This window comes from Barrientosiimonas endolithica (assembly GCF_030296655.1).
Classification (GTDB): Bacteria; Actinomycetota; Actinomycetes; order Actinomycetales; family Dermatophilaceae; genus Barrientosiimonas; species Barrientosiimonas humi.
Genome location: NZ_AP027735.1, coordinates 227,277 through 283,201 on the forward strand (window position 1 = coordinate 227,277; position 55,925 = coordinate 283,201).

Sequence of the window (55,925 nt, forward strand, 5' to 3'; positions counted from 1 at the left end):
TGCGCAGCGTGCTGTCGCCCGCGGGGATCTGCTGCCCCACGTCGACGGTGAACCGGGTGCCGTTGCGATAGACGAACGCGATGCGCGAGCCGCGCACGACGTACCCGCCGTCGTCGGTCAGCACCTCGCGGCGGCCCGCGTCGGTGCCGTCCGGGCCGACGTCGCCGGCGGTGCGCGACCCCTGCTGCGAGGAGCCGGTGCTGCTGGGTGAGGCGGGACTGCCGGTGCCGATGTCCTGCTGACAGCCGGTGAGCAGCGTGGCGGTGGCGGTGGCGGCGGCGATGGCCAGGACGGTGGTGCGACGCGTGCGCGACATGGTCGGTCTCCTCAGAGCTCGGTCTCGCGCGCCCCCGCGCGCGATGTCGCTGCGACGCCGCCCGGCGGGGTGCGGTTCCGCCCGGTCGCGCTCAGTCGAGGACGAGGTCGGCCAGGTGCCGCGTCGCGGCGACGAGCCGGGCGTTGCGTTCGTCGTTTCCGAGGGCCCGGCGGGTGGCTCGCTCGAGGTCGTCGCCGAACCGACGGTGGCGCTGGACCAGGCGAGCCCGGCGTACGTCGTCGGGCACCTCGACGTACCACGTCCGGTCGAGGATCTCGCGCACGGTCACCCACGGATCCTGTTGCAGCAGAAGGTAGTTGCCCTCGACGACCACGATGTCGGTGTCGGGATCGACCCCGATCGCGCCCGCGACCGGCTGCTCCAGGTCGCGGTCGAACGCGGGCGCCCACACGGTCTCGTCGCGCTGCTCCCGGATGCGGCGGAGCACCGCGACGAAGCCGTGCGCGTCGAACGTGTGCGGGGCGCCCTTGACCTCGGCGAGGCCGCGGGCGTCCAGCACCTGCTGGGCGAGGTGGAACCCGTCCATCGGCACGACCACGGCCGTGCGTCCGGCCGCCTCGGCCTGCCGGCGTACGTCCTCGGCCACCGTCGACTTGCCCGCCCCGGGCGGCCCGGTGATGCCGAGCAGCACCCGCCCGGGGAGGGCGACCGCTTCGGCGACGATGCCGGCAGGCCGGAGCGTGCGACGGGCGGTCACCCCTGCTCGCTTCGGCGACGATGCCGGCAGGCCGGAGCGTGCGACGGACTGCCGGAGGAGGAGCTGAAGCCAAAGGAATCAGTGGTCTACGGCGTCGGCGACGCCGTGGCCGGTGAGGCTGCGCACCTCCATCTCGGCGTACTTGGCGGCGTCGAACTCCTTGCTCGTGACCGAGCCGAGCCAGCCGAGGAAGAAGCCGACGGGGATCGAGACCAGGCCGGGGTTGTCCAGCGGGAACCAGCTGATGTCGATCGACTCGGGGAGCATCGACTGGTTCTTGCCGGCGGCGTCCAGGCCCTTGCCGGAGACCACCGGGCTGAAGATGATCAGCCCGATCGCGGTGGCGAGACCGCCGTAGATGCTCCACAGCGCCCCGCGGGTGTTGAACCGCTTCCAGAACAGCGAGTAGAGGATGGTCGGCAGGTTCGCGCTCGCGGCGACGGCGAAGGCCAGCGCCACCAGGAAGGCGATGTTCTGGTCCTTGGCGAGCATGCCGCCGAGGATCGCGATGGCGCCGCCGACGAGCGCGGCGATGCGGGCGACCTTGACCTCCTGCTCCTGGCTCACCTGACCGCGCTTGATGACCTCCTTGTAGATGTCGTGCGCGAAGGTGGCGCTGGTGGTGATCGTGAGGCCGGCGACCACCGCGAGGATCGTCGCGAAGGCGATGCCCGACACGATGCCGAGCAGCACCGAGCCGCCGAGCTCGAACGCCAGCAGCGGGGCCGCCGCGTTGGCACCGCCCGGAGCGGCCTTGATCTCGGTGGGGCCGACCAGGGCGCCGGCGCCGAAGCCGATGACCAGCGTCAGCAGGTAGAACCCGCCGATCAGCCAGATGGCCCACTCGACCGACTTGCGGGCCTGCTTGCTCGAGGGGACGGTGTAGAACCGCTGCAGCACGTGCGGCAGACCGGCGGTGCCGAGCACCAGGGCGAGCGCGAGCGAGACGAAGTCGATCTGGGTGGTGGTGCTGACGCCGTACTTCAGGCCCGGGCTGAGCAGCTTCTCGCCGGCCGTCGGGTTGGCGGCGACCGCGTCGTCGAACAGCTGGCTGATGCTGAACCCGGTCTTGGCCAGCACCCACACGGTCATGATCGCGGTGGCGCTGATCAGCAGGATCGCCTTGATGATCTGCACCCAGGTGGTGCCCTTCATGCCGCCGATGAGGACGTACAGCACCATGACGATGCCGACGACCGCGATGACCAGGTTCTGCGCGGTCGAGCCGCTGACGCCGAGCAGCAGCGAGACCAGGGCCCCCGCGCCGGCCATCTGGGCGAGCAGGTAGAAGAACGACACGGCCAGCGCCGAGGAGGCGGCCGCGAGGCGCACGGGCCGCTGGCGCAGCCGGTACGACAGCACGTCGGCCATGGTGAGCCGGCCGGTGTTGCGCATCAGCTCGGCCACCAGCAGCAGGGCGACGAGCCACGCGACGAGGAAGCCGATGGAGTAGAGGAAGCCGTCGTAACCCTGCAGCGCGATGGCCCCGGCGATGCCGAGGAACGACGCGGCCGACAGGTAGTCGCCGGCGATCGCGATGCCGTTCTGCCGGCCGGAGAAGGCGCCGCCGGCGGTGTACATCTGGCTCGCGGTCTTCTTGCCCGAGGCGACCTTGATGACGATCGTCAGGGTCACGAGCACGAACACGGCGAAGATCGAGATGTTGAGCGCCGGGCTGCCGACCTTGGTGGCCTCGTCGGCCGCCACGAGGGTGGGGGTCAGGGTCGTCATCTCAGTGCTCCCGCTGTCCGTCGAGGCGGGCGCCGAGCTCGTCGGCCTGGGGGTCGAACTCGCGGCCGGCCCAACGGGCGTACCAGAACGTGATCGCGAACGTCGTCACGAACTGGCCGAGGCCCATGAGGAGGCCGACGTTGATGTTGCCGAACACCTTGGTGCCCATGAAGCCGGGCGCGAAGACCGACAGCAGGACGTAGGTGAAGTACCACGCGAGGAAGAACGCGGTCACCGGGAAGACGAAGCGTCGGAACCGGCGGCGCAGCTCGGCGAACTCGGGGCTCGCCTGCATCTGCTCGTACGCCGTCGGGCTGCCCACGGGTGGGGATCCGTCGTCGCGGGTCATGGTGTCTCCTTCGGGTGTGTGACGGGCGCCACGTTTATCGCTCAACAATGCCCGATCATGCCGCCCTGCATGGGGATTCGTAAGGTGACAACCGTGAATGCCACCCCGTCGGATGAGTCGGTCCCGGCGCAGCTCGCAGCCCTCCCGGGAGTGAGCGAGGCGATCGACCGCGCGCGCGAGGCGTGCACCGCGCTCCGGTGGCACCAGGCGCTGCGCCGGCGCATCCCCGAGGCGGCCGCGGAGTCGCGGGTCCGGGGCGCCCGGGCGAGCGCCCTGCTCGAGGGCGCCGACGTGCCCGTCGACCGGGTGCGAGAGCTCGTGCTCGGCCTCGGGCGCACCGACGCCGACGACCCGCTGGAGCAGACCGTGCAGGCCTGCGTGCAGGCGACCAGCGAGAGCGAGCACGTCGCACCGATCCTGGTGCGCGCGCCCAACCAGGCGCTGGCGCGGCTGCACGTCGCGGCCGGCGCCACGATGCTTCCGGCCGAGCAGGTGGGGCGCCCCCGGGGGCCCGGCGAGGACTCCCGCGAGCTGGTCGAGATCGGCCCGGCCGTGCCGCCGCAAGAGCTGCCCCGCCGGCTGGCCGAGCTGGGCCGGCTCGTCGCGCTCTCCGACCGCTCGCCCGCGCTGGTGGTGGCCGCTATCGTGCACGCCGAGCTAGCCGTCATGCGGCCGTTCGTGCGTGGAAACGCTGTGGTGGCAAGGGCTTTCGAGCGCGCCCTGCTCAAGCAGGCAGGTGTCGACCCGACCGGCGTGGCCGTCCCGGAGGTGGGGCACCACCGGGAAGGGGCGACGGGCTATGCGGGGGCGCTGCAGGCGTACGCCGGGGGACGCCGGAAGGCGTCGCGCTCTGGTTGCAGCACTGCGCCGCGGCCGTCGAGGCGGGAGCCGCAGAGGGGATGCGCATCGCCGACTCGGTCCTCGCCGGACGTCTGCGCTGAGCCTGCGCGCCGGTGCCGAGCGGCAGCGGATTGTCCACCCGTGCGGGGGTGAAGACAAGTCTTGTCGACCCGGCCGCAGCGGAGTAGAACGGTGAGCACGACGACGGACGAGAGTCCGACGAACACCGTGGCTGAACCTGGCACCCACGCGCAGGCAGTTCACTGATGGACCGCTCGTCACGGGGCTTGTCCCCGGGCGACAAACCGAAGAATGCACGCTTGGTCACCAGGCTAGGTCGCGGTCGATGGCACCCCACCCCGGTGGGGTGCCATCTTTGTGTCTTGGCTTCGGCTCCTCCTCCGCGAGTCCGTCGCAGGCTCCGGCCTCGCGGCATCGTCGCCGAAGCGTCCGGTGTGGGGAAGGGGGTATTTGTTCGATCGGGCGGGAGTTGTGCACCCGCGTTGCACTGGCCCGGTCTCGTGATTCATGATGGCCGTAGGCGCTCCCTTCGGGTCGAGCGCCGCGGATCCGGCCCCTCCCCCCGGGGCTCGGCTCCGTCGAACGGCCCCCGTTGTCCCCCAACGGGGGCCGTTCCCTGTTCCGTCCACACCCTTGCGCCGGGGGCGGCCCGCGTCCACAGGCGCCGGCGCGGGGGTGGTCGCCGGCGCGCGGGGAGCGGTGGGCTGACCGCATGCGCAACCACGACGACGCAGGGTGCTCCATCGGGGTGATCGGGGCCGGGGGCGGGGCCGGCGCGAGCGTGCTGGCCACCGTGCTCGCCACCCGCGCCGCCCGGGCCGGGCACGAGACGGTGCTCGTCGACCTCGCGCCCCAGGGCGGCGGCATAGACGTGCTCCTGGGCTGCGAGCACGAGCCCGGGCCGCGCTGGCTCGACCTCGCCGGCGCCGACGGGCGGGTCGACGCCGAGGCGCTGCTGCCCCGGTTGCCCCGGTCGTCCGACGGGGTGGCGCTGCTGTCGTACGGCCGTGGCTGGGTCGACGTGCCCGACCGGGCGGTCCGGGCCGTCTGCGGTCCGCTGGCCGAGGCCGCCCACGTGACGGTCCACGACCTCGGTGGCCACCCGCCCGACTGGGCCGACGAGCTCGACGCCGTCCTGCTCGTCACGCCCGGGCGGGTGCCGGCCCTCGCGGCCGCTCAGGTGCTCACCGACCGCCTGCTGCGGCTCGGGGCGCGGCCATGGTTGGTTCCGCGCGGGATCGACGACGCGACGCTGCCCCTGGTCGCCGAGGCGCTCGACCTGCCGGTGCTCGAGCCGCTCCCGCACGAGCCGCGGGTGGCCGACGACGTCGACGCCGGCGCGACACCGGGCGCGCGGGAGCGCTCTCCGCTGGCCGCCACGGCCGACCGGCTGCTGCGCCGGCTCCTCGTCGAGCGGGACGTCGCGTGACCCCGACGACGCCGGTGGGCGACTCGATGTGGCGACACATCCGGGCCGGCCGGCAACCCTCCGCCGCGGCCGTCGACGACCTGGCCGCCGACGACGCGACGCTGCTCGGCGACCGCGGCCGCGAGCTGCAGTCGCGGCTCGCGGCCGACCTGCTGGGTGCCGGCCCGCTCGAGGAGCTGCTGCAGGGCCCCGGCGTCACCGACGTGCTCGTGAACGGCACCGACGGGGTCTTCGTCGACACCGGCGAGGGACTGGTGCGCACCGACCTCGACCTCACCGACGCCGACCACGTCCGGCGGCTGGCGGTGCGCCTCGCGGGCCTCGCCGGGCGGCGGCTGGACGACAGCAGTCCCTACGTCGACGGCCTGCTCCCGGGGGCGTGCGGCTGCACGCCGTGCTGCCACCGGTCGTGCAGGGCGCCGCGCACATCTCGCTGCGCGTGCCGCGCTCCACCGGCCTCGACCTCGATGCGCTGGGGCGCAGCGGCGGGGTGGCGCCCGTGCTCGTCCCGGTGCTGCGCCGCCTGGTGGGTGCCCGCCAGGCGTTCGTCGTGAGCGGCGGCACCGGGTCGGGCAAGACCACCCTCCTCGCCGCGCTGCTCGCCGAGGCCGACCCCGGCGAGCGGCTGGTCGTCGTCGAGGACGTGCGCGAGCTCGCCATCGCCCACCCGCACGTGGTGCGGCTCGAGGCCCGCTCGGCCAACGTCGAGGGCCGGGGCGCGGTGACCATGACCGCGCTCGTGCGCCAGTCGCTGCGCATGCGACCCGACCGCCTCGTCGTGGGCGAGGTTCGCGGGGCCGAGGTGCGCGAGCTGCTCAGCGCGCTCAACACCGGCCACGAGGGCGGTTGCGGCACGCTGCACGCCAACACCATCGGTGACGTCGTCGCCCGGTTCGAGGCGCTGGGCGCGCTCGCCGACATGACGCCCGAGGCCACCCGCACCCAGCTCGCGAGTGCGGTCCGGGTGGTGCTGCACCTGCGCCGCACCACGGGTCGCCGGCACCTCGCCGAGATCGGGGTGCTGCGCCGCGACGGCGGAGACCTGCGCTGCGTGCCGGCGTGCACCGTGCACGGCGACCGGGTCGATCCGGGGCCCGCGGCGGACGAGCTGGGCGCCCTGCTCGGGTGGGTGCCTTCGTGGTGATCGTCGCGGCGCTGCTGCTCGCCGCGGCGGTCTGGGCCTGGCCGGGGCGGGGCGAGCGAGCGTGGCTGCGGGTCGCCGTGCTCCGCGCTGCTGACAGCACCGGCGGGCCGGCCGGTGCCGAGCACCTGCCGTGGTGGCGCCGGGAGGTGCGGCTGCCCCGGCGCGCGGCGTCGGGACGAGAGGAGGCCGTGCAGCAGCTCCTGTCGGGGCTGGCGGCCGGTCTGGGTGCCGGGCTGGCGGCGCCCGCGGCGCTCTCCGCGGCGGTGGCGTCGTTGCCCGCGGCGGCCCGTCGCGACGCCGCGCTGGTGCGTGCGCTCGGAGCGCTCGAGGCAGCCGTGTCCGCGGGAGGCTCCGCGGGCGGCGCGTGGATCGACCTCGGGCAGCAGCTGCGGATCCCCGTGGCGCTGCAGGTCGGTCGGGCGTGGACGATCAGCGAGCGGCTCGGGTCGCCGCTGTCCGACGCGGTGCGCAGCGCCCTCGACGCCCAGACCGCTCGGCTCGCGGTGGAGCGGGCGTTCGCCGCCCAGGCGGCCGGCCCGCGAGCCACCGCGCAGCTGCTCACCTGGCTGCCGCTGCTCGGGGTGCTGCTCATGCCGGTGCTGGGCGTCGCCCCGAGCGCGGCCTACCCGCCGGCCGTGCTGCTGCTCGCCGTGGCACCCGGGCTCCTCCTGCTGCTCGCCGGACGTCGGCTCACCCGGCGGCTCGTCGACCGGGCGCTGCGCCCACCCCCGCTCGGATGAGCGCGCTCGCGGCGGTGCTCGCCGGGTGCCTGGCAGGCGCGGTCGTCTGGCTGCTGCCGACGCTGCGTGCCGCGCCGCCCGACCGTGCCGCACCGCCCGACCGTGCCGGGGTGGGCCTCGGCGGCGAGCACGAGGGGAGGGCCGGGAGCTCGGAGGCACCGAGCGTCCGACCGCTGCCGTTGCTGCCCTCGCCCCCGACGACGATGCCGCGGTGGGGCCGCAGGAGGTCGCCGACGCCATCGACCTGCTCGCCCTGGCCCTGACGAGCGGGGCGGCGATCACCTCGTGTCTCGACCTGGTGGCCGAGCAGTGCCCGGGCCGGGTCGGTGCCGAGCTGCGGCAGGTCTCCGCGGCGCTGCACTGGGGCGTCGAGCCACGGGCGGCGTGGGCGTCGGTGTCACCGATGTGGGCGCCGGCGGGAGCGGCGCTCGTGCTGGCCGAGACCGCGGGCGCCGCCCCGGCAGCGCTCTGCCGCGAGGCCGCCGCGCGGGTGCGGTCCGAGGAGCGGCACCGGCTCGAGACGGCCGGGGCCAAGGTCGCCGTGCGGCTCGTGCTGCCGCTGGGGCTGTGCTTCCTGCCGGCGTTCGCGCTGCTGACCGTGGTGCCCGTCGTGGTCGCGATGGCCTCCTCGATGCTGGGCGACTCCGGCCTGTGACCAGCGCGGCCCGGGCGCCGATCCGCTTGATCCACAAGCAATCTCATTCGGCGGCCCCCGTCCACAGGCGTCCCAGCACCTCTGGTCCGAGCCGTTCCACCCGCGCAGGCTGCTGGTCAGAGGCGGCGCACCCGTCGCCGCCGCGAAGGAGGTTTGCGCATGACTCGATCCATGGCCGCACGGTGGCGCCGGCTGCGCGCGATCGGTGAGGCGGGGATGACCACGGCGGAGTACGCCGTCGGCACCCTCGCCGCCGTCGCGTTCGCCGGCCTGCTGATCGCGGTGATCAAGAGCGGCCCGGTCAAGTCGGCGTTGAGCGGGATCATCACGTCCGCGCTCAGCGTCGCCGGCTGAGCCGTGGCGCGGTCGCGGGCCCGGACCGACGCGGGCATGGTGACGGCCGAGCTCGCGACCGCGCTGACCGCCCTGGTGCTCGTGCTCGTGCTGAGCCTCAGCGCGCTGGTCGCCGGCGTCGACCTGATCCGGTGCACCGACGCGGCCCGGGTCGGGGCCCGCGCCGCGGCCCGTGGTGACGACCCGCAGCAGGTGCGCGCGCTGGTGCTCGCGGCGGCGCCCGACGGGGCGACGGTGACGGTGGCCGACCGCGGCCAGGCGCAGGTCGAGGTGACCGTGCGCAGCCGTCCGCGCGGTCCCGTGGGAGTGCTGCTCGGGTCCGACCTGAGTGCCCGGGCGGTCGCGGTCAAGGAGGGCGCCGATGCCCCGTGAGCCGAGCGCGCGCCGACGTGACGAGGGGTCCGGCACGGTGCTCGTGGTGGGGGCCATCGGGGTGCTGGTCGTGCTCCTCGCCGGCGGCCTGACCCTGGTCAGCGCGGCGCACGCGAGCACCCGCGCTCGCACCGCCGCCGACCTCGGCGCGCTCGCCGGGGCGATGCAGCTGGTGCGGCCCGACGGTGCCGACCCGTGCGTCAGCGCCGCGGCCGTCGTGCGCGCCAACGGGGGAACGCTGCTGGAGTGCCGCGCGACCGGTCAGGTGCTCGACGTGCGCGCCTCGGTGCCCGCGGGCTGGCCGGGGCTCGGTGCGGCCACCGCGCGCAGCCGCGCCGGACCGCAGGTGGGTGAGGGGCCCGCCCTCGACCGGCCTGCGGTGGCAGGATCGCCCGGGTGAGCGACCCCGTCGAGACCGACCGCACCGCCGCGTGGGCCGACGCGGCGGCCGAGCACCTCGCCGCGCTGGTCCGGCTGCCGACCGTCTCGCGGCCCGACCGCGACGAGCAGGACGCCGAGGCGTTCGACGAGCTGCCGCGGCTGCTTGAGCGGCTGTATCCGCGACTGCACGCCGAGCTGGAGCGCGAGGTCGTGGGCCCTGGCGGTCTGCTGTACCGCTGGCGCGGTGCGTCGCCCGCGCGCCCGGTCGTGCTGATGGCCCACTGGGACGTCGTGCCCGCCGACGCGGACGCCTGGCAGGTGCCGCCGTTCGAAGGACGGGTCGACCGGGCCGCCGGTGTCGTGCACGGTCGCGGCACCCTCGACGACAAGGGCTCCATGGTCGTCGTCTGCGAGGCGGTCGAGTCGCTGCTCGCCGAGGGGCGGGCGCCGGCCCACGACGTCTACCTCTCCTTCGGCTGTGACGAGGAGGTCTTCGGCACGGCCGCCGAGGCGGCCGTCGACGCGCTGGCCGCGCGGGGCGTACGCCCGTGGCTGGTGATCGACGAGGGCGGGGCCGTGGTCGAGGGCGTGTTCCCCGGGCTGCAGCGACCCGCCGCGATGATCGGCGTCGCCGAGAAGGGGTGCTCGACCTGCGGATCCGGGTCGAGGACCAGCCCGGCCACGCCGCCACCCCGCGACGCGGGGAGCGGTCGCCCGGCTCGCGCGGGCGCTGCACCGCATCGAGCGGCACCCGTTCCCCGTGGTGCTCACCGACCCCTCGCTCGCGATGGTCCAGACGCTCGGGCGCCACGTCACCGGTCCCCTGCGTCCGCTGCTCGCCCGGGCCCACCGCGCCCGCCCGGCGGTCGCGCGGGCGCTCGCCGCGCTCGGCCCGGAGACGGCGGCGGTCGTCCGCACGACGGTCGCGCTGACCCGGCTGAGCGGGAGCCCGGCCGTCAACGTCGTCGCGGCCACCGCCGAGGCCCGCGCCAACATCCGCATCCAGGTGGGGGAGACCGTCGAGGGCGTCGTCGCCCGGCTGCGCCGGGTCGTGCGCGACGAACGGGTGCAGCTGGAGGTCGTGAGCGGCAACGACCCGAGCCCGGAGTCACCCAGCGACGGCCCGCAGTTCGCCCTGCTCGCCCGCGCGGTCGAGGCGACCTATCCCGGCACGGTGGCGACGCCGTACGTCATGCTCCAGGCCTCCGACGCGCGGCACTTCTGCCGGATCAGCGACCACGTCTATCGGTTCAGCCCGTTCGCCATGTCCCGCGCCCAGCGGGACAGCATCCACGGCGTCGACGAGCAGGTCGACCTCGACTCGCTCGGCCGGGGCGTCGCGTTCTACCGCACTCTCCTGCTGCACGACGACGGCGCCTGAGCCGCGGGGGATCCGCGGGCTCAGGCGCCGTCAGGTCGTGCGTGGCCGGCCTTCGTCAGCGGCGGTCGGTGCCGCGGTCGAACTTGTCGCGGGCACGGTCGAACATGCCCTCGCGGCCCTGCGCGTCGCGGCGGCCGTGCGGGTCGTTGCCCGGCTCGACGTGGTCACCGTCGCGGCGCGCGTCGGCGGCACCCGCCTGGCCACGGCCCGGCTCGACCACGTCGGCGTCGCTGCGCGGCTGGGCTCCGGCCGGGGTCACCCGCGGCTGCTCGCCCTGCACGTAGGTGTCGCGCTCGCGCTCGGCGTCGCGCGCGGCGACGCGACCGCGGGCGGCCTCGACGTCGGCGCGGTCCTTCTTGCGCAGCGCCACGTCGCGCTCCTCGTCGGCCTCCTCGGCCCGCCGCTCCAGGTCCTTGCGGTGGCGGCGGCGCTGGATGCCGCGCTTGCTGCCGTACTTGATCATCCACAGCGCCAGGGCGGCGAGAGCCGTCGCCGCGGCACCGAGGATGAACGCGGTCAGCCCGTTCATGTCCATGCTGATTCCCGCGGCGTCGATCGGGAACGTCGTGCTGGTGTCAGCACCGGTGACGACCCACAGAACGATCGCGGCCACGATGACGAGCAGCAGGATGGCTGCGATGATCATGCGACTTCACTCCTTGCACCCCGAGACGAAAGTGCTTGCTGTTGCTGACGATACAGAAACAACAAGCGCATGAGCAGGAGGAAGTCGCGGGCCCCAACGGATGGGAGGTCAACCCCTGGACGGGTCTTCGGCCTCCCGGAGCACCAGCTCCAGCACCCGGCGCGCGCCCTGCTTGTCCAGCGGCTCGTTGCCGTTCCCGCACTTGGGTGACTGGACGCAGGCCGGGCAGCCCGCCCGGCACGGGCAGTCGGTGATCGCGGCGAGCGTGCCGCGCAACCACGTCGCCCCCGCTCGAAGCCGCGCTCGGCGAACCCGGCCCCGCCCGGGTAGCCGTCGTAGACGACCACTGTCGGCAGCTCGGTGTCGGGGTGCAGCATCGTCGACACGCCGCCGACGTCCCACCGGTCCGACTGGGCGACGAGCGGCAGCATCGCGATCGCGCAGTGCTCGGCGGCGTGCAGCGCGCCCGGCCCGTCGGCCTCGTCCACGACCTCGGAGAGCAGCTCGGGCGGGACCGTCCACCACACCCCGCGCGTCGTGAGCCGCTGCTCGGGCAGGTCGAGCGGGTGCTCACCGATCACCTCGCCCGAGGGCAGCATCCGCAGGAAGGAGGTGACCTGCGTGCGCACGTCGATCACCCCGTGGCACAGCCGGATCGGGCCCCACCGCGCCTCTCGCTCGGGCGCCACGACCCGGAACTGCGAGGTCGAGCGCGCCACGGTCGACCACCCGGGGTCGCCCTGCGTCACGTGCGCGCTGCCGTCGTCGAGGTCGAGCTCGGTGACGACGTACGTCTTCCCCTGGTGGACATAGACCGCGCCGGGGTGCGTCGCGCGGTGGGCGCGTTCGGCGTCGACCGTGCCGAGCACCCGGCCGGTGCGGTTCTCGACGATGCGCACGACGGGTTGCCCTGCGCCGCGCAGCGACACGTGGTCGCCGGGCCGGTCGTCGCGCGCCCAGAACCAGCCGCGCGGCCGGCGGCGCAGCACCCCGCGCGCGACCAGCGTGTCGAGCAGCGGCGCCATCGTCGGGCCGAACACCTCGGCGTCGGCCTCGGTGAGCGGCAGCTCGGCCGCCGCGGCCGCGAGGTGCGGCGCGAGGACGTAGGGGTTGGCCGGGTCGAGCACGGTCGCCTCGGCGGTGCGCCCGAAGATCGTGTCGGGGTGGTTGACCAGATAGGTGTCGAGTGGGTCGTCGGCCGCGACGAACACGACCAGCGCGGGGGCGTCGCGGCGCCCGGCGCGGCCGGCCTGCTGCCACCACGACGCGATGGTGCCGGGCCACCCGGCGAGCAGCACGGTGTCGAGCCCGCTCACGTCGATGCCGAGCTCGAGGGCGTTGGTGGCGGCGAGCCCGCGCAGCTCGCCGCTGCGCAGCCGGCGCTCCAGGTCGCGCCGCTCCTCGGGGAGGTATCCGCCGCGGTAGGCCGCGACCCGTTCGGCGTCGTGCGGGGCGTCCTCGGCGAGGCGGGTGCGCACCATGTCGGCGACGACCTCGACCCCGACGCGGGAGCGGGCGAAGGCCAGCGCCTGCGACCCGTCGGCGACCAGCCGGGCGAGCAGGTCCCCGGTCTCGGCCACGGCGCTGCGCCGGGGCGCGTCGGGGCCGTGGCCGGGGTGGTTCCCGGCTCCCACAGCGCGAACGTGGTCGCCGGGCGGGGTGACCCGTCGCGCGTCACCGCCTCGACGGGGAGGCCGACCAGGCGCTCGGCGTGCGCGGCCGGCTCGGCGATCGTCGCCGAGGCCAGCACGAAGGTCGGGTGCGCCCGATAGCGCGCACAGATGCGCCGCAGCCGGCGCAGCACCGCGGCGAGGTGGGAGCCGAAAACGCCCTTGTACGCATGGCACTCGTCGATCACGACGTAACGCAGCGCGCGCAGGAACGGCGCCCACCGCTCGTGCTGCGGCAGCAGCGTGTGGTGCAGCAGGTCGGGGTTGGTCAGCACCAGCTGGGCGTGGTCGCGGATCCATCGGCGTTCGTCGACCGGGGTGTCGCCGTCGTACGTCGCGGCCCGGACCCCCGGCACGGCGAGTCGCTCGACGGCGGCCAGCTGGTCGGCCGCCAGCGCCTTGGTGGGGGACAGGTAGAGGGCGGTCGCGCCGCGCCCGGTGACCGCGTGCGACCCGTCGGCGACCGCCGAGAGCACGGGCAGCAGGTAGCCGAGGCTCTTGCCGCTCGCGGTGCCGGTGGACACGACCACGTGCCGACCCTCTGCCGCGAGGTCGGCGACCGCTCGCTGGTGCGACCAGAGCCGATCGACGCCCTCGCCGCGCACGGCGGCGGCGAGCTGCGGGTTGACCCACTCGGGCCAGTCGGCGAGCTCCTGCGCGCGGGCCGGCTGCCGCTCGACGTGGACGACCCGGCCGGTGCCGGCGCCGGTCAGCCCCGCGAGCAGCCGCTCGGGGTCGGCGCTCGCGCGCTGCGGCGGTGCCGTGGTGGTGGTCATGGTCCTGCCACGGTAAGCCGTGACGACCCGGATCCTGGGCAGGCGTAGGAGACCCGCCACCGCTCTGACTAGGGTTCGTGCTGCGCAGACCCGTGAGGAGGATCGGCTTGAACCTGGACGTCAGCACGCGTGAGGTCGGCGATGTCACTGTCGTGGCGATCGTCGGCGAGGTCGACGTGTTCTCGGCCCCGACCCTGCGCGACGAGATGAATCGGGTGATCGCCGGGGGCCGCACGCGTCTGGTCGCCGACCTGACCGACGTGCCCTTCCTCGACTCGACCGGTCTGGGTGTGCTCGTCGGGCGGCTCAAGGCGGTGCGGCAGCAGCAGGGCGAGCTGCGTCTGGTGATCGCCAGCGACCGCCTGCTGCGCAACTTCAGCATCACCGGTCTCGACAAGGTCTTCCGCATCTACCCGACGGCCGACAAGGCGCTCGCCGACCTCAGCTGAGCCGCAGGCTGCCTGGCTAGGCTGCGGCCCATGCAGAGCAACCTCTTCGACCAGAAGAACCTCGAGGTCCAGAGCCAGAACCGGTTCACCCTCCAGAACCCCCAGATGCTGCGCGTCGCCCTCGGCGAGGACGTGCTGTCGGTCAAGGGCGCGATGGTCGCCTACCAGGGGCAGATCCAGTTCAACCACGAGGGCGCCGGGTCGATGGGCAAGCTCCTCAAGAAGGTCGTCACCAGCGAGGACGTGCCGCTGATGCGCGTCTCGGGCCGGGGCGAGGTCTTCTTCGCGTCCGCGGCCGGCTACGTCTTCCTGATCGACCTGACCGGCGACGGCATCTCGGTCAACGGCCGCAACCTGCTGGCGTTCGACTCGCGCGTGCAGTGGGACATCAAGCGGGTGCAGGGCGCCGGGATGATGTCGGGCGGCCTGTTCAACATGCTGCTGCAGGGCCAGGGCACGGTCGCGCTGCACAGTGTCGGCCAGCCGGTCGTGCTCGACTGCTCCCAGCAGCCCACGTTCGTCGACGTGCAGGCGTGCGTCGGCTGGTCGGCCAACCTGGTGCCCCAGGTCGTCAACAGCATGAACATGAAGTCGATGCTGCGCGGCGGCAGCGGCGAGGCCTTCCAGTACGCCTTCCACGGCCCGGGGTTCGTCATCGTCCAGCCCGACGAGTGGACCCCGGCGGCGCAGAGCGGCGGCGGTGGCGGCCTCATCGGCAACCTGATGAGCTGACCTCGCGACGATGTCGGCCAGCCCGGCGCCACCCCGGGTGACGCCCGACCTCCCTCGCCTGCGCGACGCGCTCGCCGCCGCCGACTACACCCTCGACGGCATCCTCGGCTGCCTCGGCGACCGGGCGGCCCGGGCGCTGCACCGCGAGCAGCCCACCCCGGCCGAGCTCGTCACCCGACCGCTCACCACCCCGGTCGCCGTCCTGGTGCGGCTGTTCGCGCTCGGCTACGCCGTCGAGGCGGCGCGGGTCGACGCGGCGCTGCCCGGCTTCGGCACCGACCGGCTCGTCGAGCACGGACTGGTCGCGCGCGAACCCGCCGGCGTGCGTGCGCTGTTCGACCTGCGCCCGTACGCCGACGAGGACCACGCCTGGTGGGTCCTGTCGGACCTGTCGGAGGTCATGACCGGCGAGCCGCTGCCGACCGACCACGTGCTCGGCATCGGCGGCGCCTCGACCACGCTGGCGTCGTGGACCCCGCGGCGCGCCGCCGCCACCGCCCTCGACCTCGGCACCGGGTGCGGCGTGCAGTCGCTGCACCTGTCGACGCACGCGGCCTCGGTCGTCGCGACCGACACCTCCGAGCGGGCGCTGGCGATGGCCGCGGCGAACGCGGCGCTCAACGGGCAGGACTGGGAGCTGCGCCGCGGCGACCTGCTCGCCCCGGTCCAGGGGCAGCGGTTCGACCTGGTCGTGAGCAACCCGCCGTTCGTCATCACCCCGCGCACCGGCGAGGTGCCCGACTACGAGTACCGCGACGGCGGGCGGGTCGGGCACGAGGTGGTCCGGTCGCTCGTGCGCGGGGTCGGCGAGCACCTCGAGCCGGGCGGCGTGGCCCAGCTGCTCGGCAACTGGGAGGTCCCGGTCGGCGGCGACTGGCGCGAGGTCGTGGGGGAGTGGCTCGACGGCACCGGCCTCGACGCGTGGGTCGTGCAGCGGGAGTCGCAGGACCCCGCGGAGTACACCGAGCTGTGGCTGGGCGACGGCGGGCACCGTTATGGGACAACGGGTTTCGCCGACATGTATGCCGCGTGGCTCGAAGACTTCGCGAGCCGTGACGTCGAGCGGGTCGGCTTCGGCGTGATCACCCTGCAGCGCCCCGCAAGCGATCGCGAGCCGTGGCGCGACCTCGTGGAGGTCACTGGTCACGTCGCGCAGCCGATGGGTCCCGCGGTCGACGCGGGCCTGCGCGCCCGCACCTGGCTGGCCGAGCACGGCGACCCCGGCGTGCTCGCGACGGCCTGGCGGTGCGCCGACGACGTGACCGAGGAGCGCTACGCCCGCCCCGGCGCCGACGACCCCAGCGTGATCCTGGTGCGCCAGGGCGGCGGGCTCGGGCGCACCGTGCGGGCCGGCACCGTGCTGGCGGCCTTCCTGTCCGTCTGCGACGGCGAGCTGCCCGCCGGCCCGGCGCTCGACGCCATCGCCTCGCTGCTCGACGTCAGCCCGGAGGCCGTGCGCGACGAAGCCCTCCCCGACGTACGCTCGCTGGTCGCCGACGGCCTGCTCGTCGCGGACTGAGCGCCACCCGTCACGACGGGTGCGTCGCCGCCCGGTGCTCGCTAGCGTGGTCGGCCCGCGACCAGGAAGGAGTGGTCCGCGTGCGCGTGACCACGATGGGGAATCTGCGAGTCGCCCTGACGGTGGGGTTCGTCCTGGGCTGCGTGGCCATCTGGCTCGCGGCCGAGCCGTTGGGCTGGTCCGGCGGGCCGGTGGTGGCGGCGATCGGGGCGGCGGTCCTGCTGTTCTTCCCGACGGTGCTGGTGCGCCGTATCGACGGCGACACCCCGCTGGCTCGGCTCGGCGTCACCACCTGGTGCGTGCTGATCCTGGTGCTCGCGCTGGCGGCGATGGCCGCGCTGCCGCGGCTTCCGCTGGTGACCGCCGGAGCGGTCGTCGCGACGGTCGTCGCCGGCTGGCAGCTGCAGCAGCGCGCGCGGGCCGCGATCGAGCGTGACCCGGGCATGCTGCTTGCGCCGGGCGGCGACACCGACTTCGGCGTCTACACCGCGCTGACCCCGATGCTGAGGCCGCCGTCGTCGCAGCCGCCGGAGACCGAGCAGGGCAGCACGCTGCACGACCCCGACGGCGGTCGCGACCGCCTCGCCGAGTGGACGCGCCCGCAGGCCGAGGACGAAGGGCCGCCCGAGTCCGGGCCCGGGCGCACACCTCCCCGCGAGCGCTGACCGCGCCGCGACCGGCGCTCAGGCCAGCTGCCAGGACCGCTTCGACATGCCGTGCCAGAAGCCGTCGATCGCGGTGGTGGACTCCAGCCCGCCGCCCGCGGCAGCGCCGAGCGAGAGATAGAGCGGAGCCCAGTGCTCCGTGCGCGGGTGCGCCTGGCGTACGGCCGGGGCGCGGTGCAGGAAGTCGATGAGCTGGTCGACGTCGCCGGCGGCGACCGTCTCGGCGGCCCACTGGTCGAACTCGGCCGAGACGCTCGGCGGGGGAGCGTCGGCGGGTGCGCTCGGGTCGAACCAGCGCAGGTTGTGGGTGGTGAAGCCGGACCCGACGATCAGCGTGCCGTCCTGGCGCAGCGGTGCGAGCCGGCGGCCCAGCTCGAACAGCCGAGCCGGGTCGAGCGTCGGCATCGACAGCTGGAGCACCGGCAGGTCGGCCTCGGGGTACATCTCCACGAGCGGGACGTACGCCCCGTGGTCCAGCCCGCGCTCCTCGTCGCGGCGGACCGGCACGACGCCGCGCAGCAACGCCTCGACGTCGCGCGCGAGCTCACCCGCGGCCGGAGCGTCGTAGCGCACGTCGTAGTACTTCTGCGGGAAGCCCCAGAAGTCGTAGACCAGCGGTGCGCCCGTCGTGGAGGACAGCGTGACCGGGTCGGCCTCCCAGTGCGCCGAGACGATCAGCACCCGCCGCGGCCGCGGCAGGTCGGCGCTCCAGCGCGCCAGCTCCGCTGGCCAGGTCGGGTCGTCGGCCAGCGGCGGCGCGCCGTGGCTGAGATAGAGCACGGGCAGGGAGTCGGCCATGAGCACCAGCGTACGCCCGGAAAGTTGACCCGTCACCTATTTCCTGGTCCCCCGCTGCGCAGCGGCAGGGCAAGGCTTATGGTCTAGTCGCCCGAGCACGTCGAGGCAGCGACGAATCCGCTGCACGTTGGTCGGGCGGAGGGAGAAGTCATGGCGCGCAAGCTGGTCATCGTCGAGTCGCCGGCGAAGGCGAAGAAGATCGGCGAGTACCTCGGCACCGACTACACCGTCGACGCCAGCGTCGGCCACATCCGTGATCTGCCGACCCCGTCCGAGCTGCCCGCGGACATGAAGAAGGGCCCTACGGCCGGTTCTCGGTCGACGTCGACAACGGCTTCGACGCCTACTACGTCGTCGACGCCGACAAGAAGAAGAAGGTCGCCGAGCTCAAGCGGCTGCTCAAGGACTCCGACGAGCTGTTCCTCGCCACCGACGAGGACCGCGAGGGCGAGGCCATCGCGTGGCACCTGCAGGAGGTGCTCAAGCCCAAGGTCCCCGTGCGCCGCATGGTGTTCCACGAGATCACCAAGGAGGCCATCCAGCGCGCGGTGCACAACACCCGCGACCTCGACGACCGGCTGGTCGACGCGCAGGAGACCCGTCGCATCCTCGACCGGCTCTACGGCTACGAGGTCAGCCCGGTCCTGTGGCGCAAGGTGCGCAACAAGCTGTCGGCCGGCCGCGTGCAGTCGGTCGCGACCCGCATGGTGGTCGAGCGCGAGCGCGAGCGGATGGCGTTCGTCGCCGCGTCCTACTGGGACGTCGAGGGCCAGTTCCAGCCCGAGTCGGCGGGCCAGGCGTTCGCCGCGCGGCTCACCGCCGTCGACGGCAGCCGGGTCGCGGTCGGTCGCGACTTCGACGACGCCGGCCGGATCAAAGACTCCGGCCTCGCTCACCTCGACCAGCAGCGCGCCACCGCCCTCGCCGAGGCGGTCAACGCCTCGCGCGGCGAGGTCACCTCGGTCCAGGAGAAGCCCTACACCCGCCGCCCGTCGGCACCGTTCACCACGAGCACCCTGCAGCAGGAGGCGAGCCGCAAGCTGCGGCTGAGCTCCAAGAACGCGATGCGCGTCGCGCAGCGGCTGTACGAGAACGGCTACATCACCTACATGCGCACCGACTCCACGACGCTGTCGGAGTCGGCACTGACCGCCGCGCGGCAGCAGGCGCGCGACCTCTACGGCGCGGAGTACGTCCCCGACTCGCCCCGGCGCTACGAGAAGAAGTCCAAGAACGCCCAGGAGGCGCACGAGGCCATCCGCCCCGCGGGTGACCGGTTCCGCACGCCCGCCCAGGTCGCCGGTGAGCTGCGCGGCGAGGAGTTCGCGCTCTACGAGCTGATCTGGAAGCGCACCGTCGCTTCGCAGATGGCCGACGCCCGCGGCTCGACCGCGACCGTCCGGCTGCGAGTCCCGGTGCAGGAGACCGGTTTTGCCCGCGAGGCCGAGTTCAGCGCGAGCGGCACGGTCATCACCTTCCGCGGGTTCCTTGCCGCCTACGAGGAGGGGCGCGACGCCACCCGCGACGCCTCCGGCGAGGACCAGACCGAGCGGCGCCTGCCGAAGCTGAGCGAGGGCGTCGGGCTCGACGTGCTGCGCGCCGAGGCCGACGGCCACACCACCAGCCCGCCCCCGCGCTTCACCGAGGCAACCCTCGTGAAGGCGATGGAGGAGCGCGGGATCGGCCGGCCGTCGACGTACGCCGCGACCGTCGGGACTATCCAGGACCGGGGGTACGTCGGCACCCGCGGCACCGCGCTCGTGCCGACCTGGCTGGCGTTCGCCGTGACCCAGCTGCTCGAGCAGCACTTCCCGCGACTGGTCGACTACGACTTCACCGCGTCGATGGAGGAGGGCCTCGACGAGATCGCGGCGGGCAACGACCAGCGCGCCGCGTGGCTGTCCCGGTTCTACTTCGGCGACGAGGCGACGACCGCCGAGGGGCTGCGCGCCATGGTCGACAACCTCGGCGAGATCGACGCCCGCGCGATCTCGACCATCCCGATCGGCGAGGGCGTCGTCGTGCGCGTGGGCCGCTACGGGCCGTACGTCGAGCAGACCGTGCCCGAGGGCGTCGACCCCGCGACGGGCGAGGTCGTCGACGCCGAGCAGGCGGCCAAGGCGGGCGACACCCCGCGCCGCGCGAGCATCACCGACGACGTCGCCCCCGACGAGATGACCGTCGAGAAGGCGCGCGAGCTGCTGGCCCAGGCCGACGACGACGGGCGGGTGCTCGGGCAGGACCCGAAGACCGGCCACGACATCGTCGCCAAGTCCGGTCGTTACGGCCCGTACGTCACCGAGGTGCTGCCGCAGCCGGAGCAGCCGGCGGGCGAGACCAAGCCGAAGAAGAAGGCGACCGGTCCCAAGCCGCGCACGGCCAGCCTGTTCAAGGACATGGACCTCGCGAGCATCGACCTGGAGACCGCGCTGCGGCTGCTGAGCCTGCCCCGCGTCGTCGGCGTGGTCACCGAGAAGGTCACCGGCGAGGACGGCGCCGAGACCGAGAAGCAGGTCGAGATCACGGCGCAGAACGGTCGCTACGGGCCGTACCTGAAGAAGGGCACCGACTCGCGCTCGCTGCAGACCGAGCAGCAGCTGTTCGACATCACGCTGGAGGAGGCGCAGCAGATCTACGCCGAGCCCAAGCGGCGTGGGCGGGCTGCGCAGCCGCCGCTGAAGGAGCTCGGCACCGACCCCGCGTCGGGCAAGCCGGTGGTGGTCAAGGACGGTCGCTTCGGGCCCTACGTCACCGACGGCGAGACCAACGCGACGCTGCGCAAGGACGACGACCCCAGCACGATCTCGCCCGAGCGGGGGTATGAGCTGCTCGCCGAGAAGCGCGCGAAGGGGCCGACCACGCGCAAGCGGGCCGCCAAGAAGACGACGAAGAAGGCCACCAAGAAGACGGCCGCGAAGAAGTCGACCGCCAAGAAGTCGACGACGAAGACGGCCAAGAAGGCCTGACCGGCGACCGCCCGCCCCACCCGCCGGGGCGGGCGGTTACCGTATGCCTCGGCTCCAGCGAGCCATCCGGACGGTGCGGGGGAACCGTCACGGCGCACCAGGCGTCCGACCCGCGTACCTGATGGGCCCCCCAAGGAGAGACGCCACATGTTCAGCACCCGCACCAGCCGTGCCGCTGCCGCATCCATCGCCCTGGCCGGCATGGTCGGCCTGAGCGCCTGCCAGAGCAACGAGGTCACCACGGCCCCGTCCACGTCGTCGGCCGCCTCGCCGGCCGCGCCCACGAGCCAGGCGCCCAGCACCAGCCAGGCCCCGGCCGCCCCCTCGACCAGCGAGGCTCCCGCGCCGTCGACCACCGAGGCTCCGTCGTCCAGCGAGGCGCCGTCGAGCTCCGCCTCGTCGGGTGACGCCGGTGACACGAAGGTGACGGCCGAGGGCACAAAGCTCAAGTTCGGGCAGGAAGCGGTGGTCCTGGAGAGTTCGACTGGCGACACGAGCGCTGACAGTTACCGACTCAAGGTCGACGGGCTCGAGGTCGCGCCGGACTCGGTCTACACCGGCAACCTCAAGAAGGAGAACGGCCCGGTTTACTTTCTGAAGTACACCGTGACCAACATCGGCAAGGCGGGTTCGGGCAGCTTTGATGCAAGCAGCGTCAACAGCTTCATGCTCATCCCGCAACTGAAGGCTGGGCAGTCCGGCAAGAAGCTGCTCGGTTCGCTGCCGCAGTGCGACTCTGACGACACCGAGCTGTCGGTCGGTCAGAGCGGGAAGGGATGCGAGGTGTATCAGGTCAAGGGCGGTTCCACCGTCACTGACGTCGTCTGGTCTCCCGGCCGCATCACCTGGGGCAAGTGAGCTTTAGCTAGACAGGGTGCGTGCCAGGCAGCGTGTGCCGTGCGTTCCGCCCATCGCTCAGTTTGAGTCTGCTAGGTTCGCGAGCACTCAATCAAGGGGAGGTATGGGGAACGATGAGACGGGCTCTTACTGTGGCTGTTGCGGCGGCTGTCTTCGCAATTCCGGTGGTCTCTGGTTCGACGGGGTCGGCTTACGCGGCAGCGAACCCCTGCTCGCAGTACTACCAGCAGTACCAGACATACGCCCATTACGCGGAGCAGGCTCTGGAAGCAGGGGATGCGTTTGCGTACCAACGGTACGCTTCAGCGGCTAATGCCTACCTCCAGCAGTACAACGCCTGTATGTCTGGTTGACCGCAACTCTTCACGAGCCGCCTAGTTCCGTCTTCCAGACGGTGGTGGGTGACAGACTTCAGCGACGGCCCGGTCTCTCCTGCGGGGAGACCGGGCCGTCGACGTACGTCGGGGGCGGGTGGCGAGAGACCGGCTAGGGCGTGGGCTCGCCGAACCCGAGCGGCTCGCGGGTGAAGCGGTAGGTCGCCCAGCTGAGCTGGCGCACGGACCCGTCCTCGGCCCGGCGCACCACCAGCCGCTCGCCGCGCTCGCGGCCGGACACCGTGACGTATGCGTCGTCGCCGGTGCGTTCGAACACCGAGGGAGGGGCGTCGGCCGGCGCCCGGTCCAGGCGCGCCTCGAGCCGGCCCTCGCGCACCGAGAAGGTGAAGCCGGAGCCCTCGGAGAACCAGCGGCCGACCAGCGGCACCAGGTCGTCGGGCAGCTCGGTGCCGGGGGTCCACGGCTCCGGCTCGGGCGGCTCGCGGTCGAGCAGCGCGGCGCCGAGAGTCGTGGCGAGCTCGGCGGGGTCGCCGGCGACGGAGGAGTTCATCAGCGCCATGCCGGTGGTGCCGGACTCGCGATGGGTGAAGAACCCGGTGATCGAGCCGGGCAGCCCGCCGGTGTGGCCGACCCAGGTCTGCCGCTCGCGCCGGACCAGCTCCAGCCCGAGGCCCCAGCCGAGGGCCCAGCCGCGCAGGTCGGCCACCACCTGCGGCTGGCTCATCTCCTCGATCGTGTCGGCGGCCAGCACCGACTCGTCGGGGTCTGCGAGGAAGGCGTGCCAGGCGGCCATGTCGGTCGCGGTGCTCCACAGCGCCCCGGCCGCGCCGGTGGCCCGCTTGTCGACGAGCGGCTCCTCGACGGGGACGTCGGTGTAGGGCGCGACGTAGTAGCGGCCCGCGAGCGGCGGGGTCGGGACGAGGCCGGTCCGGCGCAGGCCGAGCGGGTCGAGCAGGCGCCGCTGCAGGCTGTCGGCCCAGCTGTCGCCGTCGAGGCGGGCGACGATCTCGCCGAGGATCGAGTAGCCGAGATTGCTGTAGTGCCAATAGGTTCCGTCGGGCAGCACCCGCTCGGCGTCGTCCCAGCCGGCCACCAGCTGCTCGCGGTCGGGGAACTCCAGGGTGTCCCACACGTCGCCCACCGGCTCCCGCTGCATGCCGGTGGTGTGCGACAGCAGCTGGCGCACGGTGACCCGCTCGTGCCGCGACCCGGGGATCAGCTCGTCGACGGTGTCGCTCAGGTGCAGCCGGCCCTCGTCGCGCAGCTGCATGACGAGCACGGCGGTGAACGTCTTGGTGTTGGAGGCGACCTGCACCTGCGTGTCGAGGTCGTGCGGCTGGCCGGGGTGCGTCAGGGTGGCCGACCCGATCCCCTTGTGCCACAACACCTTTCCGTTGCGGGCGGTGGCGGCGAGCATCCCCGGGACGCGGTGCTGACGCTGGTGGTCGGCGGCGAGCCGGGTGAGCTCTCGGTCGGTCTCGGGCAGGACGGTCTCGACGGGTTCGGCCATGCACCCGAATGTAGCCATGGGTGGACGGTCACCTGACGGTCATGGAGCGGTCGTGCGGCGGACACGTTGCGCGGACAGGGTGGGGTCACCACACGAGGCCTTGGGGGTGACGATGGCCCTGGCTCAGCAGCCACGCGGTCGACGGTCGTACGCCCTGCCCGCGCGCGCGACCGGCGACCTGTGCCGCGTGCACCTGACCTGGGAGGACCCCGGGCGGCAGGCCGCCTCCTACTTCGTGCACGGGCAGCCGCACCACCTCTCGGGCCCGCAGCGGATGCGCCCGACGAGCCTCAACCTGCTCGGCCAGACCGGCGAACCGGTCTTCGTGCACAGCGGGCTGCACCCGGCCGGCGAGGCGTGGGACTACCTCGTGGTCGCGGCCGACTACCGCGGCGAGGTGTGCGCCACCAGCGAGGTCGTGGGGGCCGCCTCGTCGGTCTCGGTGTCGGTGAGCGGGCGCCCGGTCGCCACCGTGGGCTCGTTCGAGGGCCGTTCGCACGGGCGGGCTCTGGCCCGGTTCGGCTACGTCCGATACCAGTCGACCTTCCCCGCCGACGTCGACTTCACCCACGGCCGCGACGAGCCGTCGACCGCCTGGAGCTGGTTGCAGCCCGGACCCGACGACGCGTGGGCCGGACGGCGCACGCACCGCTTCCGGCTGCGCTTCGACCTGGACCACGCGCCGCGCGAGGACCTCGACCTCGCCGTGTGGCTGGCGGACCGGCACCCCACGCGCGCCGCGACGGCCGGGCTGAGCATCAACGGGGAGCGGCTGGAGCCGCTGCTGTTCGTCGACCAGGCCGACGGGGCCGGCGGCGCGGACCACCAGGTGGCACCGGGGCACGGGGCGGGGCCGGCGTACCTCGAGCGGGCGGTGCCGGCCACGGCGCTGCGGCCGGGGAGAACGTGCTCGAGATCGTCAAGGACCAGGGGTCCTGGATCGCCTACGACGCGCTGGGGCTGTTCGCGCGGGGCTGACGTCGGCTTGACTCTCCCGTGACGTGAGGCGCTGGAGTGGGCGCCGTGACCAGGGAGCAGGACCAGACGATGTCGACGTGGACGGTCGGTGAGGTCGCGCGCGAGCTCGGCGTGACCGTCCGCACGCTGCACCACTACGACGAGATCGGGCTCGTGGTGCCGACCGAACGCTCGGCCGCGGGCTACCGGCTCTACACCGAGCCCGACCTCGAGCGGCTGCAGCACGTCGTCGTGTATCGCCGTCTGGAGCTGCCGCTGGAGCAGATCCGAGACCTGCTGCAGGGCGGCGACGCACAGACCCACCTGCGCCGGCAGCGCGAGGCGGTGCTGGCGCGGCTCGACGAGCTCGCCGGCCTGGTCACGGCCATCGACAACGCACTGGAGAAGACCATGAGTGACCAGCGGTTGACCCACGAGGAGCTGAAGGAGCTGTTCGGGGGCGAGTTCTACGACCACCGCGACGAGGCCGAGCAGCGCTGGGGCGACACCGACGCCTGGCGGGAGTCGCAGGAGCGGCAGAAGGGATACGGCAGGGCCGAGTGGACCCAGATCAAGGCCGAGACCGACCAGCTGCAGGGCGAGCTGGCGCGGCTGTTCAAGGCCGGCGTCCCGGCCACCGACCCGGCCGCGACGGCCGCCGTCGAGGCGCACCGGCAGCACATCACGCGCTGGTTCTACGACTGCCCGCCGGAGATGCACCGCAACCTCGGGGAGCTCTACGTCAGCGACCCGCGGTTCACGGCGAGCTACGACGAGGAGTACGCCGCGCCCGGCCTCGCGCAGTGGGTGCGCGACGCGATCGGGACCAACGCCGACCGGCAGGACGCGGCAGGCTGAGCGGGAGGGCCGCGGGAGTCGGGCCCCGGGGCGCTGTCGGCGGGGTCGCCTAGGCTGCGAGCCATGCCGGAGCCTGCTGCCCCCTCGCGTGGGGTGTTCGTCGTGCTCGAGGGTGGCGACGGCGCCGGCAAGTCCACCCAGCAGCGGTTGCTCGCCGACTGGCTGGCCGAGAGCGGCGCCGAGGTGGTGCTCACGCGCGAGCCCGGCGGCACCCCGCTCGGCGAGCAGATCCGCGCGCTGCTGCTGCACGGCGACCACGTCGCGCCGCGCGCCGAGGCGCTGCTGTTCGCGGCCGACCGCGCCCACCACGTCGAGACCGTGGTGCGCCCGGCGCTCGAGCGGGGCGCCGTCGTGGTCCAGGACCGCTATCTCGACTCCTCCGTCGCCTACCAGGGTGCCGGGCGCGACCTGGCGGCCGACGACGTACGCCGGTTGTCGCTGTGGGCGACGCACGACCTGCGCCCCGACCTCACCGTGCTGCTCGACGTGCCGCCGCAGGTCGGTGCCGAGCGGCGCGGCGGGGTGCACGACCGGCTCGAGCGGGAGGGGGCCGACTTCCACGAGCGGGTGCGCCGCGGCTTCCTCGACCTCGCCGAGGCCGAGGCGCACCGCTATCTCGTGGTCGACGCGTCGCTGCCGGCCGACGAGATCGCCGGGATCGTGCGCGAGCGGGTCGCCCCGCTGGTGGGGGTGCGTCGTGACGGTCTGGCGCGACGTCGTCGGCCAGGACGAGACGGTCGCGACCCTGTCGGCGGCGGCCGCCGACCCCGCGCAGATGACGCACGCGTGGTTGCTCACCGGCCCACCGGGGTCCGGACGCTCTACTGCCGCAAGGGCTTTCGCGGCTGCGCTGCTGTGCCCCGACCACGGCTGCGGCGACTGCCACGAATGCCGCACCGCCAAGGACGGCAGCCACGCCGACGTCACCGTCGTGGCCACCGAGGGGCTGTCGATCCAGGTCAAGGACGCGCGCGAGCTGGCCCGGGTCGCCCAGCACCGGCCGTCCGTCGGCGCGTGGCGGATCATCATCATCGAGGACGCCGACCGGCTCACCGAGCGCGCCGCCGACGCGCTGCTCAAGGCGCTCGAGGAGCCGGTGCCGCGCACCGTGTGGCTGCTGTGCGCGCCCTCGCTCGAAGACGTCATCGTCACGATCCGCAGCCGCTCCCGGCACGTGCGGCTGCGCACCCCGCCGGCCGACGCGGTCGCCGAGCTGCTGGTGCGGCGCGACGACGTCGATCCGGCGATGGCGGCGTACGCCGCGCGCGCCGCGCAGTCGCACGTCGGCCTGGCACGTCGGCTGGCCCGCGACGAGGGGGCGCGCATCCGGCGGCGCGACACCCTGCAGCTGGCCGGCCGCATCGGCTCGCTCGGCGACGCGATGGAGGCTGCGGCAGACCTGGCCTCGATCGCCACCGAGGAGTCGACCGCGAGCTCGGCCGAGCGCGACGCGGCCGAGAAGCAGCGGCTGCTCGAGCAGCTCGGCGCCGACCCCGCCGCCCGCACCCAGCCGCCGCACATCCGCTCGCAGGTCAGCGCGCTCGAGAAGGAGCAGAAGACCCGCGCCACGCGGTTCGGGCGCGACGTCGTCGACCGGTCGCTGGTCGACCTGCTGTCGCTCTACCGCGACGTGCTCGTGGTGCAGGCCGGCACCCCGGTCGAGCTGGTCAACGTCGACCAGACCGAGCTGCTGGCCACGCTGGCCCGCGCGTTCAGCGCCGAGCAGCTGCTGGCGTGCATGACCGCGATCGGCACCGCCCGCGAGCGCATCGAGGCCAACGTGCCCCCGCTGCTCGCGCTCGAGGCGATGACGATCAGCCTGCGGCTGCCGCAGCGCCGCTAGCTCCCCGCGCCGGGCCGGATCCGGCGCGAGCCGCGCGGCCGGGCGCCGAGGTTCGTCGGTTAGCGTTCGGGGCAACCCCCGACGAGAAGGTGAGCCCGGATGACCCCCACGACCGATCGGCGCCGCCGAGTGCGCACCACCGCAGCAGTCACGGCGGCCGCGGCCCTCGTGCTCGCGGGGTGCACCGACTCCGGCTCGTCCGAGCAGTCGTCCACGTCCGTGCCCGCCAGCGCCACCAAGGCGCCCGCGCCGTCGCTGGCGAAGTTCTACGAGCAGAAGCTGGACTGGCGCGGCTGCGAGGACGGGGCGCAGTGCGCGCAGCTGGAGGTGCCGATCGACTACGCCAAGCCGGCGGACGGCACCATCAAGATCGCGGTGCTCAAGCGGGCGGCCACCGGCAAGCGGCAGGGCTCGCTCGTCGTGAACCCCGGCGGCCCGGGCGGTTCGGGTGTCGACTACGCCAACGCGGCCGACTTCATCGTCTCGCGCGACGTGCGCAAGGCGTACGACGTCGTGGGCTTCGACCCTCGTGGCGTGCAGCGCTCGGCGCCGATCACCTGCTACTCCGACACCCAGATGGACGCCTACCTCGCGGGTGACCCGACGCCGGACGACCCGGCCGAGGAGACCGCGTTCATGAACGGCAGCAAGGCGTTCGGCGCCGCGTGCAAGACGAAGGCGCCCCAGCTCGTCGGGCACGTGTCGACGGTCGAGGCCGCCAAGGACATGGACGTGCTGCGGGCGGTGCTGGGGTCACCGAAGCTGGACTACCTGGGCAAGTCCTACGGCACCTTCCTCGGCGCGACCTACGCCGACCTGTTCCCGCAGAACGTCGGCCGGTTCGTGCTCGACGGCGTGGTGCCGCCCGACCTCGACAACAGCGCCGTGAACCGCGGTCAGGCGGAGGGGTTCGAGCGGGCGACGAAGGCGTACGTCAGGGACTGCATCTCCGCGGGCAGCTGCCCGCTGGGAGGCACCGAGGCCGCCGGCGTGAAGCGCATCCAGGACTTCCTCAAGCAGCTCGACGCCAAGCCGATCCCGGTCACGAACGACGCGCGGGTCAAGCAGCTCACCGAGGGCTGGGCGTCGATGGGCATCGCGGCGGCGATGTACGACCAGGGCAGCTGGTCGACGCTGACCGACGCGTTCCGGCAGGCGTTCCGGGGTGACGGCAACGGGCTGATGTCGCTGGCCAACAGCTATGCCGAGCGGGACAGCTCGGGCAGCTACGGCGGCAACATCATGCAGGTCATCGGCGCGGTGAACTGCCTGGACCGGCCCGGCTCGTCCGACCCCAAGTCGTACGAGCGCGACGCGGCCGACTTCAGCAAGGTCGCCCCGACCTGGGGGAAGATGCTGGCCTGGGGCACCGCCGGGTGCGGCACCTGGCCGGTGGAGGCCACGGGCAAGCCGAAGCGGATCACGGCCGAGGGCGCCGACCCGATCCTGGTGGTCGGCACCACGCGCGACCCGGCGACGCCCTACGAGTGGTCGGTCCGGCTCAACAACATGCTGGCCGACAGCCGGTTGATCTCCTGGGACGGCGACGGCCACACGGCCTACATGCGCAGCAACCAGTGCGTCGATGACACGGTCGATGCCTACCTGCTCGAGGGCAAGGTTCCGAGCGCCAAGGACACCAAGTGCTGAGCGGGGCGGCCTGACGTCGTTGCGCTGCGCGGCGCTCGGCAGGTCTCAGGCCTCTGGGCCGAGCGCGGCGTCGAGCACCGCGGGGTCCTCGCAGGCGCGGGCGAACGCGGCGATGCGGGCGCGGATCTCGCGGCCGAGCACCTGCTGGCCGATGGGCTCTGCGACGGGGGCGAGCAGGGCGGGCTTGATGGCGTAGGTGTACTTCCAGACCGCGAGCGTGCCGTCGACGCCGCCGCGCACCTCGGGGGTGAAGCGCCAACCGCCGCCGAAGCTCGCGAAGAACCACGGCCCGGTCTCCATGGTCATCCCGACCGACGACGGCGGGCGGTAGGACACGTAGCGGCTGACCATCGACGGCCCGACGCGCGCCCGGGTGAGGGTGCGCACGCCCTTGCCGGGCCGCTTGGCGTCGAGCAGCTCCTGGTGACGGATGAACGGGTCCCAGCTCAGGCGTACGTCGCCGGTGGTCTGACTCACCGCGAACGCGACCGCGGGACTCACCGGCACCCACGTCGAGGCCACGACCTGAGGCACGCTCACGAGCGTAGGCGAGGCGCCGGCGCTCGATTCGGCGGCTCGCGGCCCCGTGCGTATACTCGGTGCTCGCGCCCGGCGACGGGCGCCCGCCGCCTTAGCTCAGTCGGCAGAGCGATTCACTCGTAATGAATAGGTCGTCGGTTCGATTCCGACAGGCGGCTCAGACAACGCCCTCGACTCCGGTCGGGGGCGTTTCTGCTGGTCAGGACGGTGTTTCGGTCCCCGCTGCTCTCTCGCTGTTCTGTTTTTCTATCGGCCGTTTGGGCAGTCAAGCGTTATCGGAGTCCGTATGAACTCCGTGTCAGAGCCGGAACCCGCCGTCAGTGGGCTCGATCAGGCTGTCCTCGGCCAGCTCCGTGAGGACGGCGAGAGCGGTGCTCTCGGTCTCGCCGATGCGGGCGGCCACGGTGGCCACGTCGACCATGTAACCCTCTGACGCTTCGACGGCGCTCAGAACTTGGCGACGCAGGAGACCATGCTCTCGGAGACGCATGGCTCCTGCGGCGAGGTCACGAATGACCTGAGCGTCTTCGGTGTTCCATCTCGGGCCAAGCAGCGGGTCAAGTCCGCCGACTTGCTCGCTGGCCCGACGAACACCGAGGGCGATGAACGCCCACATGTCCTGCTGTCGTCGGCTGGCCGTGACGAGAAGGTCGGCGAGGTCCGCCAGGTCAGCAGCGCTCTGGGTTGGTGTGGTTGTCATGACGTGCTTCCTTCCGTGATCTTGTCGAGCGCATCCGCGACGGCATCGAGCTCGGTGTCGTACAGGTGCGCGTAGATGCGGGATGTCGTCGTGATCGACGAATGACCCATGGCCTTCTGGATGTAGCGGAGATCGGCGCCAGCGGAACGCGCGAGGCTGCCGAAGGTGCGCCGCAGGTCGTGCGGTGTGACGTCCGCCAACCCCGCGTCCGAGAGCGCCTGATCCCAGCGAACTCGCCTGCGAAAGTTGCCGATTCGGTCAACACCGCCCCCTGGAGCGGGAAAGACCAATGCATCTGCCGGTCGTCCGCGCACCCGGATGCGAAGGTCTTCAGCCAGCAACCGGGGGAGTGCGACAAACCTGCGCGAGGTCTTCGACTTCGGCGGTCCGAGATGGACGCGCCCACCTGCCTCGGTGGCGGCGGTGACCACATGGAGTCGTCGAGCTTCGAGCTGGACGGCGCCTGCTTTGAGCGCTGCCACTTCGGACCACCGCAGGCCGGCCAACCCCATGGTGAGGACCTGCCCCCTACCGGCGGGGCCAACGGCCTGTGCCAAGCTGAGAAGCTCGGTCGAGGTGAGGATTCGATCCCTGGGCGTGGAAGCCGGAGGCAGGACGACGCCCTTGGCCACGTTGGCCGCCAGGACGCGGTTGGCGACGCCGTAGTCCAGCACCAGCGCAAGTACTCGATGGGCCATGCGGACGGTGTCTGGCCCCTTGTCGAGGCCAGTCACGAACCGCTGAACATCGCTGTGCCGCAGGCGTCCCACGGGATAGTTGCCAAGCGCCGAAGAGACATTGCGCCAGGCGGCACGGTAGTTCTGCCGGGTGGTCGGGCGACGGTGCGGCAGCTGCTCGGATTCGTAGCGTGACCACAAGGCGTCGAGAGTTGTCTGCCCGGCGCGAGGGTCGATCCACGTGGCTGACCTCAGGGCCGCTCGTTCATCCGCCAAGAAGGTCTCGGCAGCTCGCCTCGTGTCGAAGACCTTGGCGTGCTCTCGGCCGGCCGGGTCGTAGTACCGGGCATACCAGCGGACCCGGCCAGCCTTCGTTGTGCGGCGTTCGACGGCCATCAGTCACGACGCCTTGAAGGAGCCGGCCTCGACGCGGCAGGTGTCCAACCACTCGTTGACGTCGCGTGCGGCATAGCGGACGTTGCGTGCGCTGAGCCGGGTGAAGGCAGGGCCCTCGCCACGTGCTCGCAGGTCGGCCAGGGTCGACTGAGCGAGGCCGAGCCAGTCGCTGACCTCCTTGGGTGTGAGGAACGTGTCCTTGTCAGTTCGCACCGAAGATCTCCTCCTTCGACAAGGGGGCGACGCTGCTGCCCGTCTTGTCCCACGGGTTCACGCGATAGATGACGAGCTCGGGTGCGATCTGCCAGGCACCTCTGGCCCAGACGTTGATGACGGTGTCGTCGCACGAGCTCGGGACATACGCCGTGAACCGCGCACCCTTGACCACTTCGACTGACCCGATCGCCCATCCGTCGCCTTCGGACGGACGAGTCCCCGGGAAGACGAGGGGGCACGGTCCATCGGCGCCGGCCCAGCGGTTGACCGCCTGCGGGCTTGTGGCGGACGCGGACGGCTTGGGGGTTGCATCCGACCCGCTAGCGAGAGTCAGAGCAAGGGCCACCACGGCCATGCAGACGGCTCCTGCGATGAATGCTGTGATGCTTCGAAACATGGTGATTCCTTTTCAGATGGGGATTTCGCTGAGGTGGTCGCGGCGCCAAGCCATCGCCTGCTCGACGTGATCGCGGTAGGCGGCGTAGTCGATGAAGTCGCCTCGAACCCGGGCGATGGCCCTGCCAGGCGAGGCGAAGTAGCCCTCTCCCGGCGCGAGCGTGGCCCCGACCTCCGCCACCTCGGGACTCGCCGGAAAGACCATCCGCCACCCATCGGCCGACTCCAGCCGGAAGGCGAGACGGGTACTCATCTGGTCGCGCCTGTAGCCACCAAGGACGTCGGCGTCGGCCCGCTGCGCTGCGAGTATGACGACGATTCCCGCCTTGAGTCCTTCGGCGAGAAGCCGTTGAACATACATCTCTGCGCGGGTGCGGAGCCGCTCCTGTGGCTTCCGCCCCGATCCGGTGTCGTCGGCGGCACACGCCGCCAGGAACGCTGGATACTCCTCGAGGACCACCAGCACCAGAGGGTGCGCTGCAGACGTCTCGCGAATTGCGTCAGCACGACTCTCTCGCAGGCGTTCCAGTCGATCGGCCAGATCTACGTCCACGAGCTGGCGAAGTAGTTCGAGGGCATCGGCGAGGCTGTTGGATGCAGTGCCGAGTGCGAGCCGGGCACCTTGCGGCCCGTTGCTGAAAGGGGCGAGCAGCAACCCAGTCGGATCGATGCCGACGACAACGACGTCTGGCATTGCTGCGGCCTGGGCCAGGGCGACCTGTAGTGCGATCGACTTGCCGGACCGTGTCCCTCCGACGAGGAGTGCATGCGACGCGGGTGCCAACGGGGACCAGACCACGTCGGATCCGGACTCATCTCGGCCGATCGTCAGGCCGTCGGCAAGGCACACGGTCCCTGGTGTCGGTGGGTCGAGCTCGCGGCTGGCTGCCAATGGCTCATCCCAGCGCCAAGTGAGTGCGATGAGGGTCGGCCGAACGGGCGTGATGTCCAGCCGCGGGGCATCAAAAAACGCCGCGAGCGATTCGCCTTCGCGCAACACGTCCGTTGCAGTCACCCCGAGCGGCAAGGTCCAGAGGGCGTAGATCCCATCGTCGGTGACGCCCGTGACTCGAAGTGGCGCCGTCGGCTTGACGAGTGATCCGAGACCAACGGATGTCACGGCTGAAACCCAGCCATGCTTTGCCCATCGACGCACGCGGAGCGGGCGCATGAACGGCGTGCTGCTCAGCCACCTGGTGACCCAGAGCCGTCGTGTCCCTGCCGCCAGACCCGCGATACCAATCCCCAGGGCCAGCCACGGCAGCGCCTGGAGCTGGAAGACCATCAGGGCACCGAGGGCGAGCATCGGTGCTACGCGTCTGCCGGACGTCCGCGCCCAAATCAGGAGCGCGCCCGGCATGCAGAGGCCCAAGAGCGAGGGAACCATTACGCCGCGCCCTTGTCGCTGGCCTGACGGATGGGCTCCACGGCCTGTGCGTCCCAGTAGATGGCCTCGTTGACGCCCGTGATCCGCGAGTCGCGACCGCTCCCCTGGCGCTGCACACGGGTCGAGACGGTGGCCCGAAGGTCCTTGAACCGGACCGGGCCGGCTGCCAGCACCGGTCGCTGGGGAGAGGGAACGCGGACGTTGAAGACGTCGGTCCGCCGGCGCCCGAACTCCGTGACCTCCTGCATGACCTCGACGGTCCACAGGGGGACGCCGTCCTCGCTGAGGGACTGCGGACGCTGCTGTCCTCGGGGAACGTCCACGGAAAGGTCCGGGACCGCTTCGACGATGGCCGTCGTGAGCATCGGGTCGTTGAATGTCGCTGAGCTGAACTCCATCTGCATGACTGGGCTCCTTGCCTCTGGCGGACCCCTGGTGGGCCGCTCCATCCACGGAAGGTGCGAGGACCGCCGGATGTGTGACGGGCCGCTTCCGAAGTGGTGCAAGTGCACCATATGGTGCAGACAGTCCGCAAGGTGCTGTGGGTCCAGTCGGATCGAGACGCCCGGTTGGTGCACCGGGTACCGTGACGACGTGGACGAAGATCGAGTGGGGCAAGCCCGACAGGCGCTCAGCCGCGAACTCCTGGGCGCGGAAATTCGGACGACTCGTATTGCGCTTGCCAACCTGGCCCTTGCGGTGCGGAACATGGAGGAGCGAGTCGACCAGTGGGCAAAGAGACGGCCAGGCTCGGTGACGGACGAGGTCTTCCTGCTCCAGACGATGAAGGACCTAGGTCAGCTGAAGCGCCGTTCCGACGCCGCCGTCAAGCAGTTGGCGATCCACGCCGTGCGCGACCGCGGTCTCTCGGCGCGCATGGTGGCGCGCGAACTGGGCATCGCGCACACCACCATCACCCGCTGGGTCGAGGCATCAAGTGCAGGTCAGTAACCGACCATCTAGGTGATCGGCTGGACCCAGGTGCTCGCGCTACTGATCGCGTTTGCAATCAGTTTCCATTGAGCCTTCTTCTCCGCTTCGGTATCCCCACAATGGGGGTATACGTCGCAATGAGCGGCCCGACGATCTGGGTCCGGGTCCTCGGCCACATCAACAACCGGGGAGTGCACAGCAGCGGCGCCAGCGTCCGTAGCGGACGACACGGGGAAGCAGACCGATCCGTGAGTTTCTGTGGGGTAGACAGTCATCAGATCCCGTCCCAGATCCTCTAGCAGTTGCCGAGAGTGGGACGACATGCTGATGCCGTCGTCCCGCCGAAGTGCAGCCGGATGGGGTCGCGTCTCGCTGGTCACCGGATCTGTTGTAAGCATCCGAGGATTACACTTCTTGACGCGCCTGAGGAGGTGGTCGTCAGGGCCTGCCGGGGTTGCCAACTCGGTCCAGTCTCAATGAACAAACAGGCCGCGCCAGAATGGGTTTACCGCGTCGGCGGCGCGCGTGTACCGCGTAACCAGCTGCCGAGCGATATTCAGGATTCTCCATGGATCCGCGACGGTCTCGGCAGGCTCACCATCTCTCTTAGACCACAAACTGATTGGACCCGCTTCTCCGATTTCCACCACAAACGAGTGCCCACCACTCACCCAGTGCAGGACTGCCAATCCGTCTTCATCAGGAAGAACCGTCGGGGGGACTTGGCTGCCGCGGGAGACCGCCTGAACAAACTGGATCGTCTTTCGCTCTGTCTCGGAAGTCAGGCGGGCGTAGTCGTCACTTTGCCGTAGTGCAGCGAGTTGACGAACCGTGTGCGAAACTGCGCCGAACTCAGGACGGACAGCCTCGTGGGTAAATTGCGCTCGTCGGCGACTTGCCCTCTTAGCTATCGTCACCTTTGCGAGCTGCTTTCTCGCTTCGGCGTGGTCGGCCTTATGGCTCCCGCGAAGCCAAGCCTCTGGTACTGCTGCGATAGTCATCCTGACCTCCCCCAGTCGGCCTGCTGATTGTCGCTCGTGAAAGTCATAAAGAGGTCCAGCAACTCGTTATGCGCCTCGTGCAGTCCGCCCAGCGGTGAATGCTCGGTGTCTTCCAGGCGCCTCTTAACGCTCAGTGTCAGATTCGGCGATTGCCCCATGTCCCCGTCCACCATTACGTACGATGAGCATCGATGGTTCGCAGGGTTCGCGCACGCGTGAATCCGTACGCCGACGTAGCCCTTGCTTGGCAGGTCTTGTCGCGGCTCACTACTCCAGTCCGTTAATACGCCGGTTGCCAACTGAGCTCCAGTTATGTCTGCGATCTCGTTGACGTACAGGCACCGAGAGGCGGTGGGGCGAATCGAGATGCCTGCATCCTCCATCGCTTTCTCTAGTTCATTGAACTTGCCCAACAGCGTCTTGGATAGCGATTCAAATCCCGGATATGGCGCATCGGCTTTCTCCCAGGAGAGGTCAAGCCTTCCCTCTTGCAAGATGATCGACTGGGTGCCGTCGCTGTTAACAAACTTGGTCGAAGGCAGCGGCCAAGCAGCTCCGGCGAGATCTTCGCCAGAGATGTTGATATCCTCGAAGTCCGGGGCTGCTTCCTCAACAACAGGAAACGCTTCCATCCAAGCAGCGTGGAGGGGGCCAACTGTGCGCTGAGCATGTGACTGGACTGCTCGAACAGGACCGACAGGACCGTCGTGCGGACCGGAGGATCAGCGAACGCGAGCTGTGACAACCCCTGATCATCAGCCATGGCGTCAGAGTACGGCAAGTTCCTTGGTCCTAGCGGGATATCGGCCAGGGGCGACGGTCAGGCTTAACGCTGGCCCGGCCGGGTCGGGTAGCGCCGGAGACCGCCACGGTAGCGATGTGTGGTCCTCTGCGGCTTCAAGAAGTATCCAATGAAGGTCCCCCATCACGACTACCCGCCACTGAGACGAGTTGAGCACTGCGACCACCTCGTCACCTCGTGAGCGGGCAGCAAGGGTGAGGTCCATGTCCTGGCCGTCTGGTGCGTCAGACGCGTGCGTGTCGTCGGCGTCGCGCCTGGTTAATCCGAGCTCTTTGCGGAGGCCGCGTGACCACGTCATCTGGCGGCGGCCGTGCGATGCTCTCTCCCACTCATGCCAGAGTTCCACGTCGTCGACGAGCCCGGCTGTCGTGATGTCGTGGAGGACCGCCATGGGAGTCCTGTTGCCTCGTCGCGCCTTCTTGGACGTGCCCCGCGCGACCTCGTCGGCGGCGTCCCACCCGTTCTTCACGAAGTAGCGGTTGATGCTGCTCCCAGCCTCGTGGAGGCTGACCGGCCGCATGTCCTGTGCCGACTCACTGGCGAAGAATCCAGCGCGTCCTACGATCCGCTGCCACGCGCGGACGATGGGACCGCGCGATGCCATGGCTGCGAAGTGAGCCTCGAACTGGGCGTCTCCACCGACGCCCTGCCACCGAACGGACCGGGTTGGATCAAGGAAGACCAGCACGTGCAGATGGACATGCCACCCCGCCTGACCATGCGTGACCTCGACGACCCGCAACGTACCGGCCACACCTGCCGCCGCCTTGAAGTTCGACCATGGCTTCCCAGCGACGAGGCGACGCCAGGAGCCGGCCGCGCCGTCCCACAGATCGCTGAGGAAGTCGTCCCGGCTGTGTTGCATGGTCAGCGTCAGCAAGGCCACAGCTCCACCAGCCCTACGCCACGCCTCGAGCCCTTCGCGTAGATCTTCAGCTCGGTGCTCAGCGATGACCGCCGAGCATCGCGGGCAGGCCCACACGGAGCCGCACGAGACGACGCCGCGCCACCCGGCAATCCGTTCGCCTGGCGCACCATCCGACATGACGAGAGCAACACCAGCCGAGTCGTGGGGAGCCATGCCACAGGCTCGCACTCGGTCGAGGGACGTGATCGAGCGGAGCGCGCGACGAGCCCTGAACCGTGACCGTCGTCGAGCGTGACGAGACGTAAGGGGGCACTGTTCGCATAAGTATCAAGAAGGGCGCCGGCTTCGCCGTCGCGACCGAGCCAGGCGTCGGGTCCGAGCGCTCCGTCTGCGCGCGGCGCTGGCGCGCCGTGCTCGACTCCGGCATCGGACCCGGCCTGACTCGCAGCTTGGGAGGCGCGGGTCGCCGAGTTACTTCCGCGCCAAGGCGAGGACGTGGCACCATCGAAGGGCGCACGCGTCGCGTGGGAGGTCTTGTTCATCGGTTTGTCCTCTCTCGCGGGGCCCGTCCCGGCCAGGGGACGGGCCCGTTCTAGTTGGTGCGAGAGCAACGGGCAGGTTCCCAACAAGTTGCTTCTGGGGACCACGACCGTCGGGCCGAGTCCGTACCGAGTCCGTACGCCGCTCGGGTCAGCCGGTCCAACCGGACACCGCAACGACGGGGCGGACCGTCAACGTCGGCTCGTCCGGAAGCCCAGACGCCGCCGCAGACCCTCGTAATGAATAGGTCGTCGGTTCGATTCCGACAGGCGGCTCACCTCCAGACACCCCCGGCCGACGGTCGGGGGTGTTCTCGTGCCGGCTGATCGGCCCCCACCTGTCGCACCCCCTGGCAGCATGCCGCCAACAGCTCAGGGGAGGGTGACCATGCCCGAGATGGACGAGCAGGACGTGGACGAGAAGGCGGAGCCGGGATTCGGGGGCTGGCTGTCGAGGTCTTGGCTCACGGCCTGTGCCTCTGCCCTCGTCGGAGGGATCGTCACTGCGGTCGTCATCCATGGACCGAACCAGTTCCGTCATTGGCTCGACACGTTCAGCCGGACGCCGGGCTTCGGTGGTGTTGCGGCGCTGGGCGCGGCTGCGGTGGCGTTCGCGGCCGCGAGCAAGACCGTGCGGGCGTCCAGGGAGAGCACGACGAAGACGATCAGGGCACAGGCCGTGGAGAAGCGCGAGGACCGGTGGTGGGACACGGCCAGATGGGCGTATGACTCCTTCGCGCGGCAAGAGGCGACCAGGAACGTGCCAGTGGTCCTTGCCGTCCTGCAGCACCTCACGACCGAGCTCGGCGAGCGACCGGACACCGAGGGCGGCAGGCTCGTGAAGTCGTTCGCGGCCGCGGTGGAGGAGCAGGTCAACCAGCAGCGATTGGCCGCGGCGCAGGAGACGGTGCGGATCCTGCAAGCCGCTGTTCAACCCGACAGGCCAGGCCGGCCCCCGGTCATCGCGCCAGATGGCACCCGAGTGGGCTGGACGCCATGGAAGATCGTGGAGGAGTCGGGCCCGCACAAGGGCGAGGTATGGGCTGCGCTGCCGATGGAGCCCGGCGAGGAGACGAGAGTGCGGATGGCTCCCGTGTCCCTTGACGTGCAGGCCCACGTGTCCTACGTGCCCACGAGAGCGACGCCTCAACAGGTCGCAACGTCACCAGTCATCACGGTGCCCCTCGCAGCCGATCCCACCGGGGAGCAGCTCGCTTCGCTCCGTGTGCACTACGGCTCCAATGGAGTGACAGGGCCCGATGGCAGGGGTCATGATGGAAGCGCGGAACGAGCGGAGGAGCCCTCGGATGGTGAGTGACCGGACGCAGACCAAGGGTGGCAGGACGATTCGGCGGGTTCAGCTGGACGAGGCCATTCAGATCCCTGAGGCCGGTCGTGAGGTGACCGACAACGTGCTCTCGCAGGTCCGCGACGTGGTGTCCCACTACGAGACTCCTGAGTGGCAGCGGCTGGCCGTTCGCGATGCCGTTGCGCAGGTCGAAGTCCCAGAGTCGGTGCGACAGGCGATCCGCGAGATGAGTGGGGATGAGCTATTGCCGGACGGCACCCGTGAGGCTCTCAGGAACGCGGGATCGGTCAGCAGCGTTCCGGCGCCAATCCTGGAACAGGTCCAGCTTCTGGTGAAGTCGTATCTCGACTCTGTCGAGCTCGCGAACGAGGCGCGGGCACTGCGCCACGACGTGACGTCGTTGCGGGTCGACGCCGAGGCATCTTGACTCTCGCGGGAGCGTGGAGATGAGCCACGCACCGGTGGCAGCCTGGATGAGGCGGGCTGGCTCGTCCCGCTGGACGACGAGGGCAACCGCGTGGTGGCGCTCTACGTTCTCGCCGACCCGGCCGGGCACCCCATCTGTCTTCTCGTTCAATAGGCCCGCACAATGGGCCCGCACCGAGCGCAGACGACACGGATCGGGCTAGCTGCTGGGGAGGCCCGAGGATGTGCCTCCTGAGGTAGCGCTTGGCCCCCGGGGTCGCCGTGTGGCCTGCCGGAAGACTGGCGCAGGTAGTGTCACCAGGCGGTGGTTCGAGATTCGCGACGTCCCACTCGGCCCGGGCGACGCGAACGTCCCGCACGGAGGTCAAGGGGGATCTGTGGAGATCGAGCAGCAGGCAGAGATCACGAGCTGCGCGCCTTGAGGGCGCCGATGCGGTCGATCGTCGTTGATCACGTCTCGCTCCGGTACCGGCGCTCCAGCCGCGCGGCGCTGCAGGACGTGACCTGTGAGCTACGACCCGGCGTGACCGGGTTGGTCGGCGTCAACGGAGCGGGCAAGTCTTCGCTGTTGTCGTTGATCGCCACCGGTCGTCGGCCGAGCAGCGGCAGGATCACCTGGGACGAGAGCGAGCCGAGCCTGGCCGACGTCCGGCGCGAGACGTCCTGGGTCCCCCAGGCGGCGGCACCCCGAGGAACTTCACCGCCGAAGAGTTCTTGACCTACGGCTGTTTCCTCAAGGATGTTCCGCGCCGTGCTCGGACGAGCCGCGTGGAGCATGCGCTCGAAAGCGTTTGTCTGCTGGACTCGCGGCGCGTGAAGTGCGGGGCCTTGTCCGGTGGTCAAGTGCGACGTCTCGGCATTGCCTGGGGCATGTTGAGCGAGCCGCAGGTGCTCCTGCTCGACGAGCCGACAGCCGGCTTGGACGTCTACCAGCGTCGTGGGGTGCGCGAGCTGATGCGAGCGGGCCTGGCGCCGATGGTCGTCGTGAGTAGCCACTCGTTCAACGACCTGGAGAGCGTCGCGGATCGTCTTCTTGTCCTCGACTCAGGGCGCCTGGTTTTCGAGGGGTCGATGCAGCAGGTGCGAGAAAGGTTGTCGGCGGTGGAGAGTCACGACCCAGAAGAAAGGTTCGTCGCACTTCTGGACTCGGTGCGGGAGGTTGAGTGAGACCTCAGCGAGCACAGTTTTTCCTCGTCGCAGTCATGATGCTCTCGCTCCAGCTGGCCGCGGTCTTCTCGCGCGGAACCTCGCAGTTCTGGGCGCGCGAGTCGGGTAGTGCTCTGGACTGGGCCTTGGCGTCGTCGCCTCTGGTTGCCGCATGCGTGGCTGGTGTTGCTTGCTACCAGGCGCAGGTCTGCGTTCCCGGGAGGCAGCCTCACGAGGCCTTGGCCCAGGTGCGCACTTCCAGAGCCGTGATCCTGTCGTCGTGGCCCGCGGTCGCAGGCGGCATCACCTCCACCGTGCTCGTCGTGGGGATCGCGCTGCTGATCGTTCTTCGTACCCGCGGGGATCTGCCGCTTCCGCATACCTGGGGGTTGCTGATCGTGGCGTTATGCATGGATGCCGCCGCTGGTGCCGCGGGAGCGATCTTGGGGTTGATCCTGCGCGGCCCTATCGTCCCGTTCCTCGTGGCCATACTGGGATTCTTGGGATTCTTCGTGGCCGGATCCGTCGGGATCGCTCGGCTCCTGCGAATCGGGGGCAGCACCGGCTCGGTCTCTGACTTCTCCGTGTCGTGGCCGACTGTAGGAATCTGGTGTGCGGCCCTGCTGACGATCCCATCGATGCTGGTCCTGATGGTCGGCTGGGTTCGAGGTTCGCCCAGACTCTTGAGCTCCACGCCGATCACCGTGCTCTGCCTGGCCGTCGTGGCGGGGCTGTTCTGGGTGCTGGCCGCCGACAGCGGCGGTCAGGGCTACGTCTACCAGCTGAAGCGAGACACTCCAGATCGCTGCGCCTCGCAGGACGGCATCACGGTGTGCTCGAGATCGTCGTCGGCCTTTGATCCGGCCTCCACGGCGGAGGCCCTGGAGCCGTACGAACAGGTTGTGCGCTCGCTCCGCCCCGGAGGGTCGAAGGATTCCCGCTGGAACGTGGTGTCCGTGGCCGGGGAAGCGCCGCCGGGCCGTTTGATCATCGCGAACTCAACCGGCGCGGAGATCCCCATGAAGTACGAACTGAGCGAAGGGGCGCTCGGCGGGTCAGGGTGCCCCAGGCTGGTCAACAGTCCGAAGTTCGTCTCGGTGCTCACGGTTGCCGGCGAATGGGTGGCCTACCAGGTGACCAACGAGCCCGTTCCTGGAACCACTGCCGCACAGCTGGAGTGGCTGAGGTCGCCGGAAGGAAGGTCGTGGACCGCGCGGGCCGCAGCGGCGATCGAGTCTTGCGACGTCGCCGGCGTGCCGGCTCCACGCGGCTGGGGCTCGCAGGAGTCGGGCCTGACGTGGTGAGTGGGCTACTGCTCTTCGTTCGGGCCCGCGGCGGGACCGCGGTGTGCGGTGTCCTGGCAGCGATCGTCGTGGCAAACCTCACGCTGCAGAATCAGCTGATCTTCGATCCCGGAAGTCCCGAAGGGACTCTGGTGCAGGCTTGGTTCCCCATCGCCGTCTCCCTCGCCGCGGCCCGGGCCTCATACGACTCCACGGGCCCCCTCTCGGTATTCGCAGGGAAGCGGGTGCAGGCCATCGCTGCCGGCTGGCTGGTGGCAGTCGGCTGTGCGGCTCTGATCGTGTCCCAGCCCGGCGCGCCTGCAGCCGAGTCATCGATCTACCAGATCCGCCCAGCGCTTCCTGTCGGGCTGACTGTCGCCGTCGCGTACCTGGCGAGCTGCGTCGCACCGTTCTGGTGGACGGCAACCATCAGTTTCGTCTGGGCGACGGCGCTGTTCTTCGCCGCGCGTCCGGCACTCACCGGCGGTGACTCGTGGGTGGCGGCGATCTGGGACGGTGCGAACGGTGCAGACACCGTCGTGTCCGTCCTGATCGTGGTGGCCGCCGCAGCGGTGAAGTCGGTTTGTGCGGCGCGGCGCATCGTCCAGCCGCCCGCCGACCCGCATCGGTGACTCCGATCGGTGAGGAAACGTGCGCTGCAGCGCACGGTTGCTCACCGATGCCGGTCACCGATGAGGCACCTCGTGCCTTCCCCTATCGTGGGATCCTCCACCGCCCCGACCCCCGCACAGAAGGACGACGTGGACACCTATCGACATAGGCCTCGGCGATGACCGAGGTCCTGCTTCTGCTGCTCGCCGCGGTGCTCGTCGTGCTGTGCGGGCTGTTCGTGGCCGCCGAGTTTGCGTTCGTCACCGTCGACCGGCGTGCCGTCGAGCGCGAGGTCGCGACGGGCGACCGGGCCGCCACGGGCGTACAGACCGCGCTGAAGTCGCTGTCGACGCAGCTGTCCGGCGCCCAGGTCGGCATCACCATCACCAACCTGGCGATCGGTTTCCTCGCCGAGCCCTCGCTCGCCCGGCTGCTGACCGGTCCGCTCGGCGCGGTCGGCATCGAGGGCGGCGCGGCCCGCGCGGTCGGCGTCGCCATCGCGATGGCCGTCTCGACCACGCTGACCATGGTGTTCGGCGAGCTGGTGCCGAAGAACTTCGCGATCGCGCTGCCGCTGCGCACGGCCCGCGCGGTGCAGGGATTCATGCGCGGCTTCACCAGGGTCACCCGCCCGCTCATCGCCTTCCTCAACGGCGCGGCCAACAAGTTCCTGCGCCGCATCGGCATCGAGCCGACCGAGGAGCTCGCGTCTGCGCGCAGCCCGCAGGAGCTGTCCTTCCTGGTCACTCGCTCGGTCGACCAGGGGACGCTCGACGAGGCCACCGCCAATCTCGTACGCCGGAGCCTGCTCTTCGGAGACCGCCGGGCGCACGAGGTGATGACTCCGCGCTCGCAGCTGGACTTCATCAGCCCCGACGAGCGGCTCACCCAGGTGGTCGACCGGATCCACGACAGCGGTCACGCCCGCTTCCCGGTGCTCGACGCGAGGACCGACGAGGTGCTGGGGCTGATCACCACCGCGCAGGTGCTGCAGGTGCCGGTCGACATGCGCAGCCGGCGCACGGTCGCCGACGTCATGCTGCCGCCGACCCTGGTGCCGTCGTCGGTCGACCTCGACACCCTGCTGGAGATGCTGCGCGACGGCCCGCACCAGCTCGGCGTCGTCATCGACGAGTTCGGCAGCGTCGACGGGGTCGTCACCCTGGAGGACCTCGTCGAGGAGATCACCGGCGAGCTCGACGACGAGCACGACCAGCCGTCCGCCCCGCGCGAGCTGACCACCGGCACGTGGGAGCTGTCGGGTCTGCTGCGCATCGACGAGGTGCGCGACACGATCGGGCTGTCGCTGCCGGAGTCCGACGACTACGACACCCTCGCCGGGCTCGTGCTGTTCCGCCTCGAGCGGATGGCCGAGCCGGGCGACGAGGTCGAGCTCGACGGGTACGACCGTGAGCACCGCACCCGCCCGGTCACCCTCGGCGTCGTCGACCTCGAGGGCGTGCGCATCGACACCGTGCGCGTCTCCGTCGGCGACCCGGTCGAGCCGGACGAGACCGAGGGGGAGCGCTGATGGACTGGGTCTTCCTCGGCGTCGCCGTGCTGCTGCTCGGCCTCAACGCCTTCTTCGTCGGCGCGGAGTTCGCGCTGATCTCGGCGCGCCGCAGCTCGATCGAGCCGCTGGCGCAGCAGGGCGACCGGCGCGCGCAGGTCACCCTCGGCGCCATGGAGAACGTGTCGCTGATGATGGCGACCGCGCAGCTGGGCATCACCGTCTGCTCCCTGGGTCTCGGCGCCGTCGGCGAGCCGGCGCTCGCCCACCTGATCTCCGGGCCGATGGGCGCGGTGGGGCTGCCAGACGGGCTGATCCACCCGGTCGCGTTCGTGCTCGCGCTGGCCATCGTGGTCGGCCTGCACGTCGTCGCCGGCGAGATGATCCCCAAGAACATCGCGCTCGCCGGACCCGACCGCAGCGCGCTGTGGCTCGGGCCGCCGCTGGTGCTCGTGAGCCGGGTGCTCAAGCCGTTCGTCGTCGCGATGAACTGGCTGGCCAACCGGGTGCTGCACCTGATCGGCGTCGAGCCGCGCGACGAGGTCGTCAGCACCTTCACCCGCGACGAGGTGCACGAGATGGTCGAGGAGTCCAGTCGCGAGGGGCTGCTCGACGAGCACGAGCGCGACCTGCTCAGCCGCGCCCTGCACTTCGAGGAGGGCTCGGTCCAGGAGGTCACGATCCCGGTGTCCGAGGTCGTGCTGGCCCCGCGGACGGCGCCCCGCTCCAAGCTCGAGACCCTCTCCCGCGAGTCGGGCTTCTCGCGCATCGCGCTCTACGACCCCGACGTGCAGGACCAGTTCGTCGGCTACGTCCACGTCAAGGACGTGCTCGACAACAACCCCCGCATGCAGGCCGAGCCGGTGCCCGACAGCGCCGTGCGCAGGCTGCCGTCGCTGGCGTCGGAGGCGACCCTGCGCGACGCGCTCGAGACGATGCGCCGCTCGCAGGCGCACATGCTGCAGGTGCGCGACGGCGGGCGGACGGTCGGGATCATCGTGCTGGAGGACGTCATCGCGCGCATCGTCGGCCAGATCGGTGCGCAGGGCTGAGCGGCGACGAGCTCGACCGGGTCCCGGGGCAGGTACGCCTGGCGCGGGTCGGCGGCGACGTGCGGCTCCACGAGGCGTCGGGTCACGCACTCCTGTACGCCGACCGCGCGAGAACCCTTCTGCCCGAAGCGGATCGGGTCCCCATGCGGCGCGACACCGTCTTCGACGTCGCGTCGATCACGAAGGTGTTCACGTCGCTGACGCTGGCGGCGCTGGTCGACCGGGGTGACGTCGCGCTCGGGGAGCCGGTGCGGGCGTACCTGCCGGGGTTCGTCGGCAAGGACGCCGTCACGGTGCGCCACCTCGCGCTGCACACCAGCGGACTGCCGTGGTGGCTGCCGCTGTGGAGCGACTGGCCCGACCGCGCCGCGCGTCTCGACGCGGTGCTGCGCTGCCCGCTCGAGGCCCCGGCCGGGGCGCGATACACCTACAGCGACCTCAACCTGATCACGCTGCAGCTGGTGCTCGAGGCGGTCGCCGGCGACGGGCTCGCGGAGCTGGTGCGGGCGCACGTCACTGGCCCGATCGGCATGTCCCGCACCGGTTTCGGGCCGGTCGAGCCGTCCCTGTGCGCCGCCACCGAGGACGAGGTCGACGCCGGCCGCGGGGTCGTGCGGGGCGAGGTGCACGACGAGAACGCGTGGTCGCTCGGCGGCGTCAGCGGCCACGCCGGCATCTTCTCGACCGCGCACGACCTGGGCCTGCTCGGTCAGGCGGTGCTCGACGGGTTCGGCGGCAGGTGGGCGCGCGACGACCTGAGCTCCGGCGCGACCGGCGAGCAGCACAGCCTGGTCTTCGAGCTGGACCGCCCCGCGTGGATGGGCGGCCTCGCCGGGCCGCGCACGATGGGGCACACCGGGTTCACCGGGACGTCGCTGGTGATCGACCCCGACCGGCAGGCCGTCGCGGTGCTGCTCACCAACCGGGTGCACCCCACGCGCGAGACGCCGAGCATCCACCCGCTGCGCGCCGCCTTCGCCGACGAGGTGGCCGCGCTCGACAACCTCAAGAATGATCGAGGCGGATAGGTATGCCGGTCCGCCTCGATCATTCGTGGTCGTCTCAGGGGCTGACCGGACCCGGCGGGTGATCTCCTCGGCCACCAGGTCGGCGTTCGCCTCGGGCAGCCAGTGGCCGGCCTTCACCTCGACGAACCGGTAGTCACCCGACACGAGCTCGGCCGTGCGCTCGGCCGCCGCGCGGCCGAGCGCGAAGTCCTTGCTGCCCCAGACGTACGTCGTGGGGACGGTGACGGTGCTGGGGGAGGTCGGTCTCGATACGCGCTCGTCCCTCGCGCTACTCGACCGGCTTGGGCTTGCGCTGCTCGACCGGCTTGGGCTTGCGCTGCTCGACCGGCTTGGGCCTGCGCTGCTCGACCGGCTTCGGGTCGCGAGCTTCTTGGCCTTGGCGAGCACGGTGGTCGGCATCGCGCGGTACCAGTTCATCGGCGCGGTCAGCGAGGCCGGCGTGGGGAAGCGCGCCTCGTAGCGCGCGGCCTGCTCGTCGGTGAGGCCGCTGCGGCGGTAGAACCCGCCGAGCATGGCGTGCAGCCGCTTCTCGGGCAGCGTCGGCAGCTGGAACATCGCCATGTACCAGCTGCGCTTGGCCTGGTCGCTGCGCAGCATCGCCCAGTTCAGCGCCCGCGGGTGCGGCGTCGACAGCACGGTGAGCGACGCGACCCGCTGCGGCACCCGCTCGCCCAGGGTCCACGCGACCGCGCCGCCCCAGTCGTGACCAACGACGTGGAAGCGCTCGGCGCCGGCCGCGTCGGCGAGGGCGAGCACGTCGGCGACCAGCTCGCGCATGGCGTACGCCGACCGCGCCTTCGGGCTCGCGCCGGGTGAGTACCCGCGCTGGTCTGGCGCGATCGTGCGCAGACCCGCGGCGTTCAGCGCGGGCGTGACGTCCTGCCAGGCGGTGCGGTCCTGCGGGAAGCCGTGCAGCAGGACGACCAGCTCGCCGTCAGCCGGGCCGGCGTCGGTCACGTCGAAGGTGAGTCCGTCACGGGTGTAGGTGTCCACGCTCACAACCTACGGCGTCGACTCCGCACGCGTGTTGTATCTATGATGGATACAACATGAGTGCATCAACGACCACGCGCACCTCGGCCGCCGACCGGGTGTACGACCACGTCAAGTCGGCCATCCTCGGCGGCGACCGCGAGGGCGGCTCCTTCCTCACCGAGGGCGAGGTCGCCGACGAGGTCGGCGTCTCGCGCACGCCGGTGCGCGAGGCCCTGCTGCGCCTGCAGGTCGAGGGTCTCGTCACGCTCTATCCCAAGAAGGGCGCGCTGGTCACCTCGGTGACCGCGCGCGACGCGCGCGAGGTGCTCGAGGCGCGGCAGGTGATCGAGGAGTGGGCCGCCGGGCGCGCCTGGAGCCGCCGCGCCGACCTGGTCGAGATGCTGGAGCCGGCGCTGGAGGCCATGCGCGCCGCCCGTCAGGCCGACGACCCGGGCGCGTTCTCGACCGCCGACCGGACGTTCCACGAGCTGATCGTCGACGCCGCGGGCAACGGGGTGATCTCCCGGCACTACTCCTCGTTGCGCGACCGCCAGCTGTGCATCCTCGCCGGGCAGATCCGGGCGGGGTCGGGCCGGATGAAGCACGCCCTCGACACCCACGGCGAGCTGCTCGAGCTGCTGCGCAGCGGCACCCGCGCCCAGTTCGTCAAGGCCTCCCGCGAGCACGTCGCCGACGCGATGCAGCGGCTCGGCGTCGGTGGCGAACGGTGAGCGCCGTGACCGCCGAATCCGCAACCACCGCAACCGATCTCGACGACGGGTTGCGCTTCCGGCTGGGCGGCCGGCGGGCGTTCGCCGTGTGGCTCACCGCCATCGCGATCTACGTCCTCGCCGTCTTCCACCGCACCTCGCTGGGCGTCGCCGGCATCATCGCCGCCGACCGCTTCGGCATCAGCTCGGCGCAGCTCGCGACCTTCGCGATGGTGCAGCTCGCGGTCTACGCCGCCATGCAGATCCCGGTCGGCGCGCTGCTCGACCGCTTCGGCTCGCGCGTCATGCTCGGCGCCGGCCTGCTGACGATGAGCTCGGCCCAGCTGGCCTTCGCGTTCGTCGAGTCCTACGCCGGCGGCATCGTCGCGCGCATCTTCGTCGGCATGGGCGACGCGATGGTCTTCGTGTCGGTCCTGCGTCTGGTCGCCCTGTGGTTCCCGCCGGCCCGGGTGCCGATGGTGACCCAGGTGACCGGCCTGCTCGGACAGCTGGGCGCGCTGGTCTCGGCCGGGCCGCTGGCGTACGCCCTCAAGGAGCTGGGCTGGACCACGAGCTTCCTCGCGGCGTCGGTCGCCGGGGCGGTGCTCGCGATCGCGCTCGCGGTTGTCGTGCTCGACAGCCCCTACCGCGAGCACGAGCGCACCGAGCTCAAGATGCGCGCCGTGGGCCGGGCCGTACGCCTGGCCTGGCGCCAGCCCGGCACCCGCCTGGGCCTGTGGTGCCACTTCACGACGCAGTTCAGCTCCAACGTCTTCGCGATCATGTGGGGCTTCCCGTTCCTCACCGCGGGGCAGGGCCTCAGCACCGCGCAGGCCTCGACGCTGCTCGGCCTCATGGTGGTCACCGCGATCTGCGCGAGCCCGGTCTTCGGGGTCTACATCACCCGCTACCCCTACTCCCGCTCCACCCTGGTGCTGGGCCTGGTCGTCGCGATCATGGCGGTGTGGGGAGCGGTGCTGCTGTGGCCCGGCCGCGCGCCGATGTGGCTGCTCGTGCTGCTCGTCGTCATCACCGCCGCCGGCGGCCCGGGGTCGATGATCGGCTTCGACCTGGCGCGAACCTTCAACCCCAGCAACCGGATCGGCAGCGCGACGGGCATCGTCAACGTGGGTGGTTTCGCCGCCGCGCTCGGCACGGTGGTGCTGATCGGCGTCGTGCTCGACCACGTCGCCCCCGGCGGCCCGTCGACCTACACCGTCGACTCGTTCCGCTGGGCGATGGCCGTGCAGTACCTCGTCTGGGTCACGGGCCTGGTGATGATCGTGCGCTACCGCCGCCGCACCCGCAGCGTCGTGCACAGCGACGAGGCGTACGCGCACCTGGTGCCCGCACGCCTCGCCGACCGCGCTCGCCCCTGACGCCGAGTCTCGTTGGGGCGCAGGGGTTTCAGCCCTGCTCGCGCGACCTCAGGATCGCCTCGCGCCGGGCGAGCCGGTGCTCGCGGCGGATGGTCGCCTCGCGGAAGCGCCGCTGCTCCTCGCGCGTGCGGGGCTGCAGCTCGCGCACGCCGCGCGGCTTGCCCTCGCCGTCGACCGCCACCATCACGAGGTACGCCGTCGCCACGTGCACGGGGTCGCTCAGGTCGTCCCAGCGCGTCGTCTCGACCCGGCAACCGACCTCCATCGAGGTGCGGCCCGCCCAGTTGACCTGGGCCTTCACCGTGACGACGTCGCCCACCCGCACCGGGGCGAGGAAGAGCATCTCGTCCATCGACGCGGTGACGGCCGGGCCGCCGGAGTAGCGCGCGGCGGCGGTGCCGGCCGCGTCGTCGACGAACTTCATGATCACGCCGCCGTGCACGGTGCCCAGCAGGTTGGTGTCGTGCGCACTCATGATGTGCGCGAGCGTGAGCCGGGTGTCACGCGGTGCGGTCTCGAAGTCGTCGGTGGGAGCGTTCACGGCATCCACCATGCCCGCTCCCACCGGCGCCTCCTGCAGCTGGTCGGCCACGCGGGTCAGGACCCGGCCTTGGCGTCGACCTCGTAGGAGGTGTTGATCGCCTCGAAGAAGTTGACCAGCTGCAGCGTGTCGTTGGCCGTGGCCATCCACTTCGCCGGGTTGCTGACGTTGAACTCCGGCTCGAAACCGAGCTCCTCCAGCCGCCGGTCGGCGAGGTACTTCACGTAGGTGTTGATGTAGTCGGCGTTCAGCCCGAGGATCCCGTTGGGCAGCAGGTCGCGGTTGTAGCGCTCCTCCATCGCGACGGCGTCGAGGATCATCTGGCGGATCTCCTCGGCGAACTCCTCGGTCTGCAGGTCGGGGTTCTCCTCCAGCACGGTGTGGATGAGGTTGATCCCGAACTTCAGGTGCAGCGACTCGTCGCGCACGATCCAGTCGACCAGCGCCCCGAAGTTGCGCAGCAGGTTCCGCTGCCGGAACGACAGGGCCACCATGAACCCGCTGTAGAACCAGATGCCCTCGAGGATCACGTTGTAGGCCACCAGGTTCCGGACGAAGTCCTGCTTGCCCTCGGTGGTGGTGATGTCGAGGGTCTGCTCGGTCATCCGCTGGATGAACCGGACCTCGAACTCCTCCTTGGCCGCCATCGACGGGATGTCGACGTGCGCCGAGTAGGCCTCCTCGCGGTCGATCGGGAACGTCTCGAGGACGTACTCGAACGCCACGCAGTGGTTGGCCTCCTCCCACATCTGCTTGGCCAGGTAGAGGTGCGCCTCGGGCGCGTTGATGTACGGGTAGACCCCGAACGCCAGGGCCTTGTTGACGAGCAGCTCGTTGGGGTTGAAGTAGCTCATCAGGAAGGTGACGGCGTGGCGCTCCTCGTCGCTCATCCGCTGGAAGTCGGCGAGGTCCTCGCCGAGCTGCACCTCGTGCGGGAACCAGGTGTTGGCGACCGCCTGGTTGTACAGCTCGTACGCCCAGTCGTAGCGAATCGGCTTGAGCAGCAAGCCTTCTGAGATTCCGGTGCCGAGCAGCTGCCCGGCGTTCTGGGTGGTGGCGTCGGTGGTCACTGGCAGGCCTCGCAGTTCAGGAGCTCTTGGGGGTCGGTGGGGCAGACGAGGACGTCGTCGTCACGGACGACCTCGACGGCGGGGGTGGGGGTTTCGACGGGCGCGGCCGGCGCGGGCGCGACCGGCTCGGGCGCCACCGGGTCGACCAGGACGGGCGCGGCCGGTGCCGCCACGGGCGCCGCCGGCTCGGGTGCGACCGGCTCGGGTGCGACCGGTGCCGTCGGTGCCGTCGGCACGGCCGGCCCGGCGGGCGTACGCCGGGCGAACCCGAACCCGCCGGCGCTGCGGCCGGAGGACTTGGACTTGTTGACCGCGACCGTCGACTGCTCCGCGGTGTGCCGCGGCTTCATGTGCAGGTAGTAGGTCGTCTTGACGCCCTTGCGCCACGCGGCGGAGTAGATGCGGGTCATCTCGCCGATGTCGCGCGACTCGAGGTACATGTTCCGGCTGATCGCCTGGTCGATCCACTTCTGGGCGCGCGCGGCCACCTCGAGGTAGGCGTACGGCGACAGCTGGAACGACGTGCGGTAGATCGCGAGCAGGTCCTCGGGCATGTCGGGCACGTTGGTGAGGTCGCCCTGCGAGCGCAGCAGGTCCTCGCGCATCTGCTCCCACAGACCGCGCTCCTGCAGAGCGCGCACCAGGTTGCGGTTGATCTCGAGGAACTTGCCCGACGACGTCGCCCGGCTGAACAGCTGGGAGAACTGCGGGTCGAGACCGGGGGTGGTGCCGGCCACCAGACCGATCGACGCGGTCGGCGCGATCGCCATCAGCGTGGCGTTGCGCATGCCGCCGGAAACCTTGGCGCGCAACGCATCCCAGTCCATCCGGGTGGTTCGGTCGACGTCGACCGGCACGCCGCGGCGGCGCTCCATCGCCTCGAGCGTGTCGATCGGCACGAGGCCGCGCGACCAGCCGGAGCCGGCGAAGTTGGGGTACGCCCCGCGCTCGCTCGCGAGGTCGGCGGACTCGTCGATCGCGTGCCAGGAGACGAACTCCACGAGCCGGTCGATGAGCTCGTACGCCTCGTCCGACTCGTAGGAGATGCCGAGCCGCTCGCACACGTCGGTGAAGCCCATGACGCCGAGGCCGACCGCGCGGTTCTGGTCGTTGGAGTGCTCCGACTCCGGCACCGACGAGCGGGTGATGTCGATGAGGTTGTCGAGCTGGCGGATCGCCATGCGCGCGCTCTCGGCGAGGCGGTCCCAGTCCCACTCGCCGTCGTCGAGGTGGCGCGAGAGGTTGATCGAGGCCAGGTTGCAGACCGACACGTTGTCGCGGTCCTGCGGCAGCGTGATCTCGGTGCACAGGTTCGACAGGTGGATCGTGCCGGTGTTGTCGTTCAGTGCCCGGAGGTTGATCGAGTCCTTCCAGGTGAGCCACGGGTGCGACGTGGTCTGCAGCGACACGAGGATCGCCGTCATCTGCTCGCGCGCCCGAATCTTCTTGAACGAGCGCAGCTTTCCTTCTCGGCGAGGTCGACGTACTCCGCGTAGCGCGCGGAGAACTCCTCGCCCACGAGCTCCACCAGGTCGGGGGTCTCCAGCGGGTCGAAGAGGTACCACGGCTGGTCGTTCTCGACGCGCTTCATGAACTCGTCGGAGATCCAGACCGCGGTGTTGGCGGTGCGGGTTCGGCGGTAGGGGTCGCCGGCGTTCTGCCGCAGGTCGAGGAACTGCGGGAAGTCCAGGTGCCAGTTCTCCATGTAGAAGCACAGCGCGCCGAACTTCTTGCCGCCGCGGGAGACCGCGCGCAGCGTCGAGTCGATGGTGTGCATGAACGGGATCGGCCCGGTGGAGGTGGTGTTGTTGCTGCGGATGGGGAGCCCTCGGCGCGCAGCTTGGTGACCGACAGCCCGATGCCGCCGGTGCCCTTGGTCAGCCACATGACGTCGCGCACCGACTTGGCGATGTGCTCGATGTCGTCGTCCATCTGCATCACGAAGCAGTTGGACAGCTGCGGGTTCGCGGTCCCGGCGTTGACGAGGGTGGAGCCGGCCGCGAGGTAGTCGAGGCGAGACATCTTGCGGTAGAAGCGGATCGCGGCCTGCGTGGGCTCCTTCTCGTTGACCGAGAGGCCCATCGCGACGCGCATCCAGAAGTAGGCCGGCACCTCGAGCATCTGCCCGCCGGGGCCGGTCGCCATGTAGCGGTTGCGCAGCGTCACGATGCCGATGTAGCGCAGCGCGTCGTCGTTGCTGTGGTCCAGCGCGGCGGCGAGCTCCTCGAGGTTGAACGCGCTCGCGAGCCGCGGGTCGAACAGCCCGTCCTCGACGGCCTCGCGCACGTAGCCCGGGAAGCGCGCCTGGTGCAGCAGCGCCAGCTCGGTCTGGGTCTCGAAGTCGCCCAGCACCTTCTTGTAGATCGTCTTCAGCAGCAGCCGCGAGGCGACCACGTCGAAGTCGGGGTCGTCCTTGACGTTCTGCACCGCGACCTGGATCGCGGCCTCGTCGAGCTGCTCGGTGGTGATGCCGTCGAACAGCGTGATCTCCAGCTCCGACGCGAGCTGCATGGTCATCGCCAGCCCGTCGGGCAGGCCTTCGGCGGCGCGCTCGATCGCCCGGTTGATCCGATCGGCGTTGTACGGCTCGCGCGACCCGTCGCGCTTGGTGACCTGAATGGCCATGTCGTGATGCCTCCTCCCTCGAGTCCTGCGTGCCCGAGGTCGCGAGGGGAGGCGGACGTACGACCGCGCCGGGGCAGCCGTGATCGTCGTGGGCCTGTCCCTCGAGGCCGCGGACCACCGTCCGGTCGGACGGCGTGCTGGCAGGTCTTCGGACTCGTGGGCGTGGGCCGGCTGGCCCGCCTAGTGGCCGTCGCTTCCCAGACCGGCTCGAGGCCGGATCCAGTGCCGATGACGGCGGTCGTTCCCACTCACCGCTGCGGGGCAGTCCCGGAATCGCACCGGGTTCCCTCTTGCCTCACCGGCCAGATGCGGAACATCTGGGGGTGAACCAGCAACGAGAGCACCATATGTGGTGCCGCCCGCGACACGCTAGCCGGGGATGTGCTGGATCGCCGAGAGGCCGGGTGCTATACGCGCGGGGCGCCCGCGCGTACGACAACGGCGGACCACATGGGACGTGGTCCGCCGTCGTACTAACTGTGCCGCCGTCGTCTCGTTCGTCTTGTCGACGATGCCGGGAGGTGCGCAGCGCAGCACGCAGCTTCCGGAGGAGGAGTCAAGACCAGAATCACTCCGGCGCGTCGGCCTGGGAGTCGGAGGTCTGGTCGCGGTCGATCGAGCGCTCGGTCTCGTCGGGGGCGTGGCCGGGCATGGCCCAGCGGGCGGTGGTGACGCCCTGGTCCTTGGCGCGCTGCAGCGCGTCCTCGACGACGCGGTCGGCGTCGGCGGAGCCGATCCAGTGCGAGCCCTCCTCGACCGACTTGCCCGGCTCGAGAGCCTTGTAGGTCTCGAAGAAGTGCTGCATCTCCTTCAGCGTGAAGTCGCTGATGTCGGTGATGTCGGTGACGCCGTCCTTGCGCGGGTCGCCAGCGGGCACGCACAGGATCTTGTCGTCGCCGCCGGCCTCGTCGACCATCTTGAAGACGCCGACGGCGCGGGCGCGCACGACGCAGCCGGGGAAGGTCGGCTCGTCCAGCAGCACGAGCGCGTCGAGCGGGTCGCCGTCCTCACCGAGGGTGTCCTCGATGTAGCCGTAGTCGGCGGGGTAGGACATCGCGGTGAAGAGCAGCCGGTCGAGCCGGATGCGGCCGGTCTCGTGGTCGATCTCGTACTTGTTGCGAGTCCCGCGCGGGATCTCGATGCTGACGTCGAACTCCATGGAATGTCCTCATCGTTGAGCTGTGCGGTGCGGCGCACCGGGGTGGGGCGCCCGCGGGGTACGTCCGCGGACAGTTCGCGGTTAGTGTCTCCCACGAGAACGGGTCGCGGAGCAAGGGGGCAGCGTGCGCAGATCGCACCGCGCGCTGGTCGCGGGCGCCGCGACGGTCGCGCTGATCGGCGGCTACGCCACCCTCGACACCTTCGACGTCGTGCCGGGCGTGCTCACGACCGCCGACGCTCCGCGCGAGGCCGTGCCGCTGCCGGGGGAGTCGACCCCCCGCCCGACGTACGCCGTCCGCAGCCCCCGCAGGCACCCGCCGCTCTCCCCGGAGTCGGCGGCACCGCGCCCACGCCCGAGGGGTCCGCGCCGCGCTGCAGCCGCTGCTCGACGCCCCCGGTCTCGGCCCGACGACGTCGATGGCGGTGCGCGACGCCGCCACCGGGCAGAGCCTGTTCGCGCTCGACCCCGACGCCGCGCGCACGCCGGCGTCGATCACCAAGCTGCTGACGGCGTACGCCGTGTCGCGCACGCTCGACCTCGACAGCACCCTGGCGACGACCGTCCGGCAGGGGCCGGGCGACCAGGTGGTGCTGGTGGCGGGCGGCGACACCGCGCTCGCCAGGGGCAAGGGTAACCCCGACGAGGTGGCCGGCCGCGCCGGGCTCGGCGACCTCGCGAAGCAGGTGGCGGCCAACCTGAAGAAGCAGGGGCGCACCTCGGTCACGGTCGGCTGGGACCTGTCCTACGCCCCCGGTCCGCTGCAGAACGAGAACTGGCAGCAGGACCTCGTCGACATGGGCTTCACCACCCGCGTCGGCATGCTCGGCCTGGCCGACGACCGCTCCGACCCCGGCACCGCCCCGCCGACCGACCCGGCGCGCAGCACGACCCAGGCGTTCGTGAAAGCCCTTGCGGCAGAAGGGATCACGGCCGAGCTGGGCCAGAAGGTGACGACCCCCGACGGGGCGCCGCAGCTCGGCGTCGTGCGCTCGGCGCCGCTGGTCGACGTGCTCGGGCTGGCGCTGCGCGACAGCGACAACGCGATGACGGAGTCGCTCGGGCGGCAGGCCGCGGCCAAGGACGGGGTCCCCGGCGACGGTGCCTCGGTGACGGCGTGGGTGCTGCGGGTGCTGCGCGAGGACGGCATCGACCTGCGCGGGGTGAAGCTGATGGACGCCAGCGGCCTGGCCGACGGCACGACGATCCCGGCGCGGGTCGTCACCGACGTCGTGCAGCGCGGGGCGAGCGGCCAGGTCGAGGCGTTCCAGGACGTGCTGACCCGGCTGCCGGTGAGCGGCTGGAACGGCACGCTGCACAACAGGTTCCAGGCGACGGGCAGCACCGACGGCGCGGGCGGCGTGCGCGCCAAGACCGGCAGCCTCCCCGGAGTGACCAGCCTGGCCGGCACGGTCGTCACCCGCGACGGGCGGCTGCTGGTCTTCACGATCATCAACAACGGCGAGCAACCGCGCGGGCCGCTGGCCGCGCGCGCCGACCTCGACCGCATCGTCACCGCGCTCGCCGACTGCGGCTGCCGCTGAGCAGCCGCGGCGTCCTGACGACGTAGGGTCGCCAGCATGAGCCAGGAGTACATCGACTGGGACCTCGCGCGACGCACCGGCCACCGCATCGTCAAGGACGGGCCCAAGGTGACGCTCGACGAGGCACGGGCCGCCGTGGCCGAGCTGCACTCGGCCGCCGACCGGGCCCACCAGCCGGTCGCCGACACCGCCGCGCTGCACGCGCCGGCCGGCGACACCCCGTGCACGTCGTCGACCGCACCGCCTGGATCGACGCCAACACCGCCTCGATGGGCGCGCTCGTCGCGCCGGCGGTCGAGAAGATCACCGCCAAGAAGGCCGCCGGGCCGACCGTGCGCAAGGTCGGCGCCAAGGTCACCGGCGCCGAGATGGGCGCGCTGCTCGGCTATGTCGCGAGCAAGGTGCTCGGGCAGTTCGACCTCGCCCCCGAGGGCACCC

General features: G+C 71.2%; 54 protein-coding genes, 1 tRNA gene, 6 pseudogenes and 1 riboswitch (2 of these 62 cut by a window edge). Of the genes and pseudogenes, 38 read left to right on the forward strand and 23 right to left on the reverse strand.

The genetic code is table 11. The features are described 5' to 3' along the window. The 4 genes from QUE40_RS01130 to QUE40_RS01145 all read right to left on the reverse strand — a co-directional run. Window positions 1–316: the 5' portion of a hypothetical protein gene (locus QUE40_RS01130; RefSeq protein ID WP_289232069.1), read on the reverse strand. Its footprint begins 140 nt before the window's first position; the window shows 316 of its 456 coding nt (coding positions 1–316); it begins with the start codon at window positions 314–316; the stop codon falls past the left edge of the window. Between the two features lie 91 nt (window positions 317–407). After that, window positions 408–1,034: a nucleoside/nucleotide kinase family protein gene (locus QUE40_RS01135; RefSeq protein WP_289232070.1), complete on the reverse strand. Its 627-nt coding sequence runs from the start codon at window positions 1,032–1,034 to the stop codon at window positions 408–410. Between the two features lie 78 nt (window positions 1,035–1,112). After that, window positions 1,113–2,765: a monocarboxylic acid transporter gene (locus QUE40_RS01140; protein WP_289232071.1), complete on the reverse strand. Its 1,653-nt coding sequence runs from the start codon at window positions 2,763–2,765 to the stop codon at window positions 1,113–1,115. A gap of 1 nt (window position 2,766) precedes the next feature. After that, the gene (locus tag QUE40_RS01145; RefSeq protein WP_289232072.1) at window positions 2,767–3,114 is read right to left on the reverse strand and encodes a DUF485 domain-containing protein; all 348 of its coding nucleotides are present in this window, start codon (window positions 3,112–3,114) and stop codon (window positions 2,767–2,769) included. A gap of 93 nt (window positions 3,115–3,207) precedes the next feature. Between QUE40_RS01145 and QUE40_RS01150 the strand changes: the two genes are divergently transcribed. From QUE40_RS01150 to QUE40_RS01195, 11 genes and pseudogenes are all read left to right on the forward strand, one after another. Further along, window positions 3,208–4,107 (forward strand): Fic family protein, encoded by a 900-nt coding sequence (locus QUE40_RS01150; protein ID WP_350227031.1) that lies wholly within the window; start codon window positions 3,208–3,210, stop codon window positions 4,105–4,107. Between the two features lie 580 nt (window positions 4,108–4,687). Further along, window positions 4,688–5,404 carry a septum site-determining protein Ssd gene (gene ssd, locus QUE40_RS01155; protein WP_289232073.1) on the forward strand — a complete coding sequence of 239 codons (717 nt, stop codon included), beginning with the start codon at window positions 4,688–4,690 and terminating at the stop codon, window positions 5,402–5,404. Further along, a complete protein-coding gene (locus QUE40_RS19805; protein WP_491018186.1) occupies window positions 5,401–5,958 on the forward strand; it encodes a hypothetical protein in 558 nt (185 codons plus the stop codon). The genes ssd and QUE40_RS19805 overlap by 4 nt, the downstream gene beginning before the upstream one ends. After that, entirely contained in the window at window positions 5,844–6,548 is a 705-nt protein-coding gene (locus tag QUE40_RS01160) for a TadA family conjugal transfer-associated ATPase (RefSeq protein ID WP_491018190.1), read from the forward strand. The genes QUE40_RS19805 and QUE40_RS01160 overlap by 115 nt, the downstream gene beginning before the upstream one ends. Beyond that, window positions 6,530–7,288 carry a hypothetical protein gene (locus tag QUE40_RS01165; RefSeq protein ID WP_289232074.1) on the forward strand — a complete coding sequence of 253 codons (759 nt, stop codon included), beginning with the start codon at window positions 6,530–6,532 and terminating at the stop codon, window positions 7,286–7,288. Before QUE40_RS01160 ends, QUE40_RS01165 begins: the two co-directional genes overlap by 19 nt. Beyond that, entirely contained in the window at window positions 7,285–7,551 is a 267-nt protein-coding gene (locus QUE40_RS01170; RefSeq protein ID WP_289232075.1) for a hypothetical protein, read from the forward strand. Before QUE40_RS01165 ends, QUE40_RS01170 begins: the two co-directional genes overlap by 4 nt. Continuing rightward, window positions 7,500–7,943 carry a type II secretion system F family protein gene (locus QUE40_RS01175; protein WP_289232076.1) on the forward strand — a complete coding sequence of 148 codons (444 nt, stop codon included), beginning with the start codon at window positions 7,500–7,502 and terminating at the stop codon, window positions 7,941–7,943. Before QUE40_RS01170 ends, QUE40_RS01175 begins: the two co-directional genes overlap by 52 nt. Window positions 7,944–8,102: 159 nt before the next feature. Next, window positions 8,103–8,297 carry a DUF4244 domain-containing protein gene (locus QUE40_RS01180; protein WP_289232077.1) on the forward strand — a complete coding sequence of 65 codons (195 nt, stop codon included), beginning with the start codon at window positions 8,103–8,105 and terminating at the stop codon, window positions 8,295–8,297. A gap of 36 nt (window positions 8,298–8,333) precedes the next feature. Further along, on the forward strand, window positions 8,334–8,669 hold the full coding sequence (locus tag QUE40_RS01185) for a TadE family type IV pilus minor pilin (protein ID WP_289232078.1): 336 nt from the start codon (window positions 8,334–8,336) through the stop codon (window positions 8,667–8,669). Beyond that, window positions 8,659–9,069: an Rv3654c family TadE-like protein gene (locus tag QUE40_RS01190; protein WP_289232079.1), complete on the forward strand. Its 411-nt coding sequence runs from the start codon at window positions 8,659–8,661 to the stop codon at window positions 9,067–9,069. The genes QUE40_RS01185 and QUE40_RS01190 overlap by 11 nt, the downstream gene beginning before the upstream one ends. 254 nt (window positions 9,070–9,323) lie before the next feature. Then, window positions 9,324–9,572: pseudogene (locus QUE40_RS01195) on the forward strand (M20/M25/M40 family metallo-hydrolase); the annotation flags it as partial. Here QUE40_RS01195 and QUE40_RS01200 read toward each other — a convergent pair. Beyond that, entirely contained in the window at window positions 9,512–9,733 is a 222-nt protein-coding gene (locus tag QUE40_RS01200) for a hypothetical protein (protein ID WP_289232080.1), read from the reverse strand. The pseudogene QUE40_RS01195 and the gene QUE40_RS01200 overlap by 61 nt on opposite strands. A 56-nt stretch (window positions 9,734–9,789) precedes the next feature. Here QUE40_RS01200 and QUE40_RS01205 point away from each other — a divergent pair, with 56 nt between their 5' ends. Continuing rightward, on the forward strand, window positions 9,790–10,431 hold the full coding sequence (locus QUE40_RS01205) for a M20/M25/M40 family metallo-hydrolase (RefSeq protein WP_289232976.1): 642 nt from the start codon (window positions 9,790–9,792) through the stop codon (window positions 10,429–10,431). A 55-nt stretch (window positions 10,432–10,486) separates the two neighbouring features. Here QUE40_RS01205 and QUE40_RS01210 read toward each other — a convergent pair whose 3' ends face one another. Together QUE40_RS01210 and QUE40_RS19580 are read right to left on the reverse strand one after the other, a co-directional pair. Then, window positions 10,487–11,077, reverse strand: a complete 591-nt coding sequence (locus tag QUE40_RS01210; protein ID WP_289232081.1) for a hypothetical protein — start codon at window positions 11,075–11,077, stop codon at window positions 10,487–10,489. A gap of 108 nt (window positions 11,078–11,185) precedes the next feature. Continuing rightward, window positions 11,186–13,523: pseudogene (locus QUE40_RS19580) on the reverse strand (DEAD/DEAH box helicase). Between the two features lie 107 nt (window positions 13,524–13,630). On the opposite strand from QUE40_RS19580, the gene QUE40_RS01220 reads away from it, so the two are divergent. The 4 genes from QUE40_RS01220 to QUE40_RS01235 all read left to right on the forward strand — a co-directional run bounded on the left by QUE40_RS01220 (window position 13,631) and on the right by QUE40_RS01235 (window position 16,888). Then, window positions 13,631–13,972 (forward strand): anti-sigma factor antagonist, encoded by a 342-nt coding sequence (locus QUE40_RS01220; RefSeq protein ID WP_289232082.1) that lies wholly within the window; start codon window positions 13,631–13,633, stop codon window positions 13,970–13,972. Window positions 13,973–14,002: 30 nt separating this feature from the next. Further along, a complete protein-coding gene (locus QUE40_RS01225) occupies window positions 14,003–14,704 on the forward strand; it encodes an AIM24 family protein (protein ID WP_142004072.1) in 702 nt (233 codons plus the stop codon). A 10-nt stretch (window positions 14,705–14,714) separates the two neighbouring features. Beyond that, on the forward strand, window positions 14,715–16,223 hold the full coding sequence (locus tag QUE40_RS01230) for a DUF7059 domain-containing protein (protein WP_289232083.1): 1,509 nt from the start codon (window positions 14,715–14,717) through the stop codon (window positions 16,221–16,223). An 80-nt stretch (window positions 16,224–16,303) separates the two neighbouring features. Beyond that, window positions 16,304–16,888: a hypothetical protein gene (locus tag QUE40_RS01235; protein ID WP_289232084.1), complete on the forward strand. Its 585-nt coding sequence runs from the start codon at window positions 16,304–16,306 to the stop codon at window positions 16,886–16,888. Window positions 16,889–16,906: 18 nt separating this feature from the next. Here the strand turns inward: QUE40_RS01235 and QUE40_RS01240 are convergent, their stop codons facing one another. After that, window positions 16,907–17,686, reverse strand: a complete 780-nt coding sequence (locus tag QUE40_RS01240) for a dioxygenase family protein (protein ID WP_289232085.1) — start codon at window positions 17,684–17,686, stop codon at window positions 16,907–16,909. Between the two features lie 150 nt (window positions 17,687–17,836). Between QUE40_RS01240 and topA the strand changes: the two are divergent. Beyond that, window positions 17,837–20,652: pseudogene (gene topA / locus QUE40_RS01245) on the forward strand (type I DNA topoisomerase). 147 nt (window positions 20,653–20,799) lie between these two features. Further along, the gene (locus tag QUE40_RS01250; protein WP_142004077.1) at window positions 20,800–21,510 is read left to right on the forward strand and encodes a DUF4352 domain-containing protein; all 711 of its coding nucleotides are present in this window, start codon (window positions 20,800–20,802) and stop codon (window positions 21,508–21,510) included. Window positions 21,511–21,996: 486 nt separating this feature from the next. On the opposite strand, the gene QUE40_RS01255 is transcribed toward QUE40_RS01250, so the two are convergent. After that, a complete protein-coding gene (locus tag QUE40_RS01255) occupies window positions 21,997–23,355 on the reverse strand; it encodes a serine hydrolase domain-containing protein (protein ID WP_289232086.1) in 1,359 nt (452 codons plus the stop codon). Window positions 23,356–23,467: 112 nt separating this feature from the next. On the opposite strand from QUE40_RS01255, the gene QUE40_RS01260 reads away from it, so the two are divergent. The 5 genes and pseudogenes from QUE40_RS01260 (at window position 23,468) to QUE40_RS01280 (ending at window position 28,663) form a co-directional block, all read left to right on the forward strand. Next, complete coding sequence (locus QUE40_RS01260) at window positions 23,468–24,355, forward strand: hypothetical protein (RefSeq protein ID WP_289232087.1); 888 nt, start codon at window positions 23,468–23,470, stop codon at window positions 24,353–24,355. Window positions 24,356–24,378: 23 nt separating this feature from the next. Further along, a complete protein-coding gene (locus QUE40_RS01265) occupies window positions 24,379–25,170 on the forward strand; it encodes a MerR family transcriptional regulator (RefSeq protein WP_350227033.1) in 792 nt (263 codons plus the stop codon). 63 nt (window positions 25,171–25,233) lie between these two features. Next, a pseudogene (gene tmk, locus QUE40_RS01270) lies at window positions 25,234–25,860 on the forward strand (dTMP kinase); the annotation flags it as partial. Between the two features lie 7 nt (window positions 25,861–25,867). Continuing rightward, the gene (locus tag QUE40_RS01275) at window positions 25,868–27,013 is read left to right on the forward strand and encodes a DNA polymerase III subunit delta' (RefSeq protein ID WP_289232088.1); all 1,146 of its coding nucleotides are present in this window, start codon (window positions 25,868–25,870) and stop codon (window positions 27,011–27,013) included. Window positions 27,014–27,112: 99 nt separating this feature from the next. After that, window positions 27,113–28,663, forward strand: coding sequence for an alpha/beta hydrolase (locus QUE40_RS01280; RefSeq protein WP_289232089.1), 1,551 nt, complete (start codon window positions 27,113–27,115; stop codon window positions 28,661–28,663). A 45-nt stretch (window positions 28,664–28,708) separates the two neighbouring features. On the opposite strand, the gene QUE40_RS01285 is transcribed toward QUE40_RS01280, so the two are convergent. Then, window positions 28,709–29,197 (reverse strand): SRPBCC family protein, encoded by a 489-nt coding sequence (locus QUE40_RS01285; RefSeq protein ID WP_289232090.1) that lies wholly within the window; start codon window positions 29,195–29,197, stop codon window positions 28,709–28,711. Window positions 29,198–29,288: 91 nt separating this feature from the next. Between QUE40_RS01285 and QUE40_RS01290 the strand changes: the two genes are divergently transcribed. Further along, window positions 29,289–29,361, forward strand: a tRNA-Thr gene (locus QUE40_RS01290). A 140-nt stretch (window positions 29,362–29,501) separates the two neighbouring features. Here QUE40_RS01290 and QUE40_RS01295 read toward each other — a convergent pair. The 6 genes from QUE40_RS01295 to QUE40_RS01320 form a co-directional block, all read right to left on the reverse strand. Continuing rightward, the gene (locus tag QUE40_RS01295; RefSeq protein WP_289232091.1) at window positions 29,502–29,903 is read right to left on the reverse strand and encodes a hypothetical protein; all 402 of its coding nucleotides are present in this window, start codon (window positions 29,901–29,903) and stop codon (window positions 29,502–29,504) included. Continuing rightward, window positions 29,900–30,976 (reverse strand): tyrosine-type recombinase/integrase, encoded by a 1,077-nt coding sequence (locus QUE40_RS01300; RefSeq protein WP_289232092.1) that lies wholly within the window; start codon window positions 30,974–30,976, stop codon window positions 29,900–29,902. The genes QUE40_RS01295 and QUE40_RS01300 overlap by 4 nt, the downstream gene beginning before the upstream one ends. Before the next feature lie 3 nt (window positions 30,977–30,979). Further along, window positions 30,980–31,189, reverse strand: a complete 210-nt coding sequence (locus QUE40_RS01305; RefSeq protein WP_289232093.1) for a helix-turn-helix transcriptional regulator — start codon at window positions 31,187–31,189, stop codon at window positions 30,980–30,982. Further along, a complete protein-coding gene (locus QUE40_RS01310) occupies window positions 31,179–31,364 on the reverse strand; it encodes a hypothetical protein (RefSeq protein WP_289232094.1) in 186 nt (61 codons plus the stop codon). Before QUE40_RS01310 ends, QUE40_RS01305 begins: the two co-directional genes overlap by 11 nt. 237 nt (window positions 31,365–31,601) lie before the next feature. Next, a complete protein-coding gene (locus QUE40_RS01315; protein WP_289232095.1) occupies window positions 31,602–32,873 on the reverse strand; it encodes an FtsK/SpoIIIE domain-containing protein in 1,272 nt (423 codons plus the stop codon). A 101-nt stretch (window positions 32,874–32,974) separates the two neighbouring features. Continuing rightward, complete coding sequence (locus QUE40_RS01320; RefSeq protein ID WP_289232096.1) at window positions 32,975–33,424, reverse strand: hypothetical protein; 450 nt, start codon at window positions 33,422–33,424, stop codon at window positions 32,975–32,977. Window positions 33,425–33,569: 145 nt separating this feature from the next. On the opposite strand from QUE40_RS01320, the gene QUE40_RS01325 reads away from it, so the two are divergent. Further along, a complete protein-coding gene (locus QUE40_RS01325; protein ID WP_289232097.1) occupies window positions 33,570–33,926 on the forward strand; it encodes a transposase in 357 nt (118 codons plus the stop codon). Between the two features lie 979 nt (window positions 33,927–34,905). Here the strand turns inward: QUE40_RS01325 and QUE40_RS01330 are convergent. Both QUE40_RS01330 and QUE40_RS01335 read right to left on the reverse strand, forming a co-directional pair. Next, window positions 34,906–35,541, reverse strand: coding sequence for a hypothetical protein (locus tag QUE40_RS01330; protein ID WP_289232098.1), 636 nt, complete (start codon window positions 35,539–35,541; stop codon window positions 34,906–34,908). 135 nt (window positions 35,542–35,676) lie between these two features. Then, window positions 35,677–36,792 carry a protein rep gene (locus tag QUE40_RS01335; protein ID WP_433997030.1) on the reverse strand — a complete coding sequence of 372 codons (1,116 nt, stop codon included), beginning with the start codon at window positions 36,790–36,792 and terminating at the stop codon, window positions 35,677–35,679. Window positions 36,793–37,515: 723 nt separating this feature from the next. On the opposite strand from QUE40_RS01335, the gene QUE40_RS01340 reads away from it, so the two are divergent. From QUE40_RS01340 to QUE40_RS01380, 9 genes are all read left to right on the forward strand, one after another. Continuing rightward, window positions 37,516–38,436, forward strand: a complete 921-nt coding sequence (locus tag QUE40_RS01340) for a hypothetical protein (RefSeq protein ID WP_289232099.1) — start codon at window positions 37,516–37,518, stop codon at window positions 38,434–38,436. Beyond that, the gene (locus tag QUE40_RS01345; protein ID WP_170206731.1) at window positions 38,426–38,854 is read left to right on the forward strand and encodes a hypothetical protein; all 429 of its coding nucleotides are present in this window, start codon (window positions 38,426–38,428) and stop codon (window positions 38,852–38,854) included. Before QUE40_RS01340 ends, QUE40_RS01345 begins: the two co-directional genes overlap by 11 nt. Window positions 38,855–39,283: 429 nt before the next feature. Then, window positions 39,284–39,571, forward strand: a complete 288-nt coding sequence (locus QUE40_RS01350) for an ATP-binding cassette domain-containing protein (protein ID WP_289232979.1) — start codon at window positions 39,284–39,286, stop codon at window positions 39,569–39,571. Next, window positions 39,568–40,020 carry an ATP-binding cassette domain-containing protein gene (locus tag QUE40_RS01355; protein ID WP_350227035.1) on the forward strand — a complete coding sequence of 151 codons (453 nt, stop codon included), beginning with the start codon at window positions 39,568–39,570 and terminating at the stop codon, window positions 40,018–40,020. The genes QUE40_RS01350 and QUE40_RS01355 overlap by 4 nt, the downstream gene beginning before the upstream one ends. Window positions 40,021–40,055: 35 nt before the next feature. Continuing rightward, window positions 40,056–41,303 carry a hypothetical protein gene (locus QUE40_RS01360; RefSeq protein WP_289232100.1) on the forward strand — a complete coding sequence of 416 codons (1,248 nt, stop codon included), beginning with the start codon at window positions 40,056–40,058 and terminating at the stop codon, window positions 41,301–41,303. A 68-nt stretch (window positions 41,304–41,371) separates the two neighbouring features. Beyond that, window positions 41,372–41,914 carry a hypothetical protein gene (locus QUE40_RS01365; RefSeq protein WP_142004089.1) on the forward strand — a complete coding sequence of 181 codons (543 nt, stop codon included), beginning with the start codon at window positions 41,372–41,374 and terminating at the stop codon, window positions 41,912–41,914. Window positions 41,915–42,072: 158 nt separating this feature from the next. Beyond that, window positions 42,073–43,425, forward strand: coding sequence for a hemolysin family protein (locus QUE40_RS01370; protein ID WP_142004090.1), 1,353 nt, complete (start codon window positions 42,073–42,075; stop codon window positions 43,423–43,425). Next, window positions 43,425–44,456 carry a hemolysin family protein gene (locus tag QUE40_RS01375; protein ID WP_289232101.1) on the forward strand — a complete coding sequence of 344 codons (1,032 nt, stop codon included), beginning with the start codon at window positions 43,425–43,427 and terminating at the stop codon, window positions 44,454–44,456. The genes QUE40_RS01370 and QUE40_RS01375 overlap by 1 nt, the downstream gene beginning before the upstream one ends. Before the next feature lie 59 nt (window positions 44,457–44,515). Then, a complete protein-coding gene (locus QUE40_RS01380; protein WP_289232102.1) occupies window positions 44,516–45,484 on the forward strand; it encodes a serine hydrolase domain-containing protein in 969 nt (322 codons plus the stop codon). Window positions 45,485–45,610: 126 nt separating this feature from the next. Here the strand turns inward: QUE40_RS01380 and QUE40_RS01385 are convergent. Next, a pseudogene (locus QUE40_RS01385) lies at window positions 45,611–46,483 on the reverse strand (alpha/beta fold hydrolase); the annotation flags it as partial. A 50-nt stretch (window positions 46,484–46,533) separates the two neighbouring features. Between QUE40_RS01385 and QUE40_RS01390 the strand changes: the two are divergent. Together QUE40_RS01390 and QUE40_RS01395 are read left to right on the forward strand one after the other, a co-directional pair. Then, on the forward strand, window positions 46,534–47,190 hold the full coding sequence (locus QUE40_RS01390) for a GntR family transcriptional regulator (protein ID WP_142004094.1): 657 nt from the start codon (window positions 46,534–46,536) through the stop codon (window positions 47,188–47,190). Further along, window positions 47,187–48,548, forward strand: coding sequence for an MFS transporter (locus QUE40_RS01395; protein WP_289232103.1), 1,362 nt, complete (start codon window positions 47,187–47,189; stop codon window positions 48,546–48,548). Before QUE40_RS01390 ends, QUE40_RS01395 begins: the two co-directional genes overlap by 4 nt. Before the next feature lie 28 nt (window positions 48,549–48,576). On the opposite strand, the gene QUE40_RS01400 is transcribed toward QUE40_RS01395, so the two are convergent. From QUE40_RS01400 to QUE40_RS01415, 4 genes and pseudogenes are all read right to left on the reverse strand, one after another. Beyond that, entirely contained in the window at window positions 48,577–49,089 is a 513-nt protein-coding gene (locus QUE40_RS01400; protein ID WP_289232104.1) for an acyl-CoA thioesterase, read from the reverse strand. A 56-nt stretch (window positions 49,090–49,145) separates the two neighbouring features. Beyond that, window positions 49,146–50,159: a ribonucleotide-diphosphate reductase subunit beta gene (locus QUE40_RS01405; protein ID WP_211344503.1), complete on the reverse strand. Its 1,014-nt coding sequence runs from the start codon at window positions 50,157–50,159 to the stop codon at window positions 49,146–49,148. After that, window positions 50,156–52,784, reverse strand: a pseudogene (locus QUE40_RS01410) (ribonucleoside-diphosphate reductase subunit alpha). Before QUE40_RS01410 ends, QUE40_RS01405 begins: the two are co-directional and overlap by 4 nt. A 122-nt stretch (window positions 52,785–52,906) precedes the next feature. Then, window positions 52,907–53,132: riboswitch (cobalamin riboswitch) on the reverse strand. Window positions 53,133–53,352: 220 nt separating this feature from the next. Beyond that, window positions 53,353–53,943 (reverse strand): inorganic diphosphatase, encoded by a 591-nt coding sequence (locus QUE40_RS01415; protein WP_142004096.1) that lies wholly within the window; start codon window positions 53,941–53,943, stop codon window positions 53,353–53,355. Between the two features lie 419 nt (window positions 53,944–54,362). Here QUE40_RS01415 and dacB point away from each other — a divergent pair, with 419 nt between their 5' ends. Further along, window positions 54,363–55,487, forward strand: a complete 1,125-nt coding sequence (dacB, locus tag QUE40_RS01420; RefSeq protein ID WP_433997032.1) for a D-alanyl-D-alanine carboxypeptidase/D-alanyl-D-alanine endopeptidase — start codon at window positions 54,363–54,365, stop codon at window positions 55,485–55,487. Window positions 55,488–55,708: 221 nt separating this feature from the next. Beyond that, a protein-coding gene (locus tag QUE40_RS01425; RefSeq protein WP_433997033.1) for a zinc-dependent metalloprotease crosses the window boundary here: on the forward strand, window positions 55,709–55,925 show its beginning. Its footprint extends 638 nt past the window's final position; only the first 217 of its 855 coding nucleotides appear in the window; its start codon is at window positions 55,709–55,711; the stop codon falls past the right edge of the window.

Bases quoted from the DNA above. Each gene is read 5' to 3' on its own strand.
- QUE40_RS01345 (WP_170206731.1), top strand. From the start codon at position 38,426: ATGGTGAGTGACCGGACGCAGACCAAGGGTGGCAGGACGATTCGGCGG.
- QUE40_RS01250 (WP_142004077.1), top strand. From the start codon at position 20,800: ATGTTCAGCACCCGCACCAGCCGTGCCGCTGCCGCATCCATCGCCCTG.
- QUE40_RS01375 (WP_289232101.1), top strand. From the start codon at position 43,425: ATGGACTGGGTCTTCCTCGGCGTCGCCGTGCTGCTGCTCGGCCTCAAC.
- QUE40_RS01225 (WP_142004072.1), top strand. From the start codon at position 14,003: ATGCAGAGCAACCTCTTCGACCAGAAGAACCTCGAGGTCCAGAGCCAG.
- QUE40_RS01340 (WP_289232099.1), top strand. From the start codon at position 37,516: ATGGACGAGCAGGACGTGGACGAGAAGGCGGAGCCGGGATTCGGGGGC.
- QUE40_RS01140 (WP_289232071.1), bottom strand. From the start codon at position 2,765: ATGACGACCCTGACCCCCACCCTCGTGGCGGCCGACGAGGCCACCAAG.
- QUE40_RS01335 (WP_433997030.1), bottom strand. From the start codon at position 36,792: ATGGCTCCCCACGACTCGGCTGGTGTTGCTCTCGTCATGTCGGATGGT.
- QUE40_RS01295 (WP_289232091.1), bottom strand. From the start codon at position 29,903: ATGACAACCACACCAACCCAGAGCGCTGCTGACCTGGCGGACCTCGCC.
- QUE40_RS01350 (WP_289232979.1), top strand. From the start codon at position 39,284: ATGCGGTCGATCGTCGTTGATCACGTCTCGCTCCGGTACCGGCGCTCC.
- QUE40_RS01210 (WP_289232081.1), bottom strand. From the start codon at position 11,077: ATGATCATCGCAGCCATCCTGCTGCTCGTCATCGTGGCCGCGATCGTT.
- QUE40_RS01185 (WP_289232078.1), top strand. From the start codon at position 8,334: ATGGTGACGGCCGAGCTCGCGACCGCGCTGACCGCCCTGGTGCTCGTG.
- QUE40_RS01315 (WP_289232095.1), bottom strand. From the start codon at position 32,873: ATGGTCTTCCAGCTCCAGGCGCTGCCGTGGCTGGCCCTGGGGATTGGT.
- QUE40_RS01280 (WP_289232089.1), top strand. From the start codon at position 27,113: ATGACCCCCACGACCGATCGGCGCCGCCGAGTGCGCACCACCGCAGCA.
- QUE40_RS01390 (WP_142004094.1), top strand. From the start codon at position 46,534: ATGAGTGCATCAACGACCACGCGCACCTCGGCCGCCGACCGGGTGTAC.
- QUE40_RS01230 (WP_289232083.1), top strand. From the start codon at position 14,715: ATGTCGGCCAGCCCGGCGCCACCCCGGGTGACGCCCGACCTCCCTCGC.
- QUE40_RS01240 (WP_289232085.1), bottom strand. From the start codon at position 17,686: ATGGCCGACTCCCTGCCCGTGCTCTATCTCAGCCACGGCGCGCCGCCG.
- QUE40_RS01190 (WP_289232079.1), top strand. From the start codon at position 8,659: ATGCCCCGTGAGCCGAGCGCGCGCCGACGTGACGAGGGGTCCGGCACG.
- QUE40_RS01300 (WP_289232092.1), bottom strand. From the start codon at position 30,976: ATGGCCGTCGAACGCCGCACAACGAAGGCTGGCCGGGTCCGCTGGTAT.
- QUE40_RS01145 (WP_289232072.1), bottom strand. From the start codon at position 3,114: ATGACCCGCGACGACGGATCCCCACCCGTGGGCAGCCCGACGGCGTAC.
- QUE40_RS01330 (WP_289232098.1), bottom strand. From the start codon at position 35,541: ATGGAAGCGTTTCCTGTTGTTGAGGAAGCAGCCCCGGACTTCGAGGAT.
- QUE40_RS01320 (WP_289232096.1), bottom strand. From the start codon at position 33,424: ATGGAGCGGCCCACCAGGGGTCCGCCAGAGGCAAGGAGCCCAGTCATG.
- QUE40_RS01255 (WP_289232086.1), bottom strand. From the start codon at position 23,355: ATGGCCGAACCCGTCGAGACCGTCCTGCCCGAGACCGACCGAGAGCTC.
- QUE40_RS01370 (WP_142004090.1), top strand. From the start codon at position 42,073: ATGACCGAGGTCCTGCTTCTGCTGCTCGCCGCGGTGCTCGTCGTGCTG.
- QUE40_RS01260 (WP_289232087.1), top strand. From the start codon at position 23,468: ATGGCCCTGGCTCAGCAGCCACGCGGTCGACGGTCGTACGCCCTGCCC.
- QUE40_RS01170 (WP_289232075.1), top strand. From the start codon at position 7,285: ATGAGCGCGCTCGCGGCGGTGCTCGCCGGGTGCCTGGCAGGCGCGGTC.
- ssd (WP_289232073.1), top strand. From the start codon at position 4,688: ATGCGCAACCACGACGACGCAGGGTGCTCCATCGGGGTGATCGGGGCC.
- QUE40_RS01180 (WP_289232077.1), top strand. From the start codon at position 8,103: ATGACTCGATCCATGGCCGCACGGTGGCGCCGGCTGCGCGCGATCGGT.
- QUE40_RS01415 (WP_142004096.1), bottom strand. From the start codon at position 53,943: ATGGAGTTCGACGTCAGCATCGAGATCCCGCGCGGGACTCGCAACAAG.
- QUE40_RS01360 (WP_289232100.1), top strand. From the start codon at position 40,056: ATGATGCTCTCGCTCCAGCTGGCCGCGGTCTTCTCGCGCGGAACCTCG.
- dacB (WP_433997032.1), top strand. From the start codon at position 54,363: ATGGCGGTGCGCGACGCCGCCACCGGGCAGAGCCTGTTCGCGCTCGAC.